We start from the raw sequence: 57671 nt of genomic DNA, 5'->3' as shown, positions 1-57671 counted from the left end.
TCCCCCCTATGCGCGATCCATGAAAATCTCAATACTGTTACCCTAACAGATTTTTTGGAAATACGCATTATGAGCATTACGCTCAAGTTCGTGCTCTATTCCAGAAATCTCATCAAAATCTGATCGTCGTCCAATAATTCTTTATTATCTTGAACATTATCGGAATTCTATGGTATGATGGCGAGCACGATTCTTTAAAAAAGGATGATGACCACGAAGCGTTGTATGTTTGAATCTTGGCTATGGGGTAGCGTTACGGCCGCATTTACACTAGCGACGGTACTCGTGTTGGCTGACACGTTCTGGCTGTGGATTGTCAATGCTCATCATCTATTAACCGCTTTACATGCGAGCATCGACCCGTTAATGTTAGCGTTCCTCTTTGCTGAGCTCGCGCATACTGCTAGGGTCATGCAATCGACCCACCATATTCGCCCTGAATTGATTATCACCTTAGCGTCTTTAGCCTCAGTTCGTCATCTTTTGGTTCTTTTAACGGTCGAGGCTCACCCCAATTTTCAACAAATTTGGGAAAGCGGTGTTTTAACGGCTGTGTTTGTGATCATCTGGATGGTTGCTGCTTATGTCACGGCACGTGTACCTCAATCTGAATCTCATTCTTCTGATGCCCAGGGGCAATAGTCTTGTCACAAGTTGTCTTGGGTCAAGACAGAACTATTCTGCCCTTGTCGGGAACGGCTTGCTTGTGGTTAACTAAACCCAATATCTATGGAATGTCTTGACTTCATTGACATGAGGAGGATTTTCGTGCTGTCCTTTCATTTATCAAAATCACAATCACATTTGGTATGGAATAATCATCTAGAACCCGCTGTTCATGTTCCCAATCATGCAACCATTGAGGTCGAGGTAACAAACGCCTCGGGCGGTCAGCTGAATGAAACTTCACAAAGTGAGGATGTACGTCACCTCGATTTCTCCCGGGTCAATCCAGTGACGGGACCCATTTACGTCGATAATGCTGAGCCAGGGGACACCCTCGTGGTAGACATTTTGGCCGTCGATGTTAACGATTGGGGATGGACCGCTAATATTCCTGGCTTTGGATTATTACATGAAATGTTCCCTCATCCCCATTTACGCATTTCACACATCACTCACAATTACGCAGAACTTTTGCCAGGGTTACGCATTCCTGTTAAACCATTTGTTGGCACAATAGGGGTTGCCCTTCCCCAAGACGGCGACCATTCCTTAGTTCCTCCCCGTGCCCAAGGTGGCAACATGGATATTCGTCATTTGGTCGCTGGATCCCGCCTTTATTTACCCGTGGCGGTAAAAGGTGCCCTCTTATCACTGGGGGATACTCATGCGGCTCAAGGAGATGGAGAAGTCGCTGGCACGGCTATCGAAACCGACGCTCTCGTTACAATTCGTGTTCATTTAGAAAAAAATCTTTCCGTCACTTTACCGCAACTCGAAACTCCTGCCCATGCTCAAAGGCGGGGCCGCGCGTGGGTAACGACCGGTATTGGGCCGGATTTATTTGAAGCCGCCCGTCAAGCCACACGCCATATGATTTCGTTAATTTGTAACCGTACGGGACTATCAGCGGTGGATGCCTACCTTATCGCCAGCGTGGCAGCCGATTTAAAGATTTCAGAAATTGTGGATGTACCCAATTGGGTTGTGACGATGCATCTGGAAAAAGAAATACTTGACGGCGGTCTTTAAACAGCCCAAGACAGTTACAATCAAGCCCCCTGGTCTCAAGCCCGGAAGTCGTGAAAGCTTCATGGCATGGATGGAACAATACATTGATGTCAAACAATCTTACTACTTGTTGGGCTCACTTCTTCACGCAACAGGGACCAAATTTGGCTAAAAAGGGCGGCAAATTGCGGATGAGAACGCAGTTCAGCAATCTGTCGAGGACGGGGAAAATCCACAGAAAAAATTTTCTTGACTCGCCCGGGTCTTGCCGTTAGTACCATCACCCGGTCTGCTAGAACGATGGCTTCATCGATGGAATGGGTAATGAATAGGACAGTCTTTCGATTCGCTTCCCAGAGTTCAATCAGTTCTTGTTGCATGATTAATTTGGTTTGCTCATCAAGATTAGCAAACGGCTCATCCATCAGCAAAATTTCCGGATCGTTCGCAAAAGCCCGGGCAATGGCCACACGTTGTTTCATTCCTCCTGATAACTGTGAGGGATAATGATGCTCAAATCCTTCTAATCCCACTTTCTCAATCCAGTGACGGGTAATTGATTCGCGTTCCATCTTGGGCATTTTGCGAAGCTTAAGACCATATTCCACATTTTGTTGCACCGTCATCCAAGGAAAAGCTGATTGTTCTTGGAACACCATGGTGGTCAGAGGTCTATCGCGTTCTTGCCAATGCAGGATAATTTCCCCGGCGGATTGCGTTTCTAATCCCGCCAAAATCCTTAACAGCGTCGTCTTCCCACAACCACTGGGACCTACCACACAAAAAAACTCCCCCGCCATAACATTCACGGAAATATCCGTTATCGCTTCCATTTCTTGATGCCGGCTTTTAAATCGCTTACTCACCTGTTTGACTTCGATACTTAATCGAGACTCATCCATCATCAGTCCCCCCGGTTTACGCTGACTTATCGCCATTTAACGACGACATGCTCAATTTCGTTGATGACTAACGTCAAGAGATATCCCATTAGCGATAACAGGACAAATGCGACATACATTTGACGGATATTGTAGATGTCATAGGCTCGCCAAATGAGAAAGCCTACACCATGGTTTGCTCCATCGCTTTCGGCCGCGACAATCAGTAGGACAGCCATTCCCATCGATAAACGAAGGCCCGTAAAAATAAGCGGCAACGCTCCCGGCAGTGCTACCGTTTTAAAACGATCCCACCAGTTCGCTTTGAGATCGCGGGCAACATCCCAATATATCGAGGGGATTTCTAGCACTCCAGAAACCGTATTAATTAAGACCAGGTAAATCGCTCCCGTGGCAATCACCAAAATCATTTCAAGATTACCAATACCGAAAATCAGCATAAACAGCGGTAAAAGAGCCAGCTTAGGAATGGGATACGTAGCCGAAACCACCGGCTCGAGAACAGCGCGAACGAAAGGAAACAATCCCATCAGCAAACCAAGAATCAAACCGGGAATAGCACCCAGAAAAAACCCTGCCAATATCCGGTACAAGCTAGCTTTTAAGTCAAGGTATAATAATCCGCTGCTCGCCAGATGCCAAAATGACCCGACGATTTCGGTCGGTGCCGGAAAGAATTTCGCGTTTACCACACCAGAGAGAACTATTAATTCCCAGACAATCAAAAGAGCGATGGGTGAAGCTAATTGGATCAGGCGATTATTCAAGGAATGCGTGAAATCGCGTCTCCATGAAGCATGACCTGAAAACGGCTTACGGATCACGACTTGCAAGTCCGGAGAAAGATTTTCCGTCTTAATCCTTTGGGCCATAAATATACCTCCTCGGCGCATTTGCCATTGTTCAGGAATCATTAGGGATGGGGATTCTTTGGATAATGGTATGGTCCAAGAATTTGATCCGCCCATTTGACAAAACTTAAGTTGACCAATTTGGTGGCGGGAACATTATGGGTCACGGTTCCATATTGTTGGTACCAATTTTCGTCTTGTTGCACTTGAGCCACAGAAAAGGTGCCATATGGAGAAAGTCCTGCTGGATTGATATGGGTAAGTAGTGACACAGGATCCCCAGAATCCTGGCTAATGATGTGAAGCACCCTATTTTCTCCCTGATGCGAATAGACAAAGTGCGTATCAAAATACCGAACCCCTTCGAGATACGCTAAAATGAATCGCCGTGCGACAGGGGTATCCTTAACAAAATTTGAGGAAAACATCAATGTCGAAGCTTCTTCTTGCGGAGCATATTGTGTCGGATCTTTAAATACAAAGCCAATACCTTCGGACGTCGCCCGGTAAATATCCGGTTCTACCAACATGGCACCATCAACCGCTCCATTGCCCATCGCTGTGACTAAATCGGAAAACGAGTCGACAACCACCAGATGTACATCATGGTTAGTCAGATGCCCTTTAGCCAGAGCCCGGTCTAAGAATAGCTGATTGACATTGCCAAAGGATACCAAACCAATTTTTAGTCCTTTTAACTGGGAATATGTTTTAATGCGACCTTGTAAGCTCTTACGCAAAACCAGGGCAAAATACGGTCGTCCCGGCAAATTATGTCCCCCGTCAGCCACTAAGTAGACCGGCAGACCTTGGGAATACGAGTTAAAAAATGCCGCCGAGATGAGACCCCGGGCGACGTCGATTTGATTGGCTGCCAAGGAATTAAACTCATCAGCTCCGGAATTAAATGTTTCTAATTTGACGCGAATCCCAAGTTGCTTAAAATACCCTAATGCATTCGCTAACATTATGCCAGCTCCTGCTGGATCCTTATCATCTGCCACATAGACCGTGGTGAGATGAGCTAAAGGCTTCACGTTCCCCCCAGGAAAATGAATGACGGTTTTGGATAAAACTGTGGAGTGAGCCGGTGCACTATTCTTGGTAGCATTTTGGCCACATCCGGCTAATAACGAGGTGACAACACTACCTATCACTGCAACGACGCCGATGCTGCGCGCTTTCAACCGCATAATTTTTTTCTCACCTTTCTCAATACCGTTGTTGCTATACTCTATACCGCCATAAGAAAGAGAGTTCCCCTATGCAGAACTTACCAAGGGACTAAATCGCAGCCATTACATGGACGATGTAGCATAATAAAAAACAGGGGAAACTTTCTTCCCCTGTTTTATGGCCGTCGGTACAGCTAGGCTAAATACGCATGTTCAATCATCGTCCGTGCGTCATTGACATGTTCTGCCAGACGTTCATGAGGTTTGCGTAAGCGAGCCGTTTCCACTTCATAAACATAGCTGTGAATAGTGACATGAGCCGGAATAAAGGGATGGTTTCGTAGAAATTTTACTTGGGCCTCAGAAATCTCATCCACGTCATCAAACATCTTAATCCACCGTCCAAAGGCATTCGGATCGCTCAATGTCAATTCAGGTAGTGAGGGATCGAGAGCCACCTGTTCAAGATTGCCCACTTTGTCCTTCATGGCTTGCACTAATGCCTCAGTTTTGGCCGACATCATCCCACATTCCGTGTGATTGACAATAATAATTTCCTCGGTACCAAAAAAGTTCGTCGTCAACATAGCGGAACGAATAACGTCGTCGGTGACCAGACCGCCCGCATTACGAAAAATATGGGCATCACCCTTGTCAATCCCTAAAGCCTCCTCAACCGGTAATCTTTCGTCCATACACGCCACAACGAATAACCGCCGGTTGTTGGGAATGCCCCGCTGACGCCGTAAAACCCAATCAGCGTAATTCTTGATTTGTTGATCTAAGGTTTCGAATAGCATTGTCATCCTCCTTTTACTTTTTGATCGTGCATGTATAATGGTAATAGCCATTTATTACTACGTCATTAATTAAGTAGCGCATATTCCTATGGGAATTTTGTCCATATGGACAAAGGGATCGTAAAAACCCATTCCTGTTTCGCAAAGAAAGAGGCGTTGCCGATGACATTGCGTGAAGAATTTGTTGAGCGTGTTCTCGCTAAATCGTCATCTGAATTGTCTGGACAAACGGGGGCAGTCGAAAAATCCTACCGCATTGCGAAATGGGTGCAACAGTGGATCGCCGACAATCAGTTACCCGTGCATACGTTATCTCATGCCGTGCAAGCCGTAGCGAAATTCAAGCAAGCCATAGGTGCCGAAGTTCACGTGAGCATGGACAACGATCAGATTATCCTGAACATTGATGCGTGTCCTATTGCCGCTTTAAGCCGGGCCAATCCTCGTTTATGTTTATTAACCTGTCATGTATTGGGTTCAACCGCGGCGTTGACGGGCCAACCTATTTGGATCAGTATGAAACAAACCTGGGCCCTTGATGATCGACCCTGTCGCCTGGTGGTCACGGCACATCCTCCCACGGGTCCCGTAACCATTCCCTATGTCGCTTCCACCGATTATCCATCTGTCTCGGCTGCGTTTTGGGAACGCACAGAAGAGCTCCCCACTGTCCCCCTTTCCCCGGAGTTGTCCGCGCTGTTAACGGATGGCCCCAAATCCCTACCGGATTTGCTAGCGGCAGTGCAATCATGGCTAAATGCTCCGATTTGGCTAGAAGAACACAATGGCCCGATATGGGGAAAACCCCCTCATGAAACACATATCGCGTTAAGTCATCCCGTTCATTGGCGTAATCAACTAATCGGAAGACTATTTATCCAACCTAAAACGGCTCACCCTCAAGATATGGTACGCTGGCTTCCTGTATTAGCACGATTGACAGCAATGAGTTGGGCTGAAACTCAAATTCTTCCCATCAGTTGGGACGAAGGGCAGCAACTACTGAAAATCTTGTTGAGTCCGGCTTATGATAATAAAGACGATCTGTTAGAACGCTGGAATCAATTCTGTCACCTTTCCTCATTGTGTCCCGCTCAAGTCGTTGTCTGCTATCAGCCTGATTTGAACGCTCATGATCGTGACTTGACAATATTGAGATTAAAGCAAAATAGCCGGGTGAATGCTTCCCATTCACCGCTGTTAGCTGGCTGGTTTCAAGATGTTTTGGTTGGAATAATACCTCAAGCTTTGTCCGAGTCTGTGATGCCTTCCTGGACAGAGATTATTCGGCAAAATCTACCGACACCTCTTGGAATCGGGATCAGCCAAAACGTATCCCATCTTGAAGACTTTCCTTACGCTTTTCATGAAGCTTTTCAGTCCGCACGATTTGCTTTTGAGAACGAAATGGATAAACCGCTGTCGATTGCCTCTATACCCGGCATTCGATTATTGCCTTATTACCACAAAATCCCAGAATTTAAAGCATATTGCGTAAAACTATTACACCCATTGGAACAGGAAGATCACTTGCATCATACCGATCTTCTCACAACCTTAAAGACCTATATCACCTCGCAAATGTCCATAAAAAAAGCCAGTGCGCGTTTGTACATTCATCCGGGAACGTTAAAATACCGTCTGAAGCAAATCGAAGAGTTGACTGGATGGCGTATGCACGATCCATTGTCGTTATGGGAAATTTTGACGGCGCTTATGGTCTTGGGACAAATTTCGTGGGATACACTCCCGTCTTTAGATTTGGTACCCCTTGAAGAGGATCCAAACCGTTAACTCTTCAGGGAAGGACCACATCTGCCGTGCGAGAATTCCTCTTTGGGTTTACAGCCGCTTGTAGGTCGTCGTGAACGCGTTGAGGATCTTCTGACATCACTCGCCATATATATCCTCCCCGAATGGGCGAGAATCCCTGATATTGCCGTGGCCTTTTGGATTTTTGATCGTCCCTTGATTCATGACCAAATTGGTAAGGGGCACAGCGCACATCATGAGAGTAATCGGGGTTTACGTGATCTGCAATGGGCTCTGAGTCCATGACCAGCAAAGAACCCCACGCTGTAAATTGTTCCCAACTACCATCGTGATGAAAAAACCGCTCCAAGGGTTTAAAACATAAGTTTTCGTGATAGAGAGGATCGGAAGAATCTGATGGCATTACCGTCATTCGGCTGTGAAAGTGTCGAAATTGAAATCGTTCTCCATGAGCAAGCCGCCCAGCGATGATTTCTTCTGCCCACATTAAGGTGGCATGATGTCCTAATTCGCACGTGACGGTTTGGGTAAAATCGCTGTGCGCATAGGGAATGATCGCATGGGGAATAGAAACCAATTGCGCATGATCTTTTAAAATAATATGCCAGCGATGTCCCGCCGAGCCACTAGGCATCGCTAACAGTTTGGTAGCTTCTTGTGTGCTCAACCATAGGCGGGCGTGAGGCTCAACAATAATTTCTGTTTCGAAGAAGTCGTCTTCCAAAATTCCTCCGAGCTCAGCACTCACAACATGAAAAGGAGACGAATGATTTAACACAAAAAGGTGCAACGGAGGTTCGAAATAAGTATCAATGCGCTGCGGATAAACGTGAATGCGTTGCCGACTAATGGTCATATTGTTCCCCGTTTGAGATGGATTTTGTCATCTCTTCAAATAACGCCTCACTCCGCACAATCTTCAGCAATTTTTCAAAACCTTCGCCAGTTTTTAAATTCGTTAAGACATAGGGCCCTGGGCGAATTTGTTCCGTATCATGGATCATGACTTCAAGACGAGCTCCCACATACGGAGCGAGATCAATTTTGTTGATAATCAAGACATCGGATTTAATAATCCCAGGTCCTCCCTTCCGTGGAAGTTTTTCCCCGGCCGCTACATCAATCACATAGATAACAAAGTCGGCTAACTCCGGACTAAATGTGGCCGCAAGATTGTCCCCGCCACTTTCAATAAGCACGATATCCAAATCCGGAAATGCTGCGCACAATTCATCTAGTGCATCAAGGTTTACGGATGCATCTTCGCGAATCGCCGTATGGGGGCATCCCCCTGTTTCGACTCCCCGAATACGCTCTGCAGGCAACACTTGGCTACTCACCAGAATGCGCTCGTCTTCGCGTGTGTAAATATCATTGGTGATAACCGCAATACTATAATCTTCCCGTAATGCCCGGGCAAGCCATTCCACCACGGTGGTCTTACCCGAACCAACGGGCCCTGCCACGCCAATTCTTACTGGTTTCACGGTGATTCTCCCCTGTCTTTCAAAATTCAGATTTAAGATCGGAACAGTCGGGAATAGAGATCTTTGTGGCGCATTACAGCAATATCGTAAACCGGCATACTCGATCCGATATCTTCCACACTTAAGAAGTCAATTTGCTTGCGCACACCCTTTAGCACATCCATAGTCCATGGCTTTAGCTCAAATAGTAACTTTTGCGCCTCACGCTGTCCAAGAGGTACCAAGCGCAATAGCGCTTGCACGTAGCCTGATAAGGTAAAATAAATGATGCCTTGCAAGGTGGCCTCGCATCCCCAATGCCGAATCCCCCCAATAAGCGCAATAATCACTGTCTGGTTACCAAGTGAAGGACGCGACAACGTATATTGCTGGTAAATAGACAAATCCGGTTCATCTAATAATTCTTCAGCGGTCGCTAAAATCCGACGTCCAATCGTTAACGAGGCTTTTTGACTTTCGAATGCTGTGCGAGTGGCTGTTAAATATGCATCAATGCGCGCTACTCCATCGAGAAAGGACGCCTGCCCCAGTGCTTGAAAAACCAGTAATGCGGCTAATCCATCGGAAGGAACCCAACTGTCTTGGATAATAGCCTCAAGCCAATACTTGGCCGTTTGCGCATCGGTAATCCAACCTTCTTGAACAAGAGTTTCCAGTCCAAAGGAGTGGGTGAATGCCCCGGAAGGAAATAACCCGTCCAGAAATTGCAACATCTCCCCAACTTTGGTGGTGTCACTAAACATGATGCACGTGATGCGCGCGGCTTCTGGTCGCGAACCCTTGAGGTAAGATCCGCTGTTCCACAGAATATGAAATCGATAACGAATCCGCTAAGGATTTGAGAAATTCTTCATTGGGCGTAAAAACTTCTTGTTCTTGAACCAGGCACGGTTGATGCAAATTTCCGATGTGATAACACAACGATCCCATTTCATAAAAGGTTTTGGGTTTCATAACCAGCACCCAATGAGCTTTGACACGGGCGACGATTACCCGTTCATCATCCTCATAGATAACGTCTTCGTGCGTTATGCGTTCATGGCGTGGCAAATCTATCATCACCATCCGGCCAAGATGGGTTATAGCTTTGAACCGCGTTTTTTCGCATTGGTCCACGTCCATATCAATCCATTCGGTGAGTTTCGTCTCTGTGGCGGCATTATAGCGGCGAAGAACTTGATTGATCGTGAGAGTCTCCATGGGTATTTAGCACGATACTCCTCTCTGAAGGCTTAAGGAAGAAGGAAGAACCTAGAAGGAAGGATTTACGCCTGATCCTTTTCCTTTGCCAAATGTCCAGTCCTTGTTAATTTTCCCTCCAATATTCCCCTGACGACGTAAACATCCTACCTATTACCCGTCAAAACAGAAAGTACCGCTGAGCCATAGGTAAAACCGATGCTGGCTGGGACGTAATCCGTTCACCATTGACATAAACCCGGTAGGTTTCTGGATCGACTTCGATGTGAGGGGTTTGGTCATTAAGCATCATCGACTTTTTAGTAATACTCCGGCAATTTTCTACGGGATAGACTCGCCGCTTTATGCGCTTTTGAATATGCTCAGAAACATAAGCTTGTTTAGAGAGAAATGTCCACGACAGCTCATAAGGCGCAAGTCCCTGAGCCCCAAACATTTCACGCATCATTTGCGGTTCCACGGTAGGAATCGAGGCATTCGCATCACCCATTTGAGCGGCCACAATCATCCCGCCTTTAATGATTATCGAGGGCTTAACTCCAAAGAACGCTGGGCTCCATAGCACTAAATCAGCCCATTTTCCGACTTCAACCGACCCAACTAAACGGGAAATCCCATGCGTGATCGCAGGGTTAATGGTATATTTGGCTACATATCGGCGAATCCGCCAATTGTCATTTCGGGCAGAATCTTCGGGTAGATGACCTCGTTCCTTTTTCATTTTATCAGCTGTTTGCCATGTTCGAATAATCACTTCACCAATACGTCCCATAGCCATCGAATCCGAAGACATCATCGATAAAACGCCTAAATCATGCAAGACATCTTCTGCTGCTATGGTTTCCCCGCGAATGCGCGAATCTGCAAACGCCACGTCTTCAGGCAGTTTCGGATCCAAATGATGACAGACCATCAGCATATCCAAATGTTCTGCTAGGGTATTCACCGTATAAGGCCGAGTAGGATTGGTTGAAGAAGGCAAAACGTTTTCGAAAGATGCTACGCGCAGAATATCTGGCGCATGGCCGCCACCGGCACCTTCGGTGTGGTACGTATGGATGGTGCGTCCACCTATCGCATCGAGCGTGTTTTCCACAAAACCCGCTTCGTTGAGTGTATCGGTATGAATTGTTACCTGAACATCGGCCTCATCGGCAACATTCAAGCAGGTATCAATCGCTCTGGGGGTCGTCCCCCAATCTTCATGGAGTTTAAGACCAATGGCGCCCGCGGCAATTTGTTCTTCTAACGGTTCAGGAAACGACGAATTGCCTTTCCCTGTTAAGCCAATATTGACGGGAAAAGAACTCATGGCTTCCAGCATCCGGGTAATATTCCATGGTCCTGGAGTGGCTGTGGTCGCATTGGTCCCCGTTGCCGGACCGGTTCCTCCCCCAATCAAGGTGGTTAAACCCGCCATTAAGGCATGGCGAGCGAGATCGGGTGTAATCCAGTGAACATGGGAATCAATACCTCCAGCAGTCAGAATAAGACCTTCCGCCGAAATAACCTCTGTTGCGGGAGAAATAATTAACCGGGGATCGACTCCGTCCATAATATCGGGATTCCCCGCCTTCCCGATTGCCACAATCCGTCCATCCTTAATGCCGACATCCGCTTTGACAATCCCCCAGTAGTCGATAATGACCACGTTGGTAATCACTAAATCCGGTGCTCCCAGGGCGGAACTATGCCAACTGGCCTGCCCCATCCCGTCCCGAACAACTTTGCCCCCGCCAAATTTGGCTTCTTCTCCCAAAAGCGTTCGGTCTTCTTCGACCATAGCCCACAAATCGGTGTCGGCTAACCGTATTTTGTCTCCTACAGTCGGCCCAAATAAATGGGCATAATGGTGACGATCGATCGAATAACTCATGACTTTGGCCTCCAGAATCCGCGTTGTTTGGCACGTTCAAGAGCTGCTTCTTTATTCCCCTCTTTATCTAAAGGACCTTCGGTCAATCCATTTAACCCGTAAACCCGGCGTGCTCCTTTAATCGGTGTCAATGTCACCGTTTGGCGGATTCCGGGTTCAAAGCGCACCGCCGTTCCCGCTGGGATGTCAAGCCGCATGCCATAAGCTTTTTCCCGATCGAAGTCAAGAGCCTTATTCACCTCAAAAAAATGAAAATGAGAGCCCACTTGAACGGGTCTGTCACCCGTATTTTGCACCGTCAGGGTCATGACAGCACCGGACGCATTTATTGTAACGGCATCGCCCTCACACTGAATTTCACCAGGTATCATGAATCTGTCAGCTCCTTCACAACATCCAAAACGACAGGATTCATCTCTTGACCATCGCGGATAGGGTGATGCACGGTCACTAATTTGGTTCCATCAGGAAATGTGGCCTCGATTTGTACGGTCTCCACCATCTCCGCAACTCCGTCCATCACCTGATCCGTGGTAAGCAGCGTCGTCCCGTAATTCATTAATTGGGCCACGGTTTGCCCATCTCTTGCTCCCTCCATGAGAGCCGAGGCAATATAGGCCACCGCTTCCGGATAGTTTAATTTCAACCCTCGCTGCAACCGTTTGGCAGCCAGATCACCAGCCACCACAATCAGTAATTTTTCTTGTTCCCTTGGCGATAAAAACACCTAAAATCCCTCCATCCTATGTTTCAGAATAGCCTGTACGGCATCATAATTCTTGTTTTTTCAAACAAAAACGCAGTAAAAATCTGTATCCATGCTCAATCGCGCAAGAAACGAAAAATGACAAAACCTAAAATAGTTGACGATCTCGTCAAAATCCCGCAATGTGGGAATGACTTCATTCTCATATTGATAAGGTGGGCTAAGCCATGTTAACCCTATTTGGAGCGGTTGTTGTAACATTCATGATGATTTTCTATGCGTTAGAACAGCGTTCTTTATGGTACACCTTGGCTTTTGCTGTTGCGTGCACTGGCTCGTCGCTCTATGGATGGCTAGCGGGCACCTGGCCGTTTGGGGTGGTCGAAGGAATTTGGGCAGTGATCGCGTACCGCAAATGGTGGATTCTCTATTCACAAAAACAGGCGGAACCAACGTCATAATGGCGCCTTCCGCCTGCTCCTATGTCTAATTTTGAGACGACTGCTTGAGTGTAGCAATCCACTGATCTAATAAGCCATCGGCTTTTCGGCTTTTGGCGACCAAAGCGGGTAACTGGTAATCGCTTAACAATTCTTCCATATGACGCCGGACTACAAACGATTTGTCGGGTTGTTGTTGATAAAATCCAATGCGCAAGGGAATATCCACAACAACATCAGGAGTTTCCTCTAAAAAAGCCGCGCCAAGCACAGGATTTCCAAAGATAACGGTCCAGGCATCCATATGAGGATCAACCCCACGTGCTTTCATATCCTCCGTATGATGGACAACCGCATAAACAATAATCTGTTTTTCTTCCAACCAATGGGTAAATTGGTTCACCAACTCTGCCGCCGGACGAGATACCTCAATTTGCTCAATAGCGGACACATTCATTCCCTCCTAAGTCAAAATAACTACTAATTGTAGTTTATAATTTATTGGGCTGCTTGTCGATTTAGTGGATACAGGCAAAAATTCGGGCACTCGGGTGATTAAGAAACCTCTACCGGGACAAGTGTCATGGACATTACATCGACTAATCCTTTATTGCTCAATCTCAGTTCGGGAATGACCGGCAACGCAATCAGGGAAAACGTCATGTAAGGCGCGTGAAGTGTACATCCGAGATCACGCCATGCCTGTGTTAACGTCTCCAATTTTTCTGCCATGACCTCAGCTGATTCTTCGGCCATCAAACCAGCAATGGGTAAAGACACTAAAGCCAATATGGTTTGATCTAACACAGCAACCATCCCTCCGCCACTTTGAGCTAAGACATTGGCGGCCATGACCATGTCATCGGGATTCACTCCCATCACCATCAAATTGTGGCTGTCATGACCAACCGTTGAAGCAACAGCACCTCGCTTCATACCAAATCCATGCACCAATCCATGGCCAATTTGGCCTGTGCCGTGATGACGTTCCAAAACCGCCGCATACACTAAATCATTATCGGGCGAGGGTAAAATTACCCCATCTTCTACCCGCGCAGTGGTGGTATATAAATGGGTTAAGGCGCTGTTGTTGCTGACGCCTATTGCCCTCACTGTCACTTCCCCGTGAGAACACGATTCACTCTTTACAAGAAAATCCTGTGGCGTTAATGCACGAGGCAAATGCACAGATTTTTTCACATAGTCTGGATAAGAGGGGGCTGTGATTTCCGCAACCAACCGACCATTTTCCGCGACAATCTCACCACCAGAAAATACCATCCACGGCCGCATCTCCAAAAGATCCGGTATTAAAAGCATATCCGCCACATGACCTGGGGCAATGCTTCCCAGCCAGTCTTCAACATGAAAATACCGAGCCGTATTAATTGTCACCATTTGAATGGCGCTTAGGGCATCAACGCCTTCCTCAATAGCCCGCCGGACCACGACATTCAAGTGTCCATCATGAACCAATGTTGCTGGCTCGACATCATCCGTGACTAAAAGACATTGATGGGGATCAATACCGTCTTCGGCAACAATCTTTATGCATTCATGAACATCTTTCCACGCCGTTCCTTCCCGAATCATTACGGTGATCCCTCGCCTGGCTTTGCGTAATGCTTCCTCTCGGCTAGTGGATTCATGGTCGGAAAATATCCCGGTCGCGGCATAGGCTTGAATCACGCGATCATCAGAAGTTGGAAGATGTCCTGTCACAACCTGGTGTTTTTCATAGGTTAGTCGAATTTTTTCGAGGACTTCAGGCTTCCCGTTGACGACCCCAGGAAAATCCATAACCTCACTGAGACCCGCCACTCGGGGAAAATTCAAAGCACTTTGCACTTCATTGGGCCCTAAATATTGTCCACTATCTTCTAATCCAGGAGCTGCTGGCACACAAGAGGGAACGGTAGTAAAGACACGAAGAGGCAACTGTTCTGCCTCTTGCATCATTAATGCTACCCCTTCAAGCCCAAACACATTCGCCATCTCATGCGGATCCATAAAAATAGTGGTCGTTCCCGCAGGCAAAACAGCGCGGGCAAACTCGCTGACCGACAGCATACTACTCTCTACATGCATATGTCCATCCATTAGTCCCGGCACCAGATATTGCTGGTGTGCATCGATCACTTTGGTCGTCTCCTTGATATTAGGGACGGATTTGCCGATGTAAGCAATGAATCCTGCCTTCACTGCAACAGATACGTCAGGTTCAATTTCTTTGGTATGCACATTGACCAGTTTCGCATGAGTAATCACCAAATCAGGTTCTAGAGTCCCTAAAGCCACTTGAGCCAGTTGCCGTCTGATTTCGCTATTATAGGTCATGGCATTTTATTCCTCCTGTCATCTTATAGATTCAGTGTGGCCATCATTTATCCCAATCTACTCGGTTTCCCGGGAAGATGAACAGTATTTCGTCTCCCTCGATCAGAAATTCGGTCAACAACACAATGAAGATACCGAAAAAAATTTGGTACAATGCAACCCATCAAACCATGATGCCATAACAAGAGGTGGATGCGTTGGCCATAAAATGGAGTACTATCACCGAAGTACCCTTAGATCGAGGGTCGCTGAGTCTTTCCAATAAAATGATCCGGCTAAATGCCAATGAATCGCCCTATCCACCTCCCGAGACCGTGTTACAGGCAATAAGCGCGTCAATGCACGAGATTCACCGCTATCCCGATCCATCGGGCCGGGAACTAAAAAATCGGCTGGCTGAAAAATATCAAATAGACCCTGGGCAGATTGTATTGGGTTCGGGATCGGGCGATTTGATTGAGCATATTATTCGCGGACTTTTTCATCCCCAGCGTGAAGTGATTATTCCCCATCCCTCCTTCCCTTTGTATAATGCCATTGCCCAATCTATCGCGTTTACGACAGTGAGAACATCCCTTAATCCAAATGGCACGGTGAATTTAACCAACATTGTGGATAATCTGAGCGAACAAACGAGTTTAATCGTTATTTGTAATCCCAATAATCCCACGGGAGGCTATCTTCCGACATGCGATATCGATGCCTTTTTATCGTCAGTACCTGAAGACGTCGCTGTTCTTCTTGACGAGGCATATTGGGAATTAACAGAGGCCTACGATAATCCGGATCAAGACAGTGCTCACTTGCTGAAAAAATATCCCAACCTCATAATTAGCCGGACTTTTTCTAAGTTTTACGCGCTCGCTGGAATTCGTTTGGGTTATGTTTTAACTGCAGATGCCTCAGTAAGCCATGCCATTTCACAACGCTTAAGCCGTGTGATGCCTAATCGTTTAGCACTTGCCGCTGGCGTCGCAGCTTTAAGTGAGGAGGCCGAAGCTGTATACAAAATTTACCGAAGCATGATTCAGCGTGAGCGCACCCGCATTTTAGCGCGGTTAAGTCAGCTAGGATTAAACGTGTTTCCCAGTCAAACTAATTTTGTCACGTTCCAATGGGAAGATTCTGAAAAAACACTACCGTTACACAATATTGCGATTCGACCGGGTCCCAGCATGGGATTAGCCGGCTATACGCGTATGACGATTGGCCAACCTGATGATAATGAACGTGTATTGAATATCATCGAAGAATCCCTAAATCACGCATCGACGATCAAACATTCCTAAACATCAACCCCTACATGACTCATTTATACCGAAAGGCGAGCAGACGATATGGACGAATTTGACTCGGAATCCCTTTACGAACATGATGGGCGACATGTCTGGCATCCTTTAACGCAACATCAAGATTATCATCATAGCCATCCCTTGGTTATCACACATGGCCAGGGATCTACCGTATACGACATAAATGGACAGCCTTATCTTGATGCTGCGGCCGGTCTATGGTGCGTCAACGTTGGCTATGGCCGTCAAGAACTGACTGATGCTGCTCTAAGGCAAATGCAGCAATTAGCTTATTATCCGTTAACCCAAAGCCACCCTGCTGCCATCGAACTAGCCACACGTCTTTCTCATTATCTGCCTAATACGCCACATATCTATTTTTCCAATTCTGGTTCCGAAGCCAATGAGACCGCATTTAAAATTGTTCGGCAGTACTGGCAACAACAAGGATTTCCACACAAAACTAAAATCTTATCGCGCTTTCGCGGTTATCATGGCACAACCTTAGGGGCGTTATCGGCCACAGGACAACCTGAACGGAAACGAAATTATGGACCCATGGCTCCAGATTTTGTGCAGGTCAGTGCTCCCTATTGCTACCGGTGTCCTTTTCATATGCAATATCCGTCCTGCGAGATGCAATGTGCAGAGGATTTTGAACGCCGCATCCAAATCGAAGGACCCGACAGCGTTGCCGCTATAATCGTCGAACCGATCATTTCAGGAGGAGGGGTGCTGATCTCCCCACCCGGCTATTTATCTCGGGTGGCACACATTGCTAAAGACTATAATGTAAAACTCATTGTTGATGAGGTCGTGACCGGCTTTGGACGACTTGGCGCTCTTTTTGGACATGAGCTCTATAATACAAAACCGGATATCGTTACGATGGCCAAAGGTCTAGCCAGCGGGTATATGCCGATAGGAGCCACCGCGGTGAGTGACGAGATATTCCACGCTTTTTTGGGATCCACAGATTCCGGACGGCATTTCCGTCAAGTGAATACCTTCGGAGGACATCCGGTTGCTTGCGCGGTGGCCATGGCAAATCTCAATGTCATCGAACAAGACCAACTCGTGGAGCAAGCTCGGGCGACCGGACAATATCTTGAACAACTTCTAAGCGATCAGTTGCAAGACTTACCGTGGATGGGAGACATTCGTGTTCAAGGTCTTTTGGCCGGCATAGAAATCATCACCGAACCCGAAACCAAAACACCGGCTAGTGACGCGTTTATGCGTGCGTTAGGGCGTCGGTTAATCAACCAAGGCATTTTGGCCGGAAAGGCCACTGACGTTGAAACTTGGCACAATAACATCTTAATTATTGCCCCTCCCCTCGTTATCCATCGCTACGAATTAGAACGAATCGTAACAGGCATGGCTCATGCCATTCGCCAGGTGGGACAAGCCCCGCCTGTTCATGTTTAACATCTTCATACAATTCGACACTCTTATTCTGAATAATCACCATGATAAAGTTTGTTTTGCTTTCACCTTCTTAAAGTTAAGACTTTAAGAAGGTTTTCTATTCTTACTCATGTTCATGTCGCGGAGTGAATCTTTATCTGACATGAGATTTTTCGTTGATTAATTTTCTTTCACCGGAGTTTAAATACCCTTATGGATTTGGTATATCCAAAACTATGGGGCAGCATAAACCATTTTTCATACCGATCGATCTTTACCACAGGATACTACGCCTAAGCATGTGAAAAATTGAACAAATTACTCCGGAGTTTCTGATCATTATATCGGGAATTAAATTTATGCCTACACCAACGCGCTACTCTATTCGTCCTATTTAAACTCCTTGTCTTAAGTTAGCCCACATACCTAAACGTCTTATTTCACAACGTTTTCTGTCATTTGTATTTTCTCTTGACAAGTAACAAAACCCTATAAGCATAGTCAAGTTTGAGAGATATTATCGATAAATTTCAATATGAATGATGATTAATCAGGTACATCTATGAAGTAATTCTCGTGGTAATTTCTCTAAACTTATTGATCTCATTATTTAACTAGAATATACTCAAAGCGTGATTTACTTCTCACAAGTTCATACCATTTGCATGATGGTTCGGTAGCGCAACACCGGCAACTTTTTCAGAATCACTGTGCCGGAGGACGTAAATCGTTTTGGTTAGTTATTTTGGCGCCCTACGGCGAGGTGGTATCTTTTTACGCCTTGTGTATGCAGCTATTTTATCCAGAATTGAACAACTTGCTTGACAATTCATTCTAAGAGGTGATTCCTCATGGCCCCTAAACGCTCTAAACGAGCGTTCCGCTATTTAAGCCTGATGGCCCTCGCCGTAGGGCTTTTGGTCTCCGGTTGTGGCCAGCAATATGTTTTGTTGCATCCTGCTGGTCCCGTGGCCGCCAGTGAATTAGGGCTCATTTATATCTCCGGCGCGGCCATGTTATTTATGGTGTTATTGGTTTGGGTTTTGTTCGGAATTGTTATTGTTCGCTTTCGCGACAAGCCGGGAAACAAAGCCCCTTATCGACCGCTTTGGGACCACAACCGCAAATTAGAATTATTCTGGCTTGCTCTCTCCTTTCTGATTGTTATCATTATTAGCGTTCCCACCGTGCAAAAAACTTACGCGTTAGACAAGATTCCTTCAGGAACCGATCCGATTGTTATTGACGTGACGTCCCTGGATTATAAATGGCTGTTTGAATATCCCCAGCAACATATTGCCACCGTTAACTACATCGACATTCCCTCAGGGGTTCCCGTGCTCTTTGAACTGACAGCCAATTCACCTATGAACACCTTTTGGGTTCCGCAATTAGGTGGAATGGAGTACACAATGCCAGGCGAAGTCCTGCCGTTGTGGCTTGAAGCAAGTCATCCCGGTGTCTACTGGGGACGCAGCGGTCAATTCTCGGGATCCGGCTTTGTGCACATGACGTTTAACGTCAAGGCAGTTCCCATGGCCCAATTCCAACAATGGGTACAAACGGTGCGTCAAACAGCTAGCCCCATGACCTTAGCCGATTATCATCAACTGCTCCAACACAACTGGATTAGTCCAAGAAGCTATTCCAGCTACCCAGCATCGACCTTCCCCAACACCACACACGGATTCACCTTGGAAGGTGGCATGTATATGCAAATGAAAAACATGTACATGAATATGCCTTCGAATTAGGGATTCGTGAAGTTATGAGATGAAAGGTGGAAAAGATTATGTCATCACTGTTAGCGCAGCTTTTTCCGCCCGAGACCACTCGGGGTATGGAATTAAGTGCTGACGTACTGATTGTTCTCACCTCCGCCGCCATCATTTATGTCCTCACCCGTTACCACAAATGGGGGCACCTTTGGCGCGAATGGTTAACAACCGTCGACCACAAAAAAATCGGCATCATGTACCTCATTGCCGCGATTACCATGTTGTTTCGCGGCGGTGTCGATGCCTTACTAATGCGTGGACAATTAGCCGTCCCGAATAATCATTTTCTTGGGCCTTTGCATTACGATGAAATTTTTACCACCCATGGAACCATCATGATTTTCTTCATGTCCATGCCGTTCATCTTTGCCATGTTCAACTTGGCCATTCCTTTGATGATCGGCGCACGAGACGTCGCGTTTCCCCGCTTAAACGCCATTAGCTTCTGGCTGTTCGCTTTCGCGGCGTTCATGTTTAACATCTCCTTTGTCGTCGGGGGTTCGCCCAATGCCGGTTGGACATCATATCCACCATTGACCGAACTGGCCTTTAACCCCGGTGTCGGGCAAAATTACTACCTGTTAGCGATTCAGATTTCTGGTATTGGCAGTATCGCAACCGGTGTGAACTTTCTCGTGACCATCCTCAAGATGCGAGCGCCGGGAATGACCTTAATGCGCATGCCGATGTTTGTCTGGACGTCCTTGGTCACTTCCGCCTTAATCTTGTTTGCATTCCCACCACTTACTGTCGCGTTGGCCATGACCATGTTAGACCGGTTATTCGGCACCGATTTCTTCACAATTACCCATGGCGGCATGCCCATGATGTATGTCAACTTGTTCTGGCTCTTTGGGCATCCCGAGGTCTATATCCTCATCCTTCCCTCCTTCGGAATTTTCTCCGAAGTGGTGGCCACCTTCTCCAGGAAGCGGCTTTTCGGCTATAGCACGATGGTCTGGTCAGTGATAACGATTACCTTACTCAGTTACGGCACATGGGTTCACCACTTCTTTACGATGGGTGCTGGCCCCGGTGTTAACGTCTTCTTCGGAATCTCCACCATGCTAATCGCTATCCCGACCGGTATCAAAATCTTTAACTGGATCTTCACCATGTGGGGTGGCCGAGTTCGAACACCCGTCGCGATGCTCTGGGCATTAGCTTTCATCCCGACATTTGTAGTGGGAGGAGCCACCGGTGTGATGCTCGGTGCCGTGGTAGGTGACTACCAATTTCACAATAGTTACTTCTTAATTGCTCACTTCCACAACGTCTTAATTGGTGGTACGGTCTTCGGATTGTTAGCAGGGATGTATTACTGGTGGCCCAAGACATTCGGGTTTAAACTCGATGAACGCCAAGGGCGCTGGTTTTTCTGGTTGTTCTTTATTGGATTCTGGATTACCTTTATGCCGCAATATGCCTTAGGATTCATGGGCATGACGCGGAGAATGTACACGTACACCACCGGATACGGTTGGAGCCTTCCCAACTTGGTATCAACCATCGGAGCCTTCATGATGGGAGCTGGATTCGTCGTTTTCGTCTACAGCATTGTCTACAGCTATAAACATGGAGAACGGGATCTGACGGGGGACCCATGGGATGGGCGCACACTGGAATGGTCTTTGCCCTCTCCCCCACCTGCCTACAATTTTGCCCGGATTCCCGTTGTTTCAGACCGGGACGCGTGGTGGGAAATGAAGCAACACAACCAAACCAATGTGGTTCAACTCAACCCCAACGATATTCAACCCATTGAAATGCCAAAATCGTCATCGATTCCCTTTTTGATGGGGTTAGCATTCTTTGTCGGAGGAATTGGCATGGTATTCGAATGGTGGTGGGTCGCTATTCTCGGAGCATTAGGAGTAGTAGCCCTGTTGATTATTGGAAGCTTCGATTACAACGACCATGAAGAAATCCACGCCGAAACTATTCGCCACACTGAGGCGTCCTTAGGGAGGTTACAAGGATGAACGTACCTATAGAGCCCGAATTGCAAAATACTCAAGTCCCTCTGGAGTTTACTGATCAACATGAAAGTCTCAAGATTCTCGGCTTTTGGGCCTTTTTGGCCACAGACTTTCTCCTCTTCTCGTCGTTGTTCGCGGTGTATGCTGTCTATCAGTCGCGGGTCGGTATGTCGGGGCCGACCCCGGCCCAATTATTCCATCTAGGTCCGGTCTTGTTTGAAACGGTTGCCTTATTAACCAGTAGTTTTACTTGTGGATTAGCAGTGTATGAAATGCGTCATCACCGCCTCAAAGGCACTGTCATTTGGTTAGCGGTTACCATTCTTTTAGGCGCAGCCTTCGTTGCCACCGAAATCAGTGAATTTCTCGGCGACATTGCCTTGCACGATACCTGGCATCACAGTGCGTTCCTCTCCGCCTTCTTTACATTAGTGGGCACTCACGGTTCACACGTGAGCTTCGGTATTATTTGGGCCATCACCCTGATTATTCAGCTTTTAGGACGGGGTTTGACCACCATTACGACGCGAAAAGTCTACATGTTCGCCTTGTATTGGCACTTTCTCGACATTATCTGGGTCTTCATTTTCACCGTGGTCTACTTAAGTGGCAAGATCATCTAATGAACGCCATCTGGCCCTACGGATTACTGATGCATAATCGATGAAAGGAGACAATATCATGGCGATTTCACATAACCGAAAACGACATAACGTTATTGCCATCTCCCCCAACGGTCCGACTGGTCATGGAGATGAAGTCGAATCGGTTTATCTTGTCCCGCGTTTTGAGGAAGAAACCTTCCCATGGAAACAAATCTTTGGCTATATTGCCTCTTTGGTATTAACGGCATTGGCCTTTGGTGCAGTGGTTGAACACATGCTGCCCCCCGCCTTCTTGATATCCTTTATCTTGTTCTTGGCGGTATTACAGGCGGCATTGCAATTAGGGATTTTCATGCACTTAAGAGAAAGCCGTGGTTCAACCTGGCAGATAGTCACTTTGGCTCTTGCGATTTTTATGGGAATAGGGATTGTGATTTTCTCGATTTGGATTATGACCTTCAAATCCGGCGTATCCTAATCACTTCGCCTGAAGCCTGGAATCTCCGCCCGTTGAGATCCCAGGCTTCCCTTTAATCGTTAACCCGGTTTGACTTTGACCGGAAAGGACATCAAATCATGCCACACACTCATCGGCTCGAAAATTTTGACGAACACCTTACCTCGCACATGCTGGTCACAGCTGACCTTGAGGCTGGAATGCGACTTCTGCGTAATTTCTTAAAAAACAATGATGCCAGCGGTGCCTATGAAGTTGCAGAGGTTCTTTTAGATATTTGGACAGAACGGGAATTAGTCCACGCACAAACTGAAGAAGCGTTTTTGTTTGACGAAATCCCGTGTTTAAAAATCTTTCACCGGGACCACGAACTGATGGCAACATGGGTCGATGAAGCCCGTTTTACTCTGGATCGCGATGGAGTTGTTTCTGCACGCGTCTTAATGCGGTTAGAAGCTTTATCGACACTTCTTCATACCCATCATGAACATGAATTAGAATGTCTTAAACGCCATTACCACCAACTCGCGACGAATTCTTCAGTACAACATGTCCTCTCCAAATGTGACGGCTCCCTATGAGATGTGACAGCTAATTCCTCATTACAAAGTTCACAGAGTGCCTGTTCATCTGTGAACTTTTTTCGTTTTGATATGTTAGATGAATTATGACGCTTTTGGTCCTTTGGTATCATGCCGTAAAATCGGCCATGCAACGACGTTATGAATAGGCACCACTGATGTTTTTCGCATTTCGGGTTTCCATGCCCAATACATGCCTGTTGTGATTAAACTGAGGATCCAAATCATATAACTCAGCGTTAGTACAATCGCCGCACCTTGCTCTAACGTAAAATTCACATCAGGAAACGCCATCATGACCATCCATACCAGTCCAATACTGGCTAACAAAGACGCCGCAATCCGGAACATCCACTTCATCATCATCCCCTCCTCTATTAACTTGAGTGTAGCCGGCTTAAAGATTATCTTCATGGGTCAAATGGTCCTTCCCCACTGGGTCTAATGTTCCCTCCTCCCCATGCAAAAAGAGCCCCCAGATGGTTAATAAATCACCATCCAGGGCCCCTTCTTTACACCGACGACTATTGACGACTTTCTTATGCTAACAACGAACAACATTTTTCGTGATAGTGAATGTCATATCCCTGCTCTTCGGCATAGCGAATCGTGTCTGGCAAGGGATAAGCGATGCTTTGGACGCCCACGTCCACCGCATAATATTCCATCTGTTTCTTTGTTGGACCAGCCGGTTTAGCACACCCTAAAGAAATGGGCGTATTAGGCATCATGATTCTGGCGCTGGCGAGCACCCGTCCAACATCCTCGCCTGAGGTCAGGGGAACTGTAGCCATATGGGTGCCTGGCAACGGCATTAAAGCCACAATCACCAGCTGCTCACAGCCCTCATCCCGAATCATTTCAAGAGCATGAAATTCCCCGCGCAACTGCCCAAAATGAAGACCGACAATGACATGGGGGATCGCCTTTAACCCTTCTTGGCGCAATATCGCTAAAGACTCGCGGTACGCTTCCGTGGTTTTATCGAGATGATAGACCTGTGCAATGGTCTCATCATCTCCAATAATATCCAAAAGAATCTGATCCACCCCAGCCTCTTTTAATGCCCGCGCTACGGATCTTTTGACGAGGCCCGTGTGCACCAGCACCGTTAATCCTTGCGATTTTAAGCGAGCAATGTCATCCACAAACCGTTCCAAAGGAACCGATCCATCATCTAAACATCCTCCACTCACCAAGACCCCTTCGGCTCCTTGCAGCAGCAGGTTGTCGGCCACCCTTTGAAACCGGGCGGGGCTATTGGCGACCGCCATCGTTTCCAGAACCTTTGTCCCGCAATGTTCACACATCAAGGCACAATGTTGCCCCGTCACGCTCAGCGTCATAAACGTTTTGCGCTGATTTTGGTAGATACCGGTGTCATAATGCTTTTGACTGGGAGCGGAGACAACCAGTGTTGGGAGAAAATGTTGCCGGGACAAACGCGCGGCTTCGTGAATTAACTCATCTAACGGTTCATTTTCCCAGTTCAGCGAAGTTCCCTCCCTCCCATGCTTCCACGCTCATACCTTCTTTTTCCTGGCTGAGTGTTTGAGCATCTTCTGCCAAATCTGCCCACAATTGCTGGCGAATATCTTCAATGTCTTGAGATGTCGGGGAAAAAGCAAAATTGCGGATTTTTTCACTGGGCCGGCCATTACCATAAGGACGGTTACATGCCGTTTCCCCATGTTCATCGGGACATCCTGAAGTCATAAAAGGACGGCCTGACTCAACAATTTTCTCTAACACTGAGGATTCTAGTCCAAAGTCGACGACCTGGCCCATGGCATTAAAGCGAAAATGATGGAGGTGAATGCCTAATTCATTAATTAAATATCGGCCCAACTGACAACGACGGTAATGCCCCATAGGCGGCTGAGGATGATCACCCAGTAACGTCGATGGCTCAGGATTAAAAGAAAATAGGTGCGTCACCACGTTCATATCTTGAGCTTTTTGACAAGCCTCCAACAACTCTTTTTCGGTTTCTCCCAGCCCTGCGACTAAATGAATGCCCACCGCTCCGGGTTCAAATACTTTAGTAGCCTCTTCAGTCACCCACCAAAAGTGATCCCAGCGGTGAGGTCCTTTCACCGGCCGTCCCCGGTGTTTTTCAAATAATTCCGGGGTCGCAGCATCAATGGCAATATCGACCCGGTCGGCACCGGCATCGCGAATTCTTTCGAGATCTGCGCGTTTTTTAATTAACGAAGCGGTGATTAATCCCGAAATTAATAACGGGGTCCGTTCATGAAATTGGCGAATAATTTGTATGGAATGATCTAAAGATTGGCGGTTGGCTAACATGCCCACGCATAACCGCCGCATTTGATGAGGGACCTGAATACTGCGTTCGATCAATTCTTCGACGGGAATAATCGGCCATTTAACCCGAATAAATGTGGTCTCTTCTCTGGGTACACGCCGTTCGCGAGACACTCCACAATACGAACAATTAGCCACACAGTTTTCTTTGTAGGTCATGAGAATATTGAGACCGCGTAACACCGTTTCTTCCCGGGCAAATTTTCCTTTTTCAAACCCTAATGTAATGGCGCCCGCCAACGACGTCATAACATATTCCGGGCTTTCCCGGTCATCGTCTTGCAGCGGGCGTAATTCAATCGATTCGGAAATTATTTTCTCCGGATTCATAACGATCCCTCCTGATTTTGGTCGCATAATGGAGATAAAACGGTTAACCAGTCGGTAACACTCACACCCATATAGTTGTACCCCTGGTGATAATGAGCATGGAGAATGGCCGATAATACCGACATCTGTAGCGGAGCATCCTTTAACGCAGCCTCTAAATCCAGTACCGCCCGCTCAGGATAAACAAAAAAGTCCCCAGTAATAAAAGCTTTTTTAATATGCTTGATATCCTGATCGGTCTGAATCAAACAACGAATCAATCCTCCCGGCGCCTTATGCGTTAGAGTATGGAGCGGATAATCAGCAAATTGGGGAACCTTCCGTAAATCTATCCATTTCTCTTGACGGTATGAAGGGGCAAGATGTTCCCACTTCCGTTGTTCTTCCTCCGTGAGTTCTGAACGAGTCAAATTGACATCCAATACCTTCATTAGTGCCTCTTCCACACTTCTTTTGACATCATTCATGGCGGGAACATAACCCAGTATCTCTCGCATGGTCACCAGACGTTTTTGAAAGGAATCAATCACCTTATCGGTCAGTTTCTCGATAGGAAGCCGTAATACCCGGATCATGGTCTCAACATTGAAATCGAGCAACAAGGTTCCTTGATAAATTACAGCGCCGTGATAATCTGCACCCCCTGTGCCTGAAATCTTACGCCCGTCTATCTCCACATCATTAACCGGGCGAAACTTGGCGGTAATGCCCCATGAACGTAAAGATTCAATAACCACTTGCGCCAGTTTGGGATACAATGTTTCAGGACGAATTCGCTTGCCTTCGTCAAATTTGACACATAATTCCCAACCCAACTGCTGTTCATCCATATAGATGGCACCGCCACCGGTTATGCGCCGGTTAATGTCCACACCCAATAATTGCGCCTCGTGACGGTTAATTTCCAAATCTATGGCCTGATGATAGCCCACTAACGCGGTATGCGGAGAAAATTCCATAAATCTCAGGGTATTCGGAACAATATCCTGTGCTCTAGCTTCAATGACGACTTTGTCGAGCGCCATTTGTTTCCATGCTGGCATCGGTCCCGGGTCCAATAATCGCCATTGTTCCATCAGCGTTCATCCAATTCATCCAGTAACTGCCGGTAATCGGTGTCGGTAAGCAAATCCTTTACCGCCTCATCGTTATTCTCGGCCCGTGCCTTAATGAGCCATCCCCGACCATATGGGTCTTGATTTAATAATTGCGGATTATCCCGTACCAAATCATTAGCGGCGATCACGACCCCATCGAACGGTGCATAAAGTTGTCCAACCCACTTACCCGATTCGAGACTGCCAAAGGGCTGTCCCTGTTCTAACACGGTTCCGGGTTCGGGCAAAGAAACATACAAAATGTCACCCGCCGTGTCTTGTGTGTAATCGGTAATCCCCATAGTCCACAACACATCATCTTTTTGTACCCACTGATGACGGGCATCATATAACCGGTCCGCTAATACTTTCCAGCGATGAATAGGTTCTGTAGCCATCCTCATTTCCTCCCCTTAATGTTTGAGGTTTAATCATGTCATCGGCCCTGAGACCAGGACCGTGATAATCAACCCAACTTATAAACTGGACCCAATGATTAATAGAACCTTTGAGGTTCATCAGAGTCCAAAAATTAAGACAACAACGAATCTTTAATCGGAACGTCCATTAACTCTAACAGAACATCACGAAACGGCCCTTGGGGAACTTCGGTAAAAAGAGATTCTGACGTTAAGGGCAAGGGTATATCAACGGGACTATTCCAGAGTGCCGTTAATAATTTCTTCTCCGTATCCACTTCGGCAATTACGTCAGGGAGACGACTTTGTCGCGGCTGTCTTAAATAAACGCCTTCGCGTACTTTCACTTGATGATAAGGGGGACGATAACCAGGAGCGTGTAACCACTGTGGTGTGATAAGTTGGGAACCGACCTCCTCAAGTACCGGTCGCCAACGTTCCCACGGAATATCTGTGATATGTGCATCCATATTGGCCGCAAAAGATTTGGCCAATAATGACATCACTTCCTCAGGTGTCCATAATCTCCCTCCCATCAAGTCTTCTAATGTCACCAAATGCCGGCTCATCGCATCCGCAAAGGCTTGCTTGAATTGGAGAGAGCCTTTGCGCACACGGGCCATCATTTGAAGGGAAAACCTCAACAACACATTGCCCACAATGACCACACTATCCTCGATTTGTCCGCCGGCATTGCCCGATATTTTGCGGTTCTGTACTAAGATGTCGGCTGGCGGCTTAAAATGTGCGGTAAATCCTAGATTCCTAAGACAGGCAATCACCGGAGTGAGGGCAAAGCGATACCACTGATCGGGAGTTTTTAAGCGGGGATGTTTCGAGGGATCGAGGATAATTTGAAAAAATACTTGGTGATTATCGAGATAAACGAGAGAGCCACCCACCCGTCGTCGCACAACAGGAACGGAAGCGCTTTCGTCGAAGTCATCCCAGTCTTGATGACAGCCAAGGGACACATAGGGCTCTTTAGGCCAACACAGAATAATGCCTTCCTCATGTAAAACGGGTAAACCATGATACAATGCTTGACTCATTAGCCAGTTCACATCGCCAGCCAGATACAGTGGCAGCATTCACTCACCCCGCTAATTGTCATTCAATTTATTGTATTCAAGTTTAAATTATATCACGAACATTTTATTAAATAACTTTCTTCGTAAATTATTTTTGCCTGTTACTCCTAGTCCTCTCGACAATATTTACTTTCCTCGAATCCCATATCGTTTTTCTTTAATGGCCGTCCTATGTACCGAGAAGTTCAAACCAAATCACATCATGGAGGTAAAATATCTATATTTCTTTGATCCCTTGCCTGACAACTTGTAAGCAAATCGCAAACTTTTTTCTAAGACCTTTCACACCGCCTTATGACAAAAAAGTCGCCCTTAAGGCGACAAGTTATGCGCTTCACTAAAAAATGTCATGCACACCTACTAATCGGATCGTGGATCATGTTATCAACAAAATACTCGACCCAAGCATTCTTTAGTCCTGATCACGTTCCTGGATGTGATCCATCAAGGAATCCGACCTTTAAGAATCTTAAGTCGAGTATCTCCCGCCGCTCTTACGGGTTGGTGCGAAAGGGCGTTTCTTCTCGAACCACTTCCGTGATGTGATTATTTTCATCGACAAAGACGACCGTCGGTTGATGAGATAATAATTCGCTGGCGTCATATAATCGAAATCCTAAGATAATCACCAAATCCCCGGGATGAAACAACCGGGCAGGCGGACCGTTAAGACAAATATCACCCCCATGCGGCGGGCCGGGAATAATATAGGTTTGCCACAATTCTCCATTCGACAAATTCGTGATTTGAACCATTTCGTAAGGCAAAAGACCCGTAGCATCTAGTAATTCCTGATCAATGGTAATCGAACCCACATAATTCAAATTGGCTTCCGTCACTCGAGCACGGTGAATCTTTGCTGCTAACATCCGATATTGCATCCCCATACTCCTTTCTCTTCATCTATCTTACCGTGAACCCGAGAAGGAAAAAAGTTGTCTCGCTTATCCTAAAACCTCGATAAGTCCTTGCGCGACGTAGCGCGCAATAGCTATTTGACTGTCCTCGGTTAATCCGGCAATATGCGGTGTACACCACACATTGTCTTGGTACAGTAATTTGTCGGAGGCTTGAGGCGGTTCCACTTCGCGAACGTCAAGAATCGCGCCACCGAGATGTTTCCGCGTCAATGCCGCCAATAACTGGGACTCATCAATTAATTCCCCACGGGCTGTATTGATCACCGTCGCGTGGTGGGGTAAGATTGCGAGCGTCTTTTCATTAAGCAGGTGAAAGGTCTTTGCTGTCAAAGGCACGTGCAAGCTCACCACATCCGCCCCGTCTAAAACCTCTTCTAGTGTTGAGGTTGCCCATTTTTGTGGAACTTGAGCAAAAGGATCGTATACTCTAAGGCGCATGTGAAACGCCTGCGCCCGTTGTGCCACCGCTTGACCTGTGGCCCCGTATCCTATTACCGCCAATGTTCTCCCACCGATTTCTAAACCAGACATGTCGCGTATCCACCCACCTTGACGGACCTGCTGCGTCAACAGCAATAAATGACGTTGAAAAGCAATCAGCATGCCCAGAACATATTCTGCCACAGAAATGGCATTGGCACCCCGGGGAACTATTAAATGAATTCCCTTAGGCGATAACAAATCGGTATGAATATTGTCAAGTCCGACGCCTAAACGCCCGATCACTTGCAAATGGGGCGCATGAGCCAAAAGTTCCGCATCCACTTGAGTTTTGTTGCGCACAATTAAACCACGCGCCCTGGATAACACGCTAAACAAGGCTTCCCTGTGGGCATAAAGATCGGGATCATAGTAAATCTCATATGATGACAGCATTTCTAACGCTACGGGATGTACCGATTCCGTTATCACGATCATTGTTGGCTTCTCCTTGTGTCTGTCGCACCTAAGACATGCTGTTCCTTTTAACAGATCTCATCATCTTTAAATATGAAACCTCTTGACACGACTTACGCATCCTCGGAAAAACGCTAATCTTGATTAAAAAGATTTATCCGCCTTAACGCCGGAAAGCTTTTTAAGTGTCTGTAATGGTCCTCGTTTCATCTCATTTTATTCTTCACGGGTGATCATGGTTTCCTCATGACCTGTAAAGATACGGTGCGTGAAGAAGTCTTACTAGGTGTACCTGACGCAACAGAAACGAAAGACCAGGATTAACACACTTCCGCTAATAAATTGTGGATTAACCATATCACGGTCAAAACATCGTGGGATTTTTACGGCCCATTATCATCATGTTACGGTTTTATCCGGGATTAATGATTTCCTGCCTGATGATTCTCGTTATTTTGCGTCAATCATGCAAGATAAAGGGTTTAATGGATAGCTGGTGATCATCACAGTCATTATAAATATGCAAAACAGCCGCATTCGGTAAATCGATCTGATGAATTTGATCTAAGGACCAACCTTGTAAATGGCATAAGAGACTCTTAATGGCAAGGCGATGGGATACGATAATGAAGTGGTCAAGACGCTCTTGGTATTCTTGAAAAGCTCCAACAATGCGGTATTGCAAATCTTTTAAACTTTCGCCGCCAGGAAATCTAAACGATGAAGGGGATCGTTGATATCGTTGCCATAAAGAGGTGTGACGTAAACGTTCTTTGGATAGTCCTTGCCACACGCCGACATGAATTTCCCGAAGTCTGGCATCTGGCTGAATTCGTTGGCCAGGAACCGCAAAGAGTTCTGCCGTATGTAACGCCCGTTTTAAATCACTGCTAAATATGGGCCATGATGGCAAGACCCCAGCCAATTTCATGGCTTGGATCATGCCGTTATCTGATAAGGGGGCATCAGCCCATCCTTGCAGCACATTTTTGCGATTAAGTACGGTCTCGGCATGCCGAATTACATAACATTCCATGCAGGGCGCCTCCTTCCAGATTTTTAAGTTTTTGCTACATTATCATGCCTTTACGCGGGTTTCAATAGAACCTCCAGGAATATGGTTTCGACTAAGACGCCATACGATAGCTTTAAAAAGCCATTCCATAAATCTTTTCCATTTTGTGTCACATAAGGAAATTGTTGAATAGTATGCCTGTGAAGTCGATCCACGACAGGAGGTGTTAGCAAGGTGAGCCACGCACATCATGATAGGGGTCGCCGGCATTTTCCGATCGGCTTGCTTTTGTTGCTATTGGTGTTGGAGGAACACCGTCATTCATCATACACGTCCTATTCTTGCTCGCGTATGATTGTTTAACTGACATTCTATGAGGAGGAGCCCATCATGAATCCATCCCAAAGTTGTTCATCGCATCATCATCACCATCATCGCCGTCATTTCCCGATTGATTTAGTCTTATTACTCTTATTGGTCGGAGAATTTCCTCGCAGCCGTAGTTCGCGTTCTTGCTCCTACTAAGACCAACTAAATATCCTGCGAAGAACCGATCATAACACGCCGGACCTTAGGACAATACCCTGAAAAGTCCTAGGGCGTCCTTAGGTCCGGATATCAGAGCACGTTTGAGTCCAATATCGACAAGACCGTTTATACGATATTAAGGAGGCATTGTAGGTGAATACATCTTGGGAAGAATTATTGCCGCTTTTATTATTAGGTCAACGGCGCGATTTATTGCCCCTGTTATTTTTATTGGGCGAACAAAATTCGTATGCGTCCAGTGAATCGGAAGACTCTAGTATTCCATCGAGTTTTGACGCCTATTTATCCTCTCTGGTTGGAGATTATGTTCGCGTGAGTCTTTCTTCAGCCGTTGATAACGCTTCGACTTTGGTAGGCAATCTATATCAGGTGGGCAGTGACTTTATTGTCATGCGGGACGTCATTGCGGGCAGCGTGAGCCTTGGATTCCGCGATCAAGTGATTATACCTATTTCCAACCTGGTAGGCATCGACCGCCTTCCCTTCTTCGATCGCATCCTACCTTTGATTGGACGCTTTTCTTCGGGCTCGTAATACCTTTCTCTGGGGAGCCGGCTAGGATCGTGAGAATTCATCCACAGGTTCTAGCTATCCCCCCAGGGATTACATCGCGCAAGAAATCCCGATCACTTAAATAAGTATTGGCGCAGCAGAGCTTGTAAATCGGGACGATCTTTCACGAGCTGCGACAAATTCGAGGCTGAAGGCTCTTTAGGCGGCAAAGGATCAGAATGTGCGTGCAACACATTTTCTAACTGTTCTAAGCTTTGAGCCAGCTGTACGAGTAATGCCGCGACGTCTCGCAATTGATGAATCAAAGAAGACGGATTCACAGGCGTATTTTTGTCCGGCTCCAATTTCTTAGAACTGCTATCCGGGGAATGAGTGGGTGGTGGCGATTTCACCGAGGCTTGGTCCTTGCTAGAGGAGTTTGAACCGGTAAGGTCATTGGAATCCACCGGGCGCTCCGTCGGTTTATCAACGCTCCCCATGTCCAATGACGACGTCCACCGGGCTTGTAAGGGACTGCGTTTTTCTCCTTGGGCATGATTCGCACCATAAGAGCCAGAACTTTTTTCCGGTTCCTCCCGACCTTTATCCATGATGTCATCAGTCCTTTCATATTTTCTTGATTATGTTAGCCCATGCTTTTATATGACTCTGGGCCAAAGGGGTATTGTCATGAGCGATTCGCATTATCCACTGGAAATTGTCAAAGCCGCCGCATTTATTCGTCCCCAGGGTTCCGGCGGATCCAAGCCTTTATTATTGCGGTTAGAAGATGGTCGTGTTGTGCATGTCAAATTCCAACATAACCCGCAAACGACACGCAGCTTATGCAGCGATTTAATCGGCACCCTGCTAGGCCAGGTCATTGGCGTTCCCGTTCCTGATGTGGTCTTGGTTGATGTGTCATGGTCTCAATTGAAGGAAATGCCGTATCTGACCAAGTATCGCTGGCAGCCCGGCTTACAGTTTGGCACACTTTATATTGCCGAAGCTCGTCCTATCAAAAGAACGGATAAGGTTCATGATCTATCAAATGGGTCCCAACTCCCGTTATGCGCGCTCTTTGAATCATGGCTCTTTAACCGCGACGTCAAATTTTCTCATATTTTACGCATTCCTCAAGGCACGTCTTCGAAATTCATGATTATTGATCATGGCTTCATCTTTCCTGGCGGTCCTTTGTGGTCAATGGAAAGTTTGCGGCGCTACCGGCGCCAATTTCCTTTACCCTCTCCCCTAACCGCTATTGCTCGGGACATTCCCTACCCATTGCGATTTGATTCCGCACTAGAAAAAATTCTTTCCCTCACGACATGGGATCTTAGAAATATTGTCAATAGTGTACCCAAACAGTGGGGGCTTTCCTCCGAACGCCAGGAAGCTATTGTGGAATTTCTGTCCTATCGGCAAAAGACATTGGAAAAAGTAGCTCATCATTTAGAGTGGCTGTGGAATCACAACAAACGCCTTAAAGACGTTATCCCCACCCAGGATGCTCGTTTAAAATTCCCTTCTGATTTGTCACACCAAGGGTTTGATAAAATTCCACCTAAAGACGGGGAGCAAAACGTAAACGTCAGTGCCAGCGGAAACGATGGGCCTTATGCTGGGATGGGTTATAGTGACAAGGTTTTGCCTGCTGCTGAGCTTAACAATGAAGACACAGCGCAAGAAGCCTTAGCCAGCACACCCGAGCGGGGGGTATCCAGTGACCATGGAGAACAAAACTCCGATTAAAATCACCCGGCTAGATATGATCCACCATACGCTAAGCATTGAGGCGCTACCTGTTGATTCGACCATCACCGAATATTTGAGCCGGTTTCCCTCATCCATGTGGCCTCATGTCATTTCGCTAGCTCTGTCCGCCGGGCTACAACTGCTAGAAAAATTGGAACCCGACCATATCAACCAGCTTAAAAAATATCAACAGTTTAAACATATCCGCCAAATCATCGGCGCACCCTCGCTCAATGCCATCAGTGATGATGACATCCATCTCATGCAAACCCTATTGACCCAAAAACTGAACGCCATATGGGAAAGCTGGCAACGCGACATGAATAGTCTTCTCGAAAACCATCTGAAATCATGGACCCACCAGCAAAAATCTGAACATTCCAAGTGATACCCATCGGCTCTCGGGTGTCACCACAGTCATTGACACACAAGCTGAAAACCTCTATCCTCGGTATATCAATATATGTTGATATACCGAGGGGGTTTATGATGGATATTCGGGACGTGGCAAAAATTAAGGCGGATAAGGATTCCGACAAGATAATTGTAGAATTGCCCGGAGTCACTAAAGAAGCGGTACAAAACCTGGTGAATGAATGTTCCGGCGGTTCCTGTTCATGTGGTGACGAAGAATTCCTCGCCAAAATTGATTCCTTTACCCTGCTCGAGGACGGGCAACACATCGAAATCCGTGGGCAAGTCTCGGCCGACGAGGTCGCCAAGACCCTAAAAGACTGGAAAAAAGACCTTTAATTTAGTAAAGCCATAGGGGAGTCCTCAGGCTCCCCTTTAACGTTCCGCTCTATAAGGAGTTAGGTGGTTAAGTACACAGGGACAAAGCCGTGAAGACTATTAATAAACCAGATCTGATCACACTGCGCAAGCTGTTCTCGATAAATATGCGCTTCTTTGATGATATGATGATCGAGCAACAAGGCACGGTAGGTCCCCGCCAATAATCCTGAGTCCTGAGCAGGCGTTAGGAGTTGACCGTGATATCGTACCACGATGTTTCCCCGTGTAAATTCCGTCACTTCCCCCGCTTCATTCCACAATACGTGATCAAAAAAAGACGAATGGAGGGGATGGACGCGGTTATAAAAGTCTCTTTGGGTCGTCTTGTGGAAAAATAATGGGTTGCTCGATAAGATAGGTTCTGCCGCCCATGTCACCTTTTGCACACCCAAAGGCACGCCGGTCCACGGTAGGACTTGATAGCTGATATGACCTGCGCGATCCACCATGAGGCGAACCCGCCACAGACCTTTTTGGTAAGTGTTCCGGATCTGGCCTAAGACGCGTTCAAATTCGCGGGGCTCAAAATCCATCTGATAAAAAGCAGCTGCCGCCTTAAGTCGCTCTAAATGATAGGGCAACAGCCAAAATGTCCCATAATCCAGTCTTATCGTTTCCAACAGGGAAAATTGTGGCTGTCGCACCGTCAGAAAACGGGCCTTGGTCAAAAGTTCCTCATACTCATCATCAGGCCGCGAATCCCAGGTAATACCCCCACCGGTCCCAAACGTCGCGCGGCCCTTGTGCTTATCAATCCAAACGGTGCGAATGGCCACATTAAAGGTAGCTTCCCCCGACGGGCTCACATAACCTAAAGAGCCACAGTAGATTTCACGAGGAGATGTTTCGAGTTGTTGGATGATTTTCATGCTGCTCAACTTCGGTGCACCTGTGATGGAACCCGAGGGAAAGAGCCCTCTTAGCACGTTAAGCCACGACACCGGTGAAGAAATCTTTGCCCCGACCTCCGATGTCAGCTGCCAGACGGTGGGATAGGCTTCCGCCTGACATAATGAACGAACTTGGACACTGCCAAGCTCAGCCATACGTCCCAAATCGTTTCGGAACAAATCCGTAATCATAATATTTTCCGCACGATTTTTCTTTGACTGCTCTAAGGCCCTTCTCACCTGCTGATCTTCAGCATAATAGCGGCCTCTCGGCGCGGTTCCCTTCATTGGCCGCGTGATGACATCATTATCTTTTAACGTAAAAAATAACTCGGGCGAAGCGGATAAGATGGCGTGATCGTTCCATTCTATATATCCACTATACGGCGCTTTTTGAGCGTCTCTCAAAGCCAGGTAATAAGGCCAAGGATGACCCCGAAAGGATGCATGAAGCCGCACGGTGTAATTAATTTGATAAGTCAAACCTTGTTTAATCGCCTCTTTCACCTGAGCAATTTTCTGCGTGTAAGAGGAGATATCCCCCGGGGCGTCCATAATCCACTCGCCCACCTGGTACTCCGCATAGTTATCCTGAACATCCCACATGTGAGTGGGTCCCTCAAAAATTCCAAATCCCAGTAATGGCAAAGAAACTTCAGGCGCTACCGCCGCAAAATAGGATGCATAGAACCCGTCATCAATGAGAGCATAAGCCGCTTCGTAACTTAAAAATCCGGCAATCCAATATCCCTTCAGACTCCATGACATAAGCGTTTCTAAGGCGGGCAGCACGTCTTGATATTGATTAACAAAAATCACCTCAACGGGTTTGGTAAATATCAAGGGTTTTTCCATCTCACCCGTAAAATCGAGCCGTACCCGCATCATCTTTCACCTAAAACCCAGCCGAAGCCTCCCATCTTTCAGGGTGGAGAGGGGCGCTGGATATTGGCCTTTCTTTATTTCTTATTGCCACCCATCAGGCACAGAACTCCATAGGCAGGCATCACGCTCACTTTAAACGACGGCGACCATCCGCTCAAGAGGCACCAGGGCCTTTTCTCGCGTCTCTGCCGGGACTTTGACCTCGTAACGACCATAACGCAGGGCATCGCGGATCTTTTCCAGCGAAATCATATTCATATACGGACAGGCCGCTTCATCATGAGCAGCAATAAACTCTTTGTCAGGATTTTCTTTGCGAAGGCGGTGAATGAGTCCCACTTCTGTCGCCACAATAAAGGTACGCGCTTTTGAATTTCGTGCATGCGAAAGCATTCCATCCGTCGACAATACCAAGCCATGCGCCTCTTTTGGCGGTATAGCCAAGGCCCTGGTGGTACATCCACACTCGGGATGAATTAAAAGTTCGGCACCGGGATTTTGATGCACTTTTTCCAACATCGTCTCATTTTCAATTGCTGCATGGACATGACATTCCCCGTGCCACAAATGAATATTTTTCCGTCCTGTCATGCGAATCACGTGAGAGCCAAGGAAAAAATCCGGCAAAAACAAAATGTCACGGTTTGGATCAATCGCTTGCACGACTTTCACAGCATTTGCCGAGGTACAGCAATAATCGGACAACGCTTTGATACGGGCGGAGGTATTAACATAGGAGACAACCACGGCATCCGGATATTCTTGTTTCCATGCCAGCAACTGCTCTTCAGTAATCGTGTCGGCTAAGGAGCATCCCGCCTCCTTGTCCGGAATAAGCACCGTTTTATCTGGACACAAAATCGATGCCGTTTCCGCCATAAAATAGACACCCGCCATAATCAAAACGTCCGCAGAACTCTTTTGCGCCCAGCGTGCCAAAGCTAATGAATCTCCTAAAAAGTCGGCAATGTCTTGTATCGGCCCGGGTTCATAATTATGAGCTAAAATCACCGCATTATGTTGCGCCTTCAAATTTTGGATTTCTTCAATAAGTGCATCCGTCAATGTATCTGCCATTATAACCTCCTATTTATCTATAGACCTTAAGTCACGGAACTCATTCACAATTGACAAGAAAGCAAATTAGCCAGCAGCCAAATGCTGAAAGTGGGTACCTTGCTGTTTTTGATGAATCAGGTGTCCAGCCCATTTGGAATCACTCTGGGGTACATCTGACCGGTAATGAGCGCCCCGACTTTCTTTGCGCGAAAAGGCGGACTTTGCAATAAGAAGAGACAATGCCAAGATCCAATGAGGGCGCGATGCATGCATGTCGTGCAACCGCTTAAGACCTAAAGCCATTTTTTCGGGACAGCGGATGACCCCAAAATATTCATCCATGAGATCCCCTAATTGTTCGAGGATTTCGGCATCGGATATGTTTTGGGGAGTAGGGGGAACAAGATTAGAGAGTACTGGCGAAACTGTGGTGACGTTTTTCGTATACTCAGCAATGCGCCTGGCAAACACAAGGGCTTCCAGTAGTGAATTGGATGCCAGGCGATTCGCTCCATGGACGCCGGTACACGCCACTTCACCGACCGCAAATAGGCCCGGAATACTACTTTGGCCAACATGATCGGTCCTCACGCCCCCCATCGAAAAATGAGCACCTGCCGCTACTGGCAAAAGATCATGCGCCAAATCAAATCCTCGTTTTGCAACCAGCTCCGCTAACTTTCCAAAATGTTCATAGACCTGGTTGGCATTAAGATGCTTCAACGTTAAAAATGCTTGCTTTTGCTGGTATACAGCCCGGGCAACCTCGTCACGCCCCGCTAATTCTTGACCGGGATACGCTTTCATGAACCGTTCTCCATGCTCATTGATTAAATGCGCGCCAAACCCGCGTAAGGCCTCGGTTAACAACAAGGCATGACCCCGCTCTACCCCTGGTTCCGATAAGACGGTGGGATGAAACTGCAAAAATTCTAAATCCACTAGTTCTGCCCCGGCTTCATAGGCTAACCACAATCCCTGGCCAATTGACCCCGGAGAATTCGTCGTGTACCGCCATAAAGCGCCGTAGCCTCCCGTGGCTAACACGGTTACAGGAGCCAACACCGGAAAATACTCTGCGGCAGGGGTCCGAATCCAACTCCCGCGGCAATATCCATTTGAATCCATGATGAGTTGTTCGGCTTCTCCCTCTACCCAGTGAATTCGGGGATGATGAGAGGCTTTGTCATAAAGATATTGGGCAATGGCTTGACCTGTTAGACTACCGGGGGCATGAAGAATGCGGGACTGACGATGACCCGCTTCCCGGCCTAACGCTGGCTGACGAGAGCCAGGCACCATCTGAAAAATGCCGGCCTCAATTAAAGACCGGACCACATCAGGACCTTCTTGGACAAGAATGCGTACGGCACCCGGGTCGGCCAGTCCTCTTGTCACTGTTAGCGTGTCTTCTAAATGATACCGCCAATGGTCATCAGGGCCGAGTGCCACGGCCACTCCTCCTTGCGCCCGGTATGTACTCCCTTGTTTCCAGCCCTCAGCAGGCGCACAAATGAGCACATCATGAAATTGAGCCATTTCTAATGCCGTGGCCAATCCAGCAATTCCGGCACCAATTACCAGTGCCTGAACGTTCATCCGTTCACCTCCCAGTCCGCTCCAATATCCACATGCGGCGCCGAATGCGTAATATAACCCAGCGAAATCGCATCGATCCCTGTCTCGGCCACTTCGCGTAAATTCGTGGGGTTAATGCCTCCTGATGCTTCCACGAATACCCGATGATTAATGTATAAGACGGCTTGGCGTATCTCTTCCACCGACATGTTGTCCAATAAGATACCGTCCACCTGCGCTGCAAGAGCCTCGGGTATTTGATCAAGACGGTCAACTTCCACCTCAATAAACATGCCGTGTGGGGCATGCCGGCGAATGTCATGTAACGCATTGACTATTCCACCTTTTGCCGCCACATGGTTGTCTTTGACCAAGATGGCATCATAGAGACCAAATCGGTGATTGTGACCTCCCCCCACTTTGACAGCATATTTCTCATAAATGCGTTGCCCGGGACGGGTCTTTCGGGTATCAAGAATTTTGACGGGTAAATCTGAAATTCTGTCCACCATTTCCCGCGTGATAGTGGCAATACCACTGAGCCATGTCAACACATTGAGAATGACGCGTTCACCCATTAATAGGGCTTGTACTGGTCCCTTAACGGATGCCACAATATCCTGAGGTTGACATTTTTCTCCCTCCTGACGGTGCAAGCCAATTCTTACCGCAGGATTTAACTGAGCATAAACCGCTTGGATAATGGGAAGTCCGCATATCACCAGCTCTTGACGCGCGGTAAAATTCATTGTGCCTTGCAAATCTTGAGGAATAGTCAACTCGGTAGTAATGTCACCATGTCCAATATCTTCTTCTAAGCCTTGTTGCGCCAATTGCTGCCAGGCCTGTATCAACATATATTCCCTCCGCGCGTGAAATCATTTCTTTATATATAACACCTGTCATGACACCTGTAGTTTAAACGAAAACGTATTTCGGTGACAAGAGATGTTTTTGGCCGTCTTAGCCGTTGTGAGTGTGATGGAGCAACGATTAAGCCGCATTCTTGACGACAATCTAAAAGACATGCAACAGCAAAAAATTGTGATATAGTGAAGGAGTGATTTTTTTATTGAACGGAAAATGTCTGCATTTTACGTAAACGTTAAATTAGAAAAGAGGGATCGGGTTTGCCCAATACCGCTTCACGCAGCAAGGTCTGGATTGTCATTGCCATCTTACTCGCCATGTTTCTGTCGGCTCTTGATATGACAATTGTTGGCACCGCGATGCCTAGCATTATCAATGATTTGCACGGGGTGGCGATTTACGGATGGGTGTTTTCGGCATATCTTTTAACGTCCACTACCCCAGTGCCCATTTACAGCAAACTCGCGGATATGTACGGGCGCAAAACCGTATTCTTAGGGGGCACGTTCATTTTCACTTTGGGTTCAGTGCTTTCCGGTTTATCCCAAAGTATGCCCGAACTCATCTTTTTCCGTGCCCTACAAGGACTCGGAGCCGCTGGCGTACTGCCTGTAGCTTTAACGATTGTCGGCGATCTCTTTACATTAGAACAACGTGCCAAAGTCCAAGGATTATTCTCCGCCGTGTGGGGCTTGTCGGCCATTATTGGCCCCTTAATTGGGGCATGGATTGTGGAAAATGCCAGCTGGCGCTGGGTTTTTGAAATCAATTTACCCGTGGGCATTGTCGCCATGATTATTCTCATTACCACATTCCATGAAACGGTGGAAAAGAAAGTGCATAAACTTGACACCCTGGGAACTATATTGCTCACCGTCGGTGTCACCGGGTTTTTAATTGGATTAATGCAAACTTCATGGCACCTGCCGCTTCGCTTGATCTTTATGGGGTTCGGAGTCTTGATCATCTGGGCGTTTTTGCGCGTGGAGCGTTCCGCTCAAGAACCGATTCTGCCCTTGCCATTGTTCCGTCAACCCTTCGTATTTTTTAGCACCGGGGTCAATTTATTTGCTGGCATGCTGTTATTTGGGTTGATTTCATTTGTGCCGCTGTTTGTACAAAGCGTCGAGTTTGGAACGGCTTCGGCAGCAGGTCGTGCCATTACCCCCATGTTAGTGGGATGGCCCATTGCAGCCATGGCCTCTAGCAGACTGATAGTGCGTTCCGGATACCGCCCTGTAGCCGTTATTGGTGGCCTCTTATTGGTCGCCGGCTCTGTATTCATGGCCATCACCACCATTCCCCAAAATATCGTGGTCCTGGCCAGTACATTGGTTATCGGAACGGGCCTTGGTCTGTCCTTGACGAGCTTGCTCATTGGTTTACAAAGTCAGGTTCCATGGGATTTGCGCGGGGTTGTCACCGGGAGCACACAGTTTTTCCGGACAATTGGAGGATCGATTGGGGTAGCCCTGATGGGTACGTTAATCAACTTGCCGAAGAGTCAGAATCTGAGTGCCAATCAAGCCACCCAACTCCTGTTAAATCCCGCCAAGCGCCAAACATTATCCCCTTCCGTCAAAGCTTTAGCGCGGCATTTGACCGCCTTAGGATTGCATCACGCGTTTGAAATGGCATTGGGATTTGCGCTCTTAACGTTCCTAAGCACTTGGCTTTTGCCCCGGCAATCCAAAAACTCCATGTCATCCGACGTGAGTTCCTCATCAGCCTTGCAGCAAGATGCGTAAAAAGCGGCATCAGAATGATGTTAGGGAAAGACGATAGAATGTTGTCATGTTAACCTCATAATGAAGCAAAATGGCACGTATGCTGGAGCGTTAATGGTTAGACAATAGCTCATGTAGGCGGGATAAACGGGTAATCCGCCAACGGACCTAGGAGGACAATCATGATCATTGTGTTTGATGCCTACGGCACATTGTGGGACGTTAGCCAAATTCAACAGGAATGTGAACGGTTCATGGGCAAGGAGCAGGCACAAAGTTTCTTGAGCTTGTGGCGCCAAAAACAGTTGGAATACGCGTTTTTACGAACTATAATGCACCAATATGTGCCCTTTGACCAAATTACCCACGAAGCTTTGCTATATACTTTGCAGTATTTTCATCTGTCTTTATCCGCGGCAGAACAAAATGATTTGGAACAGGCCTGGTGGAATCCGGTGGCCTTTGATGACGCGTTACCTGCTTTGAACGCGCTGAAGAGCGCATCACATCACCCGGTCATTTTATCCAATGGCACACCCTTAATGCTGCAAGCAGGCGTAAAAGCCACGCAAATGCAAACGGTTCTGGATGGGGTGTTAAGTGTGGACATCATCCAACATTATAAACCTCATCCCGACGCTTATAACCTGGTTGTGACCCAATTTAACCGGATGCCCTCGCACATTGTTTTTGTGTCCTCCAATGGTTGGGACATCGCCGGAGCCAGTCATTTTGGATTTTACACGATTTGGATTAACCGCTTGCACTTACCGACCGAGGAACTGGGCATAAGGCCCAAGATAATCACCTCATCATTAAGCGAGCTGCCTGAAAAACTTCCCACTTTACCCAGCGAATAAGAGTGTCTGGTTTTAAGGCTCTTATTGGCTAACTGAATACTCTCGTCCTTCACACCACCAAGTCATTATCCGATGTGAATACTTTGCGCGATCGTTGATAGCCATACTTCATGTTTTTGGGGCACCTGCATGGACACTTCCACCCATCCCTGTCCTGGCCATTTAACATAAATGGTTTGAGCAACTCGGTGCCCCTCAGACATAATAGGTGTGCCAAAAGTGCTAGGACCTAACGCCTCAGAAATTCCGGCCGGTTTGTGCGCGACCACATCTAAACTGACCTGGCCTTTCTGATTTCCCCATTGCCAAGCCCCGGGACTAGATATCTCCACCGTATCGAGCGTCTTGGGAAGGTTCAATCCTAATGTGGTGCCATGATATACACGTTGAACACTAACAAAATTCCCGGATGGCTGGGACGATGGTTGTCCCGATGGACTCGGACTTGGACTGGGAGACGGGCTCGGGCTCAAAGAAGGGCCCTGAGAGGGGCTCGGTGAGGGACTTGGACTGGGAGAAGAAGGCGATGGCGACGACGGAGATGAAGAGGGAGACGGAGATGATTGAGACACGGGTGGCGAAAAATGCTGATGAGACAAAGAAGGCTTTTTGAAAGAGCCGGTAGTGGCGACCTTTTGGGTCTGATTGCCAATCATTATGGCAGCGGCCACACCTAATGCAATCCCCATCAATGCAAATGGCCAGCGGGGAAGACGCTTCACCCCTCGCCCGCTCCGTGAGGACGTCGCAACCGGTTTTGTCAGTTTATAACCGCAGTACCGACAAAAATGGTCCTCCGTTCGTACCACCTTATGGCATTGGGGACATAAGGGCTGATCCGATCCGTTACGCTCACTCAACAGTTATTCCTCCTTGCTCATTTCCCTTGATCCCTAGCAATTATCCATGCCGGTCTTATTCACGCCTTTCATTGTAGCAACTCGCTTAGGTATGAAAAGCAGTAATTTTAACCATGTCCCACTCTATAAGAAAAACGTCGTGACCTAAATAAGGCCGTCAACTGAGCTGGAAGCATTATGGATTGTTACACATCATTTGAAAAAAATTTTTTCGGTCCTGATTACCAAACGCTCGTTTTCCCGTCTTTAGGATAAAAAGGATAACACCGAAAAGGAGCCGTGTCTGGTGATTGCTGCAGAGAATAACAATCGTCCACGCCAACTGTCGTGGCGCTTATGGGGGTTATTATTGTTAGTCGCGATGGTCTGGCTCATTGAAGCCTATGACATTGGATTAACCGGAACAGTTTTGCCATCGTTAAAAGCTCAGTGGCACCTCAGTGCCTGGCAAAGCAGTGTCGTCGTCTCTGCGCCGACACTGGGAGTCGCCTTGGGGGTATTCCCCGCTGGCATTTTAGCGGATAAATTTGGACGCAAGACCATTTTGCAAATGGCGTTGGCCTATTACACGACACTCACCGTCATCACCGGTTTATCAGACAACTGGACGATGTTTGTTGTATTGCGCTTTTTAGCGGGTCTGGGACTTGGAGCAACATTTCCTATCCCCTATACTCTTTTTGCCGAATTGGCGCCTTCTCATGCGCGTGGTCGGTCCGCGGGCATTTTGGACGCCTTTTTATCTATTGGCTATTTCACCAGCCCCTTTCTGGCATCGTGGATCATTCCTTATGGAGGTCCCAGCGGGTGGCGCCAGATGTTTTATTTCGGCGCAACAGGCTATCTGATTTTGATTGCGATCATGCGTTTTGTGCCAGAATCACCCATTTGGCTCTCACAAGCACGGTCTACTGTCATCACATCCTCCAAAAAACTGTGGTCTAAAACTTTCAGACGGCAAACTGCCATGCTCTGGATTGCTTTTCCTGCTGTGCTGCTGCTGTTTTATGTGATTATGAATTTTATGCCCTCCTTATTAATAAAAGAAGGATTTAGTGCACACCAGGCCTTGTTATTTGCCAGCCTCATTATGGCCGCATCCATTCCCGGAAAACTCATCGAATCATGGCTCGTCGAACGCATTGGACGTAAACCCCTGTTAATTAGCTTTACCCTTTTAGCCGGGTTCTTTGCCTTGCTCTTCAGTCATCTTCACCAGTACTCCGAAATTATCATGGCGGGTATGGCTCTGTCGTTTTTTGGAATTGCCGTCGATCCCGCGATGAAAATCTTTACCGCGGAGCAATATCCCACCGCCATTCGAGCCAAAGGAGTGGGAGCTGCTGAGGCCGTCGCTAGACTCTTGGGCGGGGCCCTGGCTCCTTTTATCTTAGAGCAAGCGCTCAGTTCGTCAGGAATTCAAGGCACCTTAATTTTTACCGCACTCGTCACGTGGCTAGGCACATTGGCTTTAAGCTTATGGGCCAAAGAAACCCGGTTCGTTGCGCTCGGGTAAGAAACACGCCGTTTCAAAAATATAAGCCTAAAAAGCCTTAAGTCAGAAAAAACCTAAGAGGGAGCACGAATATGACGCGAAATAACCGGGCAGTACGCAGGTGGAATGCGTTGCCTGATTTAACCCATCCGTTTTTAATCTGTGACGACACGACATATACCTATGAACATGTATGGTTTGAAATCGAACGGATTCACCGCCTCTTACAACACCATCGCATCCGGTCTTTCCAAGCCGTCGGTCTTAGCAGCTTCTCACCCTGCTATTTTGCTATCGGGCTCTTAGCCTTATTAGCTTGGGACTTAGCGGTTGTTCCATTAAATCCTAAAGCGCCTCGTGAAGAATGGCAGCGTCAGCTGAAAGAAGCCCACTGTGGGATCTGGCTCCATGATAATCATGGCAGCGGGAAAAGTCCCGGTTGGATATTAGAATCACATACCCCAGAAAGTGACGCACCATGGCAAGAAAATTTTAGCGGGATGATTCTCTTTACTTCTGGCTCGACTGGCCAGCCCAAAACAGTAGGATTGGCACAAGACCAATTATGGGAACAGGCGCTCACCGTTAAAATGACCCATCAGTTAACGGAACACTCCCGCGGATATTCCCCCCTTCCCCTCTTTCATGTCAATGCACCCGTGATCGCGCTGTTTTCCACCTTTTTAGCCGGAGGCACTATCATTTTAGATCCGTTTAACCGGCAAACCTTCTGGAACACGGTTCAAAAACAGGACGCAAACTGGATCAATGCCGTGCCCGCGATTTTAACAATATTATCTCACCAGGCCCATGAACTCCCCCTCACCGGCACGGGCCCCCATGGGTCTATCCGCTTTATTCGCTCAGCTTCCGCACCTTTAGGTCATGTTCTTTTAGAACGCATTGAAGAGCAATTTGGAGTGCCTGTCATCGAAAGCTATGGCATGACAGAAGCTTGCGGTCCCATAACGGTCAACACAGACCCTTTAGGCCAAAGAGGTCCTGCCGGCTCCGTGGGACGCCCCCGAAATATTATGGTGCGCTTGATTAATTCTGAAGTATGGATTAAGGGAGGACCCGTAATCCGTTCTCACCTTCCTATGAATGCCTGGGCCTTGTCCGAAATGACAGGGGGATGGTATCACACAGGTGATCTCGGGCATTTTGATAAGGAAGGGTATTTATATCTTGATGGGCGTGTCAAAGACGTTATTAAGCGGGGAGGCGAGAGCATTTTCCCCCGTGAAGTGGAAGAAGTTCTTCAAAAGGACAAGCGCGTACAAGAATGTGTCGTGGTAGGACGTCCCCATCCCATTTTGGGGGAAGAACCTATAGCCTATATTGTGTCATCTGATCCGGACATTGAAGAGACCCTCAGAGAGTTATCGACCAAGCATTTAAGTCCTTACAAGCGTCCTGTGGCCTATCATTTTGTGGAAGCCTTACCGAAAAATGCCACGGGAAAAATTCAGCGCCGGATGCTGGTGAAAGAAGGGCAGCATGCATGAAATCTCAGCGGTTAATGGCGGTTGATATGGTCCGGGCTTTGACAATATTAGGCGTGATCATGGTCCATGCGACCTGGTTTACCAGCGAAGGACGCACCCTCACCAGTGCCTATGTGCTCACCCTGTTGCATTTTACCCGGGAAGTGTTTATGGCGATTACTGGCCTGGTTTTAACTCAAGCCATGTTGAATCGGCCCACTTCATGGCAAAAATTTTTCCGTAAGCGTTATCCCGTTATTGGCATACCCTATATCTTATGGAGTCTTATATACGTCGTGCGAACTTTAGGATGGCAACATCCTTGGCTTATTGTCACCACGACTCTGGCCGATTTGCCCACGGGGCGGGCCGCATTTGACCTGTATTATTTGTTGATTACTATTCAATTTTATACGATCTTCCCGGTGTTCTTCTGGCTCATTCGCCTCTATCACAATAAGCCCTGGCGCTTGTGGACGGCGGTATTTATCTTCGAAGTCCTCTTAATGGCTTATGATGCTTTTGGTTTGGGTCCTCATCCTCAAGGCATCAATCACTACACTGGTCTTGAGGTATGGACCTATAGCCTCTATTTTGTCTCTGGTGGATTGCTCGCCACGTCATGGGAGAGAGCATCCCAATATTTGCGGCAGCATCGTTTGCTTATTGCAGGCGGTTGGGGTCTAAGTTGGATGATCCTGACGGGGGTATTTTTGTGGACAGCCCAGCATAAAAATTTGATGACGGCGCAGAGTGTGTTGCAGCCCGCCATGGTTCCCTATTCCATTATGACCTTTATCCTTTTGCTCATGGCCGGGCAAATGATTACAGAAGCCGTGAAATGGGGCTGGATTGCCGGGCTTTTACGCCAGTTTTCCACATTTTCCCTCGGCATTTACTTAATTCATCCCATGATTTTAGAACCTTTAGCCTCATGGGCAACGACCCAAATGCCGTGGGCAATCGCTGACCTTTTCAGTGTCATCGTGACAGCTAGCGTATCTTTGGGCATTATTAGAATGATATCGCGAACAAGGCTGGGGTTATGGCTCACCGGTCGTTCTACGGCGCCGTCTCCAAAACGGGCACCGGTTCCAGCCTTGCCATAAAGGCGAGGTGATTTTCGCGAAAGCTGTAAACAAGTTATCGGTTACGCATCCCACCAGCGAAGAAGAAATGGTGGAATTTGTTGAGCAAATTGCGCCTAAACTTTTCCGTTTTGCGTGGGCGACGATTCGCGATTACTCCTTGGCCGAAGACATCGTTCAGGAGTGTTTAGCCCGCTATGTAGTATACCGGGAAAAACACCACGGAAAATCGCCGCCCTTGCGGTGGTTCTTTACCGTCGTGGCCCATTTGTGCATGGATGTATTTCGTCAAAAGCGTCAAGAGGTGCAATTGTTTGATCAGCTCAGCATGACGAAATCCAGTCATGCTGAGATATCCGATAATCAGGAATTATCGGTTTTGTGGGATGCTATCGCCCAATTGAAACCCAAAGACCGGATGGCCATTGTTTTAGTGTATTACCATGACTTACCGTTAAAAGAGGCCGCAGCCATTTTAGGCACGACTCCAACCTTTTTAAAAACAAAATTGGCACGGTTACGCAAAAGGCTCCGAGATGAGGTGGCAGAACATGACCAGAAAATCTGACGAGTGGGAAGAAAAAATTCGAATGGCCCTCCATCATCAACTTGATGCGATGCCAGTCCCGGAATTTCATCCGGTCCAAGCCCAAAAAGCCCGCCCGTTTTGGGCATCATGGTCTTTGGCCGTGGGTAGTGCCGCTGTGGCAGGGGCGTTTGTTCTTAGTTTATGGGCCCCGTGGTCACATCATACATCCCCACCCTCAACGCAGTTACAAGGCGCCGCCAAAATTCTAAATTTTGCCATACCATTTCTCAAAGGCCACCGCCAGCCTGTTGTTCCCGTGCCCTCATTCTTGCCTTTTAACGAGACTTTGAGTGCCACGGGCATGATTCCAGTAGTACGGGCCGGAGTGAGCCACTTGCCCGTGTTAGACTCCATGCCTAAAGATACGCATACCCGCGTGAATTACTGGATCGGGGTGAGTGAAAAAGCCGCGCGGCCCGAGGTCGCTTCGAAGGTGACCTCCGCTAATTTCTCTTACTTTGCCAAACAGAGTCCATGGCTTATGGTGACCGCCAGCCAATATCCATTATGGCCCCATCCCAATATTGTGCACCAGTTTGGACAAACCTTCTGGCTATGGCCGGACTTAGGGCCTGATAAAGCCGTAGCTTGGCCGCATAACCACAAAATTTATACTATTTTGGTTTCCCAAATGAGCGTAAGCAATCAAGAATTGCTATGGATGGCACATTCCATGTCTCAAAATCGTTTAAGCCAAGCCGAACCGTTTACCCTTCAGGCAGACATTGTCATGAAAACGGATCACTCGTTGCGGGTAAAAGATATTAAGGTAGTAGAAGTACCCGTTAAAGATCATCAGCAGCTGACCTATACCACCAAGGTGCAGTCCCATATTTCCCCATTACCACGCAAATTGTCCTCGAATGAACAACTCATTATTAGTCAGTGCCATATTCCTATCTATCTGCCCCCAATTCACCCGCGCACGGGAACCTACTATATGAGCGTGGACAGCTGGGTCAATCCAGGCGGCTATGAAATTTCGTGGTATAAAACGCTCAAACCGCTTCCCGAGAATGTGGCCCTTCCGTCCACCCTCTCCCCTCAAATTATTTTCAAAGCCGGAGATGTGGCTCCCGTGATTTCATCGCCGGGCATTTTCATTTCCGCCATTACCCTTGCGGGTGCTCCGCACATCCATGCTGTTGCCGAACGAGTGATTGGCAAAGAAGCATACGCTGTGTATGCTCCTAGTACCAACCGTGCCCTGTATCTCATCACCCATCTTGAACCTCAGTCTCATTAACTCAGTCTCATTAATAGGTTGGAATCCCTGGAGTATTATCACAACGGATCCAGTTTGGACCGTTGCTGAGTTTATCTCTTTGAGCCATAATCGACATAGTGTAATGTGTTCGGAGCCCACAACCGAGTTTTTGCGAAAGAACGTTTGCGCTCTCGGATGGTATTTGCAGGACAGACATTCATTTTTTGTCAAACAATTGCGTGTCAAGGAGGGTTTATGATTCTTGTCGATTCCTGAGTTATTAGCGTATTCAGCCGGTTTAGTCACTGCTTTTAATCCATGCGGGGTCGCATTATTGCCGTCCTATTTACTCTATCTGCTCTCAGGGCGTGTGAACCCTGGGGACTGGAAGTGGACGGCAGGCATCAAAGCCGGAGTATTAACGTCCATAGGTGTCGTAGTGATTTTTGGAATGGCTAGCCTTGTGCTCTCAACGATTGGACATATCCTATTTCAAATCGTCCCGATTTTTTCATTGATGATGGCCTTATTTTTGATCATTCTCGCCATTTTTACTTGGCGGGGATCATTAACGTTTGGCAGCATACCCGGCACAAAAGCTTTAAATGGTTTACAACGCACCTTTGAACGAGGGAGTGCTCCCGCCTTTATCGCCTATGGAATGAGTTATGGCATGGTTTCCCTAACCTGTAGCCTTCCCGTTTTTATGGTGGTCGTGAGCGAAAGTCTCAACCATCCTGGCACATCTGCATTGAGCGTGTATGGAGCATTTGCTCTGGGCGTAGCCACAGTTATTACCGGGTTATCGACCGTAACCGCCATCACGCGCAGCGTAGTCGAACGAATCATCAATCAAATTATCCCCATGGTGCAAAAGTTAAGCGCCCTCATCATGGTTGCTGCCGCCGTCTATCTTGGCTGGTACTGGCTTCTTGGTCCGGGCCTATCAACTGTCTTTTCTTAAAGCAAGCAAAGTGGAGGTTTCCCGTGATGCGTAAAACAACTTTATGGACAATTTCTTTAGGACTTCTAGCCGTCTTAATGGCGGTTGGCTTTGCCGTGTACAAAGCCGTATCGTCCGTGCATATTGCTGCAGCCAACCCGAATTCAGTGTCGACCCCGTCGACTGAGCCCGCTTCTGTCGATCCCGGTGCCCCCATCAAGGATATTCCCGCCCCCAATTTTCATTTGACCAATCAATTTGGCAAACCATTTTCTATACAATCATTTCGCGGCAAAGTCGTGGTTATGGGCTTTGTCAATAGCGCGGGCAACACGGTCAGTCCCTTGATGGCGGTCATTATGCGTAATGTCCAATACGACTTGGGCTCTCATAAAAATCAAGTGGCCTTTGTCGCGATTAATGCCAATCCCGCAACGACCTCAACCGAAGATGTTTATCAGTTTTCTCAGGCCAATCATATGCTTCATACCTGGCAATTTCTCACCGGTTCGTCAAGCGAGCTCGAGTCAGTTTGGCATCATTATTTTATGCAAACCCAAATCATTCATGGTTCATTAATCAGTCATACCCCGGGGGTGTTTGTCATTGGACCCCGCGGGCACGAACATTGGGTCTATTTGAATTCGCCAAGCACGTCCACGCAAGCCATTGGAGCGCAGGTCCATAATATTCTCGAGCACGTTGTCCCTTTGCTCCCGGGCCATCCGACATTGAGAATTCCCCCGGCCCGTGAACTCGCTTATTATCCCACCACGATTGGGCCCTCAGAGAGCGTCAACCGTTCCTTTACCCTTCCCGCAATCTTGCCGGGAGGAAAGAATGGAACGGTGAGTGTAGGTTCTGGCAGTCCGATTCGCCTTCTCGATTTCTTTGCCACATGGTGTCCTGATTGCCAAGAAGAAATGCCGACCCTCGCTCATCTTGAACGCTGGGACAAAACTCATCCCCAATATCCGCATGTTGTGGCTATTGATTTACGTTTATCGGAGTCCTCAACGTCCCATGTGGTAGCCTATGCCAACCGCCTTCACCTGCCCTTTCCGGTAGCCCTTGACAATCATGGCAAAATCTCCGACTTGTATGGTGTCTCTGGAATTCCAACGCAAGTGTTGGTATCCTCATCCGGCCGAATTTTGTGGTATCACGAAGGTTTGATTTCTTGGAATTCATTGATTCAAGATATCCGTGCCCATTTGCCAGCGACAAAGTCGGCATCATAGCGGCATTTCCCAAAATGAGCTTGCTCGTGCCCTCCCGTGTCAGTCAAAGCTTTGAATCCCCGGCCCCTTGAGGTTTTTGGAGGGACGGGGATTCGCTTACAAACCACTTTGGGGCGAGATCATAACGATGACGGAATATAAGCTCCATCTTTGAACACTGGAATTACGGTGCTTACATTGCATTCACTAGCGATTAAAACGTCAGAGGTAAATCCTCTGGCGATGAGTTCACAGCCGGACGATGATTGCATCACGATGCTTGACAAATTCGCTTGGGCGTTTTGAAAAGCCCAGGCCGCAACCTGCGCCTCCACCGACAAGGCCCACGGATCGAACTGACTCAAAATCGCCCCTGCTCCAAGAAAATCTTCAAGAGCGGGCCGCAGATAGATGGCCATTGGGCCATTGTTCTCCGCATGCGATGACACTAATCATCTCGCGGGCATAATGCCGCTTAATAAAAGCCGCCACATGACTGGCATTTCGAAGGCAGCCGGCTATGACTACACATCCTGCCTCTTGCGCGACAACCGTACATGTCGAGCCATTTGGCGATGGCAAAACAATGCGAGTTTTAGACGGCAAAAACAATAAGGAACTCGGCGATAACGAGAAAGCGTGGCCACGCTCACCGGCTAAAATGGCATCAACGGATTGAGCAAATGTCAAAGCCGATGGATCGTGATACCTGTAGGGAAAAACTATGGCATCTTTTGACATAGCGACATCCACGGCCGTGCAAAAAGATAACACATCGACAATAACCACGACGCCTGAGAGAGGCGCTAAGCGTCTAACGCCCTCTTGTCCCCACTCAAAGCGAATCGGGTAAGTACTTTGATAAAATCTCTCGTCGCCCATTGAGGGTCTCTTCTCACGTTCCCAGGCAAGGCATAAATCTTCGTATCCTTGGTTAAAATGGAGCTTCTTGGGGCCACTGCTGTTGAATCATTTGCTGTTGCGCTTTTTTCCAGCGCTCCACTTGATCGGCGACGGGAATTCCCGCCCAACCATTTTGCTGCCAATAATCCGCACCCGGAAGTCCCGTCGTCTTACTCACGACCATAGCCGTTAAATCCCCATAACCATGTTCCAAACACCATTTTTCAATGATGTCCAGCACCTGAGGCACCTGACGGTAGGGATGAAGTCCTCCCAAAAGCTCTCCCAATTCGCCGTACGTCAGCGTTTGTTGGGAAAATAGACGTTTCAATAAAATGGGCCACGCCTGCCTGGCATACTCTCGAAAGTCCATGCTTCCTATTGAGGAGGGCAGTTCCACGAACATATAATCGATTTGGTGAGGTGCCAACCACAGCCAAGCGTCATTTTTTGTAGGCATATGCGGGGGCAAAACAATTTGCGCTTCATCCATTGCCCTCACGATGTCTGACGCCTCGGAGATGGCCACCAGCCACCCTCCACTTGCCGGATGAACTCGGGCACGAAACGCGAGGGACGCGCCATGCAGCTTAATAGTGGCATATACAGGACGGAAGCCTTCGAGATATTGCTGCAACGCTTCGGTTAAAATCGCCGAAACACTTTCTCCCGTCGCTAGTGACTCAGCCTGTTCCCATAAGGGCATATCGGTGTCGCGAATGTAAATCGTTTTCTTGGGCACACTATGTCCTCCTCGTGCAATATGTCTTGTATTATACCTCCGATATCCAGATCTTCTGCGTCATTCATTTTCCTCAGAATAATGCACGATGGCGATCCTTAATTTTTGTACCCTAAGTATTTGTCCCGTTGGATTTATTATTTTTCCTGCAATGTTTACAAATTATTTTGAATTACCCAATTTTTATTTACTATAATAAGCGGAAAGGTATCAGCATTTTCACATATCCCGGTAATTCAACTTTGCCCCTCACAGGAAGTTACAGAAAAATAGGATAGGAGGGATTGTTTATGCCACGTGTTCTTATTCTTACAGGGGATGCCGCCGAATCCCTTGAGGTCATGTATCCCTTTCAACGATTGCAAGAAGAAGGATATGATGTCGACATCGCTGCCCCCAGTAAAAAGGTTCTCCGAACCGTGGTACATGATTTTGAACCCGGGTTTGACACATATACCGAAAAACCTGGGTACCGTATTGAAGCCAACATCGCCTTCAAAGATGTCCACCCCGAGGATTATGTTGCCGTAGTCATCCCAGGTGGACGGGCTCCGGAATATATTCGCAATGATCCGGATTTTGCCCGCATTGTCCAATATTTTTTCCACACCGAAAAACCTGTTGCGCAAATTTGTCATGCCCCGATTGCTTTAGCGGCAGCCCATGTTATGACCGGCAGAACATCTGCGGCCTATCCCGCCTTAAAAGCCGATGTCGAGGCCGCCGGCGCCACATTTGTTGACGGTGCTGCTGTCATAGATGGCCATATGGTGTCAGCTCGTGCTTGGCCTGACCATCCCCAGTGGATGCGGGCTTTTATGAAAATGCTCAAAGAGAATGCTCCCGTAATCCCTTAGCTATGTGTTCCGAGGCTTCTTCTCTGAACTTCTGAGCTCAATGGAGTTGAAAAAGAAACCAACGCGTCATCATTACGGTACCCAGAATATTCACACAGCTGGAGAAGGTTAAATGGCCCTGGCAAATCACACCAGGGCCATTTGTTGTTCTGATTCTTTTCAGCCGGGTGAAGTCCGTAATCTCACAATCCGGCTTTTATGTTGCATGCGCACAGATTTTTCCCGACCATCAGGCATTTTGCCTGGTAATAAACAAGGGACTGGTAAAGACCCTGTGATCATCTTGTTGACGCGCACGCAGGTAAATTCCATTCAGACCCGGATTAAGGGTTACCTGAAGATGACCCTTGAGATCTCGCGGCAGTTCTTGGTCGGTGAGTTGTTCAACAACCATTTTGAGTCCCGTTCCCCCCACCTCAAAAGATACCGATCCCTCATGAGTTTTCAGCATTTCCCCACTAACATGCCAATCAATGGTTGTGCCCCCATTGAAATTAGGAATCTCGACATGAATTGCAAAATCCATCCGTTGGACATCATTCACCCAAAATTCAACGCCATCCGCATCACCAAAGGTGTCTGTATCAAATCGAATGCGGCGCGGGCCTTCTGATGCCACAATTTTGGCCGGATGGTCGAGTCCCCAAGGGGCATACCGCTGCACATGCCCTCGTTTAATGTCAATGGTTCCACGCCATGTTGCCCACCGGTAGCGATCAAAAATTCGCGCACCTTCCCAGCGGATACGGATGCGCTTTGAACTGAGCCCCAGTTCCTGGTGCAGATTACGCTCTAGAAGCCGCGTCACACCGTTAAAAATTTCAAGATATTCCCAACCCTGATTCCCTAAGAGTTGATATTCGACGTCTACCATATCATTTCGGACCTCCCACTCATCCCCTTGGATGTGTGCCCCAGATCGCATTATCGCGACCAGATGTTCGCCAGTTGTGGCCCATGTGTGCCGGTCTCTCAACGCTTTAGCGACCGCTTTTTTGGTCAGTTCTGGTGCGAAGACTCCTGTTAATCCCCCTTTAGTTCCAAATACCGCAGTTCCCGGCACACCGCCTCCGCAACGTCCGCGGTGTTCATCTCCATTGGCAGCCACCCCCATCTTGTAGCCCCGGCGCATGGCATCTTCCAGCAACCAAGGAAAGGAGCCCCACGCCGAATGCACTTCAACCAATCGATCTAAAGGTTCATAATACCAGTCGAGATTACAACGTCTTCCTCCCACATGGGGCATCAATAAATAGTTATCCGGATCGCTTGCATAAGCCTCATATAATTTGTCAATAGGCCATGCTTCGGGCATGGGAATGCTTTCGCGTAAATGCTCATGCCATTCCACGCCCCGCACCATATCAGCTTTTTCGCCTAAATAGACCACATTATGATCGCCCCCGGCAGCTGAATTCCCACACCATTCAATACCGGGAAAGCAAATGAACTCATAATCGTGGCTAAATGCATTGGCTAATTGCACATCTTGAGTCCAATGCGCATCCGTAATTTGAAAATCGTTGGCGGTATAACCTAAAATATCTAATCCCGCAACATCCCTCCCATAACTAAAATTGTATTCGGTGGAATTCGTTCCCACCGTATGATTGCTGTGAACGTGCAAATCCGCAAAATATGCTCGCGGCACAGAACACGTTGGGTCGACAAGAAGATAGATGGGGGATGCTTCAAGACTTTGATTCTCCATTTCGTAGCGGGCTGAAATTTGGTATTCCCCCGCCTTCTCCGCCCCAATCATGACACGTGTTGTGCTCCAACCCTTCTGAGGCAAATTTACCGGCATCTCCTCGATTTTTTGGTCATGTTGTACAAAAATCGAGAGGTGTCCCCTTTCATCCGTACAGGTATTGCCCCAATGATCTTCAAGACGGGCAAGAATCGGTATAGACTCATGGGGACGGCTCCAGCGCGGACCCGTTAGAACCACTCTTTCGGGGGGGCCAGAGATAATGTCAAAGACGACGTCGCCAATTTCCGCAAATCGGGAAGTGCCAAGAACATCCACGTAAGCCCGCATCCTAAAGTCTTTTTCAACAAAGGTTTGAATGCGGGTGCCAGGACCACCAAAGCGGCGATCGCCCAAGCGAATGATAATATGATCACCGGGTTTAAGATATCCATCAACAACATGGACGACCACAGCTTTTTGATAGGGACGCTCATGGCCTTTAATCAGGTACTCGACTTTCAAATCTCTTACGGTGCTTTGACTTTGTCCTGGCAAGGGATCACACAGGACATATTCCGCGCTTAAATAATTAGCCCCACTGGGATCGTGAGTTTGAAACGGAGCCCAATCCGAATAGAACTTAAAGGTCAATTTCAACCAGCCGCTGTCTGCAATGCCAGAAGCCCCTACCTCATAATCGACCACAATTTCCTGATAACTTCCCGCGGTGAGAGATTCGACACGGGAATGAAGACGCCCTAAAAAGGGTAATCCCCTATCTGTACCTTTCGGTCCTATTAACCCTGGCAAAGATTCAGAAACCACAGTGGACGTTGCCGGTTCCATCGTTTTTTTCAATGAAGACATGTTTAGTTCCCTCCTAAATTGGTTGAGTGATTATCGATGACATTTAAGGTTGCCAAATGGGATAACCAATGAGAGCCCACCACGGAATCATGACAACTATCATGTAAAGGATAGCGATAGCGGTTAAGGGCGCTCCGGCACGGAAAAATTCGCCAAAGGTAAATTCTCCCGAGGCATAGGCGACGAGGCACGCCTCGATTTCTAAAGGAATTAACAAGGCATAAGAATCCACGTTGAGAACGCCCATACTAAAGGACACCGGATTTAAATGTAAAGTCATCGCTAATGTCACGATGATTGGCGTAAATAATGCAATCGATCCCACATTACTCACAATGCCAATGCGTAAGACTTGCATGGTCACAACCGCCAAGACGAATAGCACCAGCCAATCAGCCGTCGGAAAAAAGTGCTGAAGCTGATGGGAGAGCCATACGTTGGTTTTGGTTACGGTAAAGGCATTACTCATGCACACCGCTCCTCCCAACAACAACCAGACTCCCCACATCATATGCCGTTCAATCCGCTGCCAATATCCTGATAACAGCCCGGGCAGGAACAGAAGACAAGCAGCACCCACGGCGACCAAACCGGTAGACAGATGCGTCCAGTGACCGGTCGCCCACAGTACAACGGCGAGAGCCACCACGCCTAATGACAGCTTATCGGTCAGATTGAGTGGCCCTAGTTTCGCCCGCTCCGTCACAATGGTTTCGGGACCATGACGCAATCCCACATCGTGGATTTTGAAATGGCGCAGCGTCCAAAAATACATGATGGGAATTAACCCGGCAAGAGGCAGATTGAGCCAAAACCACTGAAACCAATAAATGTGGG

The 57671-nt window shown here is 47.6% G+C and carries 59 protein-coding genes (1 of these 59 cut by a window edge); 26 read left to right on the top strand and 33 right to left on the bottom strand.

Going from position 1 to position 57671, the window contains the following annotated elements; translation table 11 throughout:
- The first annotated feature begins 225 nt into the window (after positions 1-225).
- Together AOA63_RS14800 and AOA63_RS14795 are read left to right on the top strand one after the other, a co-directional pair.
- Positions 226-642, top strand: coding sequence for a phosphate-starvation-inducible PsiE family protein (locus AOA63_RS14800; protein ID WP_053960431.1), 417 nt, complete (start codon positions 226-228; stop codon positions 640-642).
- Positions 643-768: 126 nt separating this feature from the next.
- Positions 769-1695, top strand: coding sequence for an acetamidase/formamidase family protein (locus AOA63_RS14795; RefSeq protein WP_197648401.1), 927 nt, complete (start codon positions 769-771; stop codon positions 1693-1695).
- Between the two features lie 89 nt (positions 1696-1784).
- Here AOA63_RS14795 and AOA63_RS14790 read toward each other — a convergent pair whose 3' ends face one another.
- The 4 genes from AOA63_RS14790 to AOA63_RS14775 form a co-directional block, all read right to left on the bottom strand.
- A complete protein-coding gene (locus AOA63_RS14790) occupies positions 1785-2612 on the bottom strand; it encodes an ABC transporter ATP-binding protein (RefSeq protein ID WP_242848346.1) in 828 nt (275 codons plus the stop codon).
- On the bottom strand, positions 2603-3448 hold the full coding sequence (locus tag AOA63_RS14785; RefSeq protein WP_053960429.1) for an ABC transporter permease: 846 nt from the start codon (positions 3446-3448) through the stop codon (positions 2603-2605). The genes AOA63_RS14790 and AOA63_RS14785 overlap by 10 nt, the downstream gene beginning before the upstream one ends.
- A 41-nt stretch (positions 3449-3489) precedes the next feature.
- Positions 3490-4620, bottom strand: coding sequence for an ABC transporter substrate-binding protein (locus AOA63_RS14780; protein ID WP_053960428.1), 1131 nt, complete (start codon positions 4618-4620; stop codon positions 3490-3492).
- A 176-nt stretch (positions 4621-4796) separates the two neighbouring features.
- The gene (locus AOA63_RS14775) at positions 4797-5402 is read right to left on the bottom strand and encodes a beta-class carbonic anhydrase (RefSeq protein ID WP_053960427.1); all 606 of its coding nucleotides are present in this window, start codon (positions 5400-5402) and stop codon (positions 4797-4799) included.
- Between the two features lie 162 nt (positions 5403-5564).
- On the opposite strand from AOA63_RS14775, the gene AOA63_RS14770 reads away from it, so the two are divergent.
- A complete protein-coding gene (locus AOA63_RS14770; RefSeq protein ID WP_053960426.1) occupies positions 5565-7196 on the top strand; it encodes a PucR family transcriptional regulator in 1632 nt (543 codons plus the stop codon).
- 4 nt (positions 7197-7200) lie between these two features.
- On the opposite strand, the gene AOA63_RS14765 is transcribed toward AOA63_RS14770, so the two are convergent.
- From AOA63_RS14765 to ureA, 7 genes are all read right to left on the bottom strand, one after another.
- The gene (locus AOA63_RS14765) at positions 7201-8031 is read right to left on the bottom strand and encodes an urease accessory protein UreD (protein ID WP_053960425.1); all 831 of its coding nucleotides are present in this window, start codon (positions 8029-8031) and stop codon (positions 7201-7203) included.
- Positions 8021-8662 (bottom strand): urease accessory protein UreG, encoded by a 642-nt coding sequence (ureG, locus tag AOA63_RS14760; protein WP_082344002.1) that lies wholly within the window; start codon positions 8660-8662, stop codon positions 8021-8023. The genes AOA63_RS14765 and ureG overlap by 11 nt, the downstream gene beginning before the upstream one ends.
- A gap of 32 nt (positions 8663-8694) precedes the next feature.
- On the bottom strand, positions 8695-9405 hold the full coding sequence (locus tag AOA63_RS14755; protein ID WP_053960423.1) for an urease accessory protein UreF: 711 nt from the start codon (positions 9403-9405) through the stop codon (positions 8695-8697).
- Complete coding sequence (locus AOA63_RS14750; RefSeq protein WP_053960422.1) at positions 9398-9862, bottom strand: hypothetical protein; 465 nt, start codon at positions 9860-9862, stop codon at positions 9398-9400. The genes AOA63_RS14755 and AOA63_RS14750 overlap by 8 nt, the downstream gene beginning before the upstream one ends.
- Positions 9863-10022: 160 nt before the next feature.
- Positions 10023-11738: an urease subunit alpha gene (gene ureC, locus AOA63_RS14745; RefSeq protein WP_053960421.1), complete on the bottom strand. Its 1716-nt coding sequence runs from the start codon at positions 11736-11738 to the stop codon at positions 10023-10025.
- On the bottom strand, positions 11735-12109 hold the full coding sequence (locus AOA63_RS14740) for an urease subunit beta (protein WP_053960420.1): 375 nt from the start codon (positions 12107-12109) through the stop codon (positions 11735-11737). The genes ureC and AOA63_RS14740 overlap by 4 nt, the downstream gene beginning before the upstream one ends.
- Positions 12106-12465: an urease subunit gamma gene (ureA, locus tag AOA63_RS14735; protein WP_053960419.1), complete on the bottom strand. Its 360-nt coding sequence runs from the start codon at positions 12463-12465 to the stop codon at positions 12106-12108. The genes AOA63_RS14740 and ureA overlap by 4 nt, the downstream gene beginning before the upstream one ends.
- A 206-nt stretch (positions 12466-12671) precedes the next feature.
- Between ureA and AOA63_RS14730 the strand changes: the two genes are divergently transcribed.
- Positions 12672-12905 carry a hypothetical protein gene (locus AOA63_RS14730; RefSeq protein WP_053960418.1) on the top strand — a complete coding sequence of 78 codons (234 nt, stop codon included), beginning with the start codon at positions 12672-12674 and terminating at the stop codon, positions 12903-12905.
- Positions 12906-12930: 25 nt separating this feature from the next.
- Here the strand turns inward: AOA63_RS14730 and AOA63_RS14725 are convergent, their stop codons facing one another.
- Together AOA63_RS14725 and ade are read right to left on the bottom strand one after the other, a co-directional pair.
- The gene (locus tag AOA63_RS14725; protein ID WP_053960417.1) at positions 12931-13335 is read right to left on the bottom strand and encodes a DUF302 domain-containing protein; all 405 of its coding nucleotides are present in this window, start codon (positions 13333-13335) and stop codon (positions 12931-12933) included.
- Between the two features lie 104 nt (positions 13336-13439).
- Positions 13440-15221 carry an adenine deaminase gene (gene ade / locus AOA63_RS14720; RefSeq protein ID WP_053960416.1) on the bottom strand — a complete coding sequence of 594 codons (1782 nt, stop codon included), beginning with the start codon at positions 15219-15221 and terminating at the stop codon, positions 13440-13442.
- Between the two features lie 197 nt (positions 15222-15418).
- Between ade and hisC the strand changes: the two genes are divergently transcribed.
- From hisC to AOA63_RS14685, 7 genes are all read left to right on the top strand, one after another.
- Positions 15419-16510 carry a histidinol-phosphate transaminase gene (gene hisC / locus AOA63_RS14715; protein WP_053960415.1) on the top strand — a complete coding sequence of 364 codons (1092 nt, stop codon included), beginning with the start codon at positions 15419-15421 and terminating at the stop codon, positions 16508-16510.
- A 48-nt stretch (positions 16511-16558) separates the two neighbouring features.
- On the top strand, positions 16559-17944 hold the full coding sequence (locus tag AOA63_RS14710; protein ID WP_053960414.1) for an aspartate aminotransferase family protein: 1386 nt from the start codon (positions 16559-16561) through the stop codon (positions 17942-17944).
- Positions 17945-18774: 830 nt separating this feature from the next.
- Positions 18775-19677: a cytochrome c oxidase subunit II gene (locus AOA63_RS14705; RefSeq protein WP_053960413.1), complete on the top strand. Its 903-nt coding sequence runs from the start codon at positions 18775-18777 to the stop codon at positions 19675-19677.
- Between the two features lie 38 nt (positions 19678-19715).
- Complete coding sequence (locus tag AOA63_RS14700; protein WP_053960412.1) at positions 19716-21683, top strand: cbb3-type cytochrome c oxidase subunit I; 1968 nt, start codon at positions 19716-19718, stop codon at positions 21681-21683.
- Positions 21680-22303: a cytochrome c oxidase subunit 3 gene (locus AOA63_RS14695; protein ID WP_053960411.1), complete on the top strand. Its 624-nt coding sequence runs from the start codon at positions 21680-21682 to the stop codon at positions 22301-22303. Before AOA63_RS14700 ends, AOA63_RS14695 begins: the two co-directional genes overlap by 4 nt.
- A gap of 58 nt (positions 22304-22361) precedes the next feature.
- A complete protein-coding gene (locus AOA63_RS14690) occupies positions 22362-22763 on the top strand; it encodes a cytochrome o ubiquinol oxidase subunit IV (RefSeq protein ID WP_020375985.1) in 402 nt (133 codons plus the stop codon).
- Positions 22764-22861: 98 nt separating this feature from the next.
- Entirely contained in the window at positions 22862-23323 is a 462-nt protein-coding gene (locus AOA63_RS14685) for a hypothetical protein (protein WP_053960410.1), read from the top strand.
- A gap of 84 nt (positions 23324-23407) precedes the next feature.
- Here AOA63_RS14685 and AOA63_RS14680 read toward each other — a convergent pair whose 3' ends face one another.
- The 9 genes from AOA63_RS14680 to AOA63_RS14640 all read right to left on the bottom strand — a co-directional run bounded on the left by AOA63_RS14680 (position 23408) and on the right by AOA63_RS14640 (position 31441).
- Positions 23408-23689, bottom strand: coding sequence for a hypothetical protein (locus AOA63_RS14680; protein WP_139061628.1), 282 nt, complete (start codon positions 23687-23689; stop codon positions 23408-23410).
- 173 nt (positions 23690-23862) lie between these two features.
- A complete protein-coding gene (locus AOA63_RS14675) occupies positions 23863-24765 on the bottom strand; it encodes a radical SAM protein (RefSeq protein WP_171822733.1) in 903 nt (300 codons plus the stop codon).
- Positions 24766-24799: 34 nt separating this feature from the next.
- Positions 24800-25981: a radical SAM protein gene (locus tag AOA63_RS14670; RefSeq protein ID WP_053960407.1), complete on the bottom strand. Its 1182-nt coding sequence runs from the start codon at positions 25979-25981 to the stop codon at positions 24800-24802.
- The gene (locus AOA63_RS14665; RefSeq protein WP_053960406.1) at positions 25978-27057 is read right to left on the bottom strand and encodes a lipoyl protein ligase domain-containing protein; all 1080 of its coding nucleotides are present in this window, start codon (positions 27055-27057) and stop codon (positions 25978-25980) included. The genes AOA63_RS14670 and AOA63_RS14665 overlap by 4 nt, the downstream gene beginning before the upstream one ends.
- On the bottom strand, positions 27057-27476 hold the full coding sequence (gcvH, locus tag AOA63_RS14660; protein WP_082344000.1) for a glycine cleavage system protein GcvH: 420 nt from the start codon (positions 27474-27476) through the stop codon (positions 27057-27059). Before gcvH ends, AOA63_RS14665 begins: the two co-directional genes overlap by 1 nt.
- 134 nt (positions 27477-27610) lie before the next feature.
- A complete protein-coding gene (locus AOA63_RS14655) occupies positions 27611-28588 on the bottom strand; it encodes a lipoate--protein ligase family protein (protein ID WP_053960404.1) in 978 nt (325 codons plus the stop codon).
- A 494-nt stretch (positions 28589-29082) separates the two neighbouring features.
- A complete protein-coding gene (gene panD, locus AOA63_RS14650; RefSeq protein ID WP_053960403.1) occupies positions 29083-29469 on the bottom strand; it encodes an aspartate 1-decarboxylase in 387 nt (128 codons plus the stop codon).
- Between the two features lie 63 nt (positions 29470-29532).
- On the bottom strand, positions 29533-30426 hold the full coding sequence (locus AOA63_RS14645) for a hydroxyacid dehydrogenase (protein ID WP_053960402.1): 894 nt from the start codon (positions 30424-30426) through the stop codon (positions 29533-29535).
- A gap of 439 nt (positions 30427-30865) precedes the next feature.
- Complete coding sequence (locus tag AOA63_RS14640; protein WP_053960401.1) at positions 30866-31441, bottom strand: histidine phosphatase family protein; 576 nt, start codon at positions 31439-31441, stop codon at positions 30866-30868.
- A 369-nt stretch (positions 31442-31810) separates the two neighbouring features.
- Here AOA63_RS14640 and AOA63_RS20400 point away from each other — a divergent pair, with 369 nt between their 5' ends.
- Together AOA63_RS20400 and AOA63_RS14635 are read left to right on the top strand one after the other, a co-directional pair.
- Positions 31811-31945: a hypothetical protein gene (locus AOA63_RS20400; RefSeq protein ID WP_020375972.1), complete on the top strand. Its 135-nt coding sequence runs from the start codon at positions 31811-31813 to the stop codon at positions 31943-31945.
- A gap of 156 nt (positions 31946-32101) precedes the next feature.
- A complete protein-coding gene (locus tag AOA63_RS14635) occupies positions 32102-32503 on the top strand; it encodes a hypothetical protein (RefSeq protein WP_053960400.1) in 402 nt (133 codons plus the stop codon).
- Positions 32504-32595: 92 nt separating this feature from the next.
- Here AOA63_RS14635 and AOA63_RS14630 read toward each other — a convergent pair whose 3' ends face one another.
- The gene (locus AOA63_RS14630; RefSeq protein WP_053960399.1) at positions 32596-33072 is read right to left on the bottom strand and encodes a hypothetical protein; all 477 of its coding nucleotides are present in this window, start codon (positions 33070-33072) and stop codon (positions 32596-32598) included.
- Between the two features lie 79 nt (positions 33073-33151).
- On the opposite strand from AOA63_RS14630, the gene AOA63_RS14625 reads away from it, so the two are divergent.
- The 3 genes from AOA63_RS14625 (at position 33152) to AOA63_RS14615 (ending at position 34972) form a co-directional block, all read left to right on the top strand.
- A complete protein-coding gene (locus tag AOA63_RS14625; RefSeq protein WP_053960398.1) occupies positions 33152-34216 on the top strand; it encodes a HipA family kinase in 1065 nt (354 codons plus the stop codon).
- A complete protein-coding gene (locus AOA63_RS14620; RefSeq protein WP_053960397.1) occupies positions 34194-34607 on the top strand; it encodes a hypothetical protein in 414 nt (137 codons plus the stop codon). Before AOA63_RS14625 ends, AOA63_RS14620 begins: the two co-directional genes overlap by 23 nt.
- Positions 34608-34705: 98 nt before the next feature.
- A complete protein-coding gene (locus tag AOA63_RS14615) occupies positions 34706-34972 on the top strand; it encodes a hypothetical protein (protein WP_139061627.1) in 267 nt (88 codons plus the stop codon).
- A 59-nt stretch (positions 34973-35031) separates the two neighbouring features.
- On the opposite strand, the gene pabB is transcribed toward AOA63_RS14615, so the two are convergent.
- The 4 genes from pabB to nadC form a co-directional block, all read right to left on the bottom strand.
- Complete coding sequence (pabB, locus tag AOA63_RS14610) at positions 35032-36792, bottom strand: aminodeoxychorismate synthase component I (protein ID WP_053960395.1); 1761 nt, start codon at positions 36790-36792, stop codon at positions 35032-35034.
- A gap of 129 nt (positions 36793-36921) precedes the next feature.
- Entirely contained in the window at positions 36922-37866 is a 945-nt protein-coding gene (gene nadA, locus AOA63_RS14605) for a quinolinate synthase NadA (RefSeq protein WP_053960394.1), read from the bottom strand.
- Positions 37867-37932: 66 nt separating this feature from the next.
- On the bottom strand, positions 37933-39447 hold the full coding sequence (locus AOA63_RS14600) for an L-aspartate oxidase (protein ID WP_053960393.1): 1515 nt from the start codon (positions 39445-39447) through the stop codon (positions 37933-37935).
- The gene (gene nadC / locus AOA63_RS14595; RefSeq protein WP_053960392.1) at positions 39444-40283 is read right to left on the bottom strand and encodes a carboxylating nicotinate-nucleotide diphosphorylase; all 840 of its coding nucleotides are present in this window, start codon (positions 40281-40283) and stop codon (positions 39444-39446) included. Before nadC ends, AOA63_RS14600 begins: the two co-directional genes overlap by 4 nt.
- A 273-nt stretch (positions 40284-40556) precedes the next feature.
- On the opposite strand from nadC, the gene AOA63_RS14590 reads away from it, so the two are divergent.
- Positions 40557-42044 carry an MDR family MFS transporter gene (locus AOA63_RS14590; protein WP_053960391.1) on the top strand — a complete coding sequence of 496 codons (1488 nt, stop codon included), beginning with the start codon at positions 40557-40559 and terminating at the stop codon, positions 42042-42044.
- A gap of 161 nt (positions 42045-42205) precedes the next feature.
- Entirely contained in the window at positions 42206-42883 is a 678-nt protein-coding gene (locus AOA63_RS14585; protein WP_053960390.1) for a haloacid dehalogenase type II, read from the top strand.
- Between the two features lie 65 nt (positions 42884-42948).
- Here the strand turns inward: AOA63_RS14585 and AOA63_RS19835 are convergent, their stop codons facing one another.
- The gene (locus tag AOA63_RS19835) at positions 42949-43743 is read right to left on the bottom strand and encodes a zinc ribbon domain-containing protein (protein WP_171822549.1); all 795 of its coding nucleotides are present in this window, start codon (positions 43741-43743) and stop codon (positions 42949-42951) included.
- 286 nt (positions 43744-44029) lie between these two features.
- Here AOA63_RS19835 and AOA63_RS14570 point away from each other — a divergent pair, with 286 nt between their 5' ends.
- From AOA63_RS14570 to AOA63_RS14540, 7 genes are all read left to right on the top strand, one after another.
- Positions 44030-45259: an MFS transporter gene (locus tag AOA63_RS14570; protein ID WP_053960387.1), complete on the top strand. Its 1230-nt coding sequence runs from the start codon at positions 44030-44032 to the stop codon at positions 45257-45259.
- Positions 45260-45330: 71 nt separating this feature from the next.
- Positions 45331-46746, top strand: coding sequence for an AMP-binding protein (locus AOA63_RS14565; RefSeq protein WP_053960386.1), 1416 nt, complete (start codon positions 45331-45333; stop codon positions 46744-46746).
- Entirely contained in the window at positions 46743-47834 is a 1092-nt protein-coding gene (locus AOA63_RS14560; RefSeq protein ID WP_053960385.1) for an acyltransferase, read from the top strand. Before AOA63_RS14565 ends, AOA63_RS14560 begins: the two co-directional genes overlap by 4 nt.
- Before the next feature lie 7 nt (positions 47835-47841).
- Positions 47842-48381: an RNA polymerase sigma factor gene (locus AOA63_RS14555; protein WP_053960384.1), complete on the top strand. Its 540-nt coding sequence runs from the start codon at positions 47842-47844 to the stop codon at positions 48379-48381.
- Positions 48365-49648, top strand: coding sequence for a hypothetical protein (locus tag AOA63_RS14550; RefSeq protein WP_053960383.1), 1284 nt, complete (start codon positions 48365-48367; stop codon positions 49646-49648). Before AOA63_RS14555 ends, AOA63_RS14550 begins: the two co-directional genes overlap by 17 nt.
- Before the next feature lie 223 nt (positions 49649-49871).
- Entirely contained in the window at positions 49872-50573 is a 702-nt protein-coding gene (locus AOA63_RS14545) for a cytochrome c biogenesis protein CcdA (RefSeq protein WP_053960382.1), read from the top strand.
- 26 nt (positions 50574-50599) lie between these two features.
- Entirely contained in the window at positions 50600-51793 is a 1194-nt protein-coding gene (locus AOA63_RS14540) for a TlpA family protein disulfide reductase (RefSeq protein WP_053960381.1), read from the top strand.
- 119 nt (positions 51794-51912) lie between these two features.
- Here the strand turns inward: AOA63_RS14540 and AOA63_RS20395 are convergent, their stop codons facing one another.
- Genes AOA63_RS20395 through AOA63_RS14525 form a run of 3 tightly spaced genes read right to left on the bottom strand, consistent with a single transcriptional unit; the run spans position 51913 to position 53417 of the window.
- A complete protein-coding gene (locus AOA63_RS20395; protein WP_053960380.1) occupies positions 51913-52191 on the bottom strand; it encodes a 2-phosphosulfolactate phosphatase in 279 nt (92 codons plus the stop codon).
- A complete protein-coding gene (locus AOA63_RS20390) occupies positions 52163-52654 on the bottom strand; it encodes a 2-phosphosulfolactate phosphatase (RefSeq protein WP_053960379.1) in 492 nt (163 codons plus the stop codon). The genes AOA63_RS20395 and AOA63_RS20390 overlap by 29 nt, the downstream gene beginning before the upstream one ends.
- Positions 52655-52706: 52 nt before the next feature.
- Positions 52707-53417, bottom strand: a complete 711-nt coding sequence (locus AOA63_RS14525; RefSeq protein WP_053960378.1) for a hypothetical protein — start codon at positions 53415-53417, stop codon at positions 52707-52709.
- 290 nt (positions 53418-53707) lie between these two features.
- Between AOA63_RS14525 and AOA63_RS14520 the strand changes: the two genes are divergently transcribed.
- A complete protein-coding gene (locus AOA63_RS14520; protein ID WP_053960377.1) occupies positions 53708-54274 on the top strand; it encodes a DJ-1/PfpI family protein in 567 nt (188 codons plus the stop codon).
- 229 nt (positions 54275-54503) lie between these two features.
- On the opposite strand, the gene AOA63_RS14515 is transcribed toward AOA63_RS14520, so the two are convergent.
- Both AOA63_RS14515 and AOA63_RS14510 read right to left on the bottom strand, forming a co-directional pair.
- Entirely contained in the window at positions 54504-56834 is a 2331-nt protein-coding gene (locus tag AOA63_RS14515; protein ID WP_053960376.1) for a hypothetical protein, read from the bottom strand.
- Positions 56835-56877: 43 nt separating this feature from the next.
- On the bottom strand, positions 56878-57671 hold the 3' portion of the coding sequence (locus AOA63_RS14510) for an SLC13 family permease (RefSeq protein ID WP_053960375.1). 700 nt of this gene lie beyond the right edge of the window; the window shows 794 of its 1494 coding nt (coding positions 701-1494); its start codon lies beyond the right edge, outside the window — the gene reads right to left on this strand; the stop codon is at positions 56878-56880.

The sequence above is a fragment of the Sulfobacillus thermosulfidooxidans genome (genome assembly GCF_001280565.1).
GTDB lineage: Bacteria > Bacillota > Sulfobacillia > Sulfobacillales > Sulfobacillaceae > Sulfobacillus > Sulfobacillus thermosulfidooxidans_A.
The sequence above is the reverse complement of the archived record's forward strand: the minus strand, read 5'-3'. Positions and strand labels throughout refer to the sequence as shown.

Coding starts and splice junctions, on each gene's coding strand:
- AOA63_RS14800 (WP_053960431.1), top strand. CDS start 226: ATGTTTGAATCTTGGCTATGGGGTAGCGTTACGGCCGCATTTACACTA.
- AOA63_RS14790 (WP_242848346.1), bottom strand. CDS start 2,612: ATGGCGATAAGTCAGCGTAAACCGGGGGGACTGATGATGGATGAGTCT.
- AOA63_RS14785 (WP_053960429.1), bottom strand. CDS start 3,448: ATGGCCCAAAGGATTAAGACGGAAAATCTTTCTCCGGACTTGCAAGTC.
- AOA63_RS14780 (WP_053960428.1), bottom strand. CDS start 4,620: ATGCGGTTGAAAGCGCGCAGCATCGGCGTCGTTGCAGTGATAGGTAGT.
- AOA63_RS14775 (WP_053960427.1), bottom strand. CDS start 5,402: ATGCTATTCGAAACCTTAGATCAACAAATCAAGAATTACGCTGATTGG.
- AOA63_RS14770 (WP_053960426.1), top strand. CDS start 5,565: ATGACATTGCGTGAAGAATTTGTTGAGCGTGTTCTCGCTAAATCGTCA.
- AOA63_RS14765 (WP_053960425.1), bottom strand. CDS start 8,031: ATGACCATTAGTCGGCAACGCATTCACGTTTATCCGCAGCGCATTGAT.
- AOA63_RS14755 (WP_053960423.1), bottom strand. CDS start 9,405: ATGTTTAGTGACACCACCAAAGTTGGGGAGATGTTGCAATTTCTGGAC.
- AOA63_RS14750 (WP_053960422.1), bottom strand. CDS start 9,862: ATGGAGACTCTCACGATCAATCAAGTTCTTCGCCGCTATAATGCCGCC.
- ureC (WP_053960421.1), bottom strand. CDS start 11,738: ATGAGTTATTCGATCGATCGTCACCATTATGCCCATTTATTTGGGCCG.
- AOA63_RS14740 (WP_053960420.1), bottom strand. CDS start 12,109: ATGATACCTGGTGAAATTCAGTGTGAGGGCGATGCCGTTACAATAAAT.
- AOA63_RS14730 (WP_053960418.1), top strand. CDS start 12,672: ATGTTAACCCTATTTGGAGCGGTTGTTGTAACATTCATGATGATTTTC.
- ade (WP_053960416.1), bottom strand. CDS start 15,221: ATGACCTATAATAGCGAAATCAGACGGCAACTGGCTCAAGTGGCTTTA.
- AOA63_RS14710 (WP_053960414.1), top strand. CDS start 16,559: ATGGACGAATTTGACTCGGAATCCCTTTACGAACATGATGGGCGACAT.
- AOA63_RS14705 (WP_053960413.1), top strand. CDS start 18,775: ATGGCCCCTAAACGCTCTAAACGAGCGTTCCGCTATTTAAGCCTGATG.
- AOA63_RS14700 (WP_053960412.1), top strand. CDS start 19,716: ATGTCATCACTGTTAGCGCAGCTTTTTCCGCCCGAGACCACTCGGGGT.
- AOA63_RS14695 (WP_053960411.1), top strand. CDS start 21,680: ATGAACGTACCTATAGAGCCCGAATTGCAAAATACTCAAGTCCCTCTG.
- AOA63_RS14690 (WP_020375985.1), top strand. CDS start 22,362: ATGGCGATTTCACATAACCGAAAACGACATAACGTTATTGCCATCTCC.
- AOA63_RS14685 (WP_053960410.1), top strand. CDS start 22,862: ATGCCACACACTCATCGGCTCGAAAATTTTGACGAACACCTTACCTCG.
- AOA63_RS14680 (WP_139061628.1), bottom strand. CDS start 23,689: ATGATGATGAAGTGGATGTTCCGGATTGCGGCGTCTTTGTTAGCCAGT.
- AOA63_RS14670 (WP_053960407.1), bottom strand. CDS start 25,981: ATGAATCCGGAGAAAATAATTTCCGAATCGATTGAATTACGCCCGCTG.
- AOA63_RS14665 (WP_053960406.1), bottom strand. CDS start 27,057: ATGGAACAATGGCGATTATTGGACCCGGGACCGATGCCAGCATGGAAA.
- gcvH (WP_082344000.1), bottom strand. CDS start 27,476: ATGGCTACAGAACCTATTCATCGCTGGAAAGTATTAGCGGACCGGTTA.
- AOA63_RS14655 (WP_053960404.1), bottom strand. CDS start 28,588: ATGCTGCCACTGTATCTGGCTGGCGATGTGAACTGGCTAATGAGTCAA.
- panD (WP_053960403.1), bottom strand. CDS start 29,469: ATGCAATATCGGATGTTAGCAGCAAAGATTCACCGTGCTCGAGTGACG.
- AOA63_RS14645 (WP_053960402.1), bottom strand. CDS start 30,426: ATGATCGTGATAACGGAATCGGTACATCCCGTAGCGTTAGAAATGCTG.
- AOA63_RS14640 (WP_053960401.1), bottom strand. CDS start 31,441: ATGGAATGTTATGTAATTCGGCATGCCGAGACCGTACTTAATCGCAAA.
- AOA63_RS20400 (WP_020375972.1), top strand. CDS start 31,811: ATGAATCCATCCCAAAGTTGTTCATCGCATCATCATCACCATCATCGC.
- AOA63_RS14630 (WP_053960399.1), bottom strand. CDS start 33,072: ATGGATAAAGGTCGGGAGGAACCGGAAAAAAGTTCTGGCTCTTATGGT.
- AOA63_RS14625 (WP_053960398.1), top strand. CDS start 33,152: ATGAGCGATTCGCATTATCCACTGGAAATTGTCAAAGCCGCCGCATTT.
- AOA63_RS14620 (WP_053960397.1), top strand. CDS start 34,194: ATGGAGAACAAAACTCCGATTAAAATCACCCGGCTAGATATGATCCAC.
- AOA63_RS14615 (WP_139061627.1), top strand. CDS start 34,706: ATGATGGATATTCGGGACGTGGCAAAAATTAAGGCGGATAAGGATTCC.
- pabB (WP_053960395.1), bottom strand. CDS start 36,792: ATGATGCGGGTACGGCTCGATTTTACGGGTGAGATGGAAAAACCCTTG.
- nadA (WP_053960394.1), bottom strand. CDS start 37,866: ATGGCAGATACATTGACGGATGCACTTATTGAAGAAATCCAAAATTTG.
- AOA63_RS14600 (WP_053960393.1), bottom strand. CDS start 39,447: ATGAACGTTCAGGCACTGGTAATTGGTGCCGGAATTGCTGGATTGGCC.
- nadC (WP_053960392.1), bottom strand. CDS start 40,283: ATGTTGATACAGGCCTGGCAGCAATTGGCGCAACAAGGCTTAGAAGAA.
- AOA63_RS14585 (WP_053960390.1), top strand. CDS start 42,206: ATGATCATTGTGTTTGATGCCTACGGCACATTGTGGGACGTTAGCCAA.
- AOA63_RS14565 (WP_053960386.1), top strand. CDS start 45,331: ATGACGCGAAATAACCGGGCAGTACGCAGGTGGAATGCGTTGCCTGAT.
- AOA63_RS14560 (WP_053960385.1), top strand. CDS start 46,743: ATGAAATCTCAGCGGTTAATGGCGGTTGATATGGTCCGGGCTTTGACA.
- AOA63_RS14550 (WP_053960383.1), top strand. CDS start 48,365: ATGACCAGAAAATCTGACGAGTGGGAAGAAAAAATTCGAATGGCCCTC.
- AOA63_RS14540 (WP_053960381.1), top strand. CDS start 50,600: ATGCGTAAAACAACTTTATGGACAATTTCTTTAGGACTTCTAGCCGTC.
- AOA63_RS20395 (WP_053960380.1), bottom strand. CDS start 52,191: ATGGCCATCTATCTGCGGCCCGCTCTTGAAGATTTTCTTGGAGCAGGG.
- AOA63_RS20390 (WP_053960379.1), bottom strand. CDS start 52,654: ATGGGCGACGAGAGATTTTATCAAAGTACTTACCCGATTCGCTTTGAG.
- AOA63_RS14520 (WP_053960377.1), top strand. CDS start 53,708: ATGCCACGTGTTCTTATTCTTACAGGGGATGCCGCCGAATCCCTTGAG.
- AOA63_RS14515 (WP_053960376.1), bottom strand. CDS start 56,834: ATGTCTTCATTGAAAAAAACGATGGAACCGGCAACGTCCACTGTGGTT.